The organism is Pseudooceanicola nanhaiensis DSM 18065 (assembly GCF_000688295.1).
In the GTDB taxonomy this organism is placed as follows: Bacteria; Pseudomonadota; Alphaproteobacteria; order Rhodobacterales; family Rhodobacteraceae; genus Pseudooceanicola; species Pseudooceanicola nanhaiensis.
The window spans coordinates 1-54760 of sequence record NZ_JHZF01000001.1; the positions used below are offsets into that span (position 1 = coordinate 1).

General features: G+C 69.0%; 52 protein-coding genes and 1 pseudogene (1 of these 53 cut by a window edge). 23 read left to right on the plus strand and 30 right to left on the minus strand.

Annotated elements, in window-relative coordinates; genetic code table 11:
• The 3 genes and pseudogenes from Q344_RS22660 to Q344_RS0100015 form a co-directional block, all read right to left on the minus strand.
• Window positions 1–228: pseudogene (locus Q344_RS22660) on the minus strand (hypothetical protein); the annotation flags it as partial.
• The gene (gene phnA, locus Q344_RS0100010) at window positions 228–1481 is read right to left on the minus strand and encodes a phosphonoacetate hydrolase (RefSeq protein WP_028284849.1); all 1254 of its coding nucleotides are present in this window, start codon (window positions 1479–1481) and stop codon (window positions 228–230) included. The gene phnA and the pseudogene Q344_RS22660, both read right to left, overlap by 1 nt.
• A gap of 37 nt (window positions 1482–1518) precedes the next feature.
• The gene (locus tag Q344_RS0100015) at window positions 1519–2700 is read right to left on the minus strand and encodes a 2-aminoethylphosphonate--pyruvate transaminase (RefSeq protein ID WP_028284850.1); all 1182 of its coding nucleotides are present in this window, start codon (window positions 2698–2700) and stop codon (window positions 1519–1521) included.
• 120 nt (window positions 2701–2820) lie between these two features.
• On the opposite strand from Q344_RS0100015, the gene Q344_RS0100020 reads away from it, so the two are divergent.
• The gene (locus Q344_RS0100020; RefSeq protein ID WP_028284851.1) at window positions 2821–3690 is read left to right on the plus strand and encodes a LysR substrate-binding domain-containing protein; all 870 of its coding nucleotides are present in this window, start codon (window positions 2821–2823) and stop codon (window positions 3688–3690) included.
• Window positions 3691–3727: 37 nt separating this feature from the next.
• On the opposite strand, the gene Q344_RS0100025 is transcribed toward Q344_RS0100020, so the two are convergent.
• Window positions 3728–4822 (minus strand): C4-dicarboxylate TRAP transporter substrate-binding protein, encoded by a 1095-nt coding sequence (locus tag Q344_RS0100025; protein ID WP_028284852.1) that lies wholly within the window; start codon window positions 4820–4822, stop codon window positions 3728–3730.
• A gap of 80 nt (window positions 4823–4902) precedes the next feature.
• Window positions 4903–6180: a cytochrome P450 gene (locus Q344_RS0100030; RefSeq protein ID WP_028284853.1), complete on the minus strand. Its 1278-nt coding sequence runs from the start codon at window positions 6178–6180 to the stop codon at window positions 4903–4905.
• A gap of 144 nt (window positions 6181–6324) precedes the next feature.
• Here Q344_RS0100030 and Q344_RS0100035 point away from each other — a divergent pair, with 144 nt between their 5' ends.
• Together Q344_RS0100035 and Q344_RS0100040 are read left to right on the plus strand one after the other, a co-directional pair.
• Window positions 6325–6645, plus strand: coding sequence for a 2Fe-2S iron-sulfur cluster-binding protein (locus tag Q344_RS0100035; protein ID WP_028284854.1), 321 nt, complete (start codon window positions 6325–6327; stop codon window positions 6643–6645).
• A 105-nt stretch (window positions 6646–6750) separates the two neighbouring features.
• Window positions 6751–7362 (plus strand): TetR/AcrR family transcriptional regulator, encoded by a 612-nt coding sequence (locus Q344_RS0100040; RefSeq protein WP_028284855.1) that lies wholly within the window; start codon window positions 6751–6753, stop codon window positions 7360–7362.
• A gap of 3 nt (window positions 7363–7365) precedes the next feature.
• Here Q344_RS0100040 and Q344_RS22665 read toward each other — a convergent pair whose 3' ends face one another.
• The 3 genes from Q344_RS22665 to Q344_RS0100055 all read right to left on the minus strand — a co-directional run bounded on the left by Q344_RS22665 (window position 7366) and on the right by Q344_RS0100055 (window position 11723).
• Window positions 7366–9168, minus strand: coding sequence for a SulP family inorganic anion transporter (locus Q344_RS22665; protein ID WP_084178231.1), 1803 nt, complete (start codon window positions 9166–9168; stop codon window positions 7366–7368).
• A 351-nt stretch (window positions 9169–9519) separates the two neighbouring features.
• Window positions 9520–10524, minus strand: coding sequence for a ParB/RepB/Spo0J family partition protein (locus tag Q344_RS0100050; protein WP_028284856.1), 1005 nt, complete (start codon window positions 10522–10524; stop codon window positions 9520–9522).
• The gene (locus Q344_RS0100055; RefSeq protein WP_028284857.1) at window positions 10521–11723 is read right to left on the minus strand and encodes an AAA family ATPase; all 1203 of its coding nucleotides are present in this window, start codon (window positions 11721–11723) and stop codon (window positions 10521–10523) included. Before Q344_RS0100055 ends, Q344_RS0100050 begins: the two co-directional genes overlap by 4 nt.
• Before the next feature lie 661 nt (window positions 11724–12384).
• Here Q344_RS0100055 and Q344_RS0100060 point away from each other — a divergent pair.
• Window positions 12385–13386: a replication initiation protein gene (locus Q344_RS0100060; protein WP_229669276.1), complete on the plus strand. Its 1002-nt coding sequence runs from the start codon at window positions 12385–12387 to the stop codon at window positions 13384–13386.
• Between the two features lie 48 nt (window positions 13387–13434).
• Here Q344_RS0100060 and Q344_RS0100065 read toward each other — a convergent pair whose 3' ends face one another.
• Window positions 13435–14091 carry an RES family NAD+ phosphorylase gene (locus tag Q344_RS0100065; RefSeq protein WP_028284859.1) on the minus strand — a complete coding sequence of 219 codons (657 nt, stop codon included), beginning with the start codon at window positions 14089–14091 and terminating at the stop codon, window positions 13435–13437.
• A 9-nt stretch (window positions 14092–14100) separates the two neighbouring features.
• Window positions 14101–14733 carry a MerR family transcriptional regulator gene (locus Q344_RS24955; protein WP_051630159.1) on the minus strand — a complete coding sequence of 211 codons (633 nt, stop codon included), beginning with the start codon at window positions 14731–14733 and terminating at the stop codon, window positions 14101–14103.
• Window positions 14734–14951: 218 nt separating this feature from the next.
• Between Q344_RS24955 and Q344_RS0100075 the strand changes: the two genes are divergently transcribed.
• From Q344_RS0100075 to Q344_RS0100085, 3 genes are read left to right on the plus strand one after another with little or no spacing between them, the layout of a single operon-like run.
• Window positions 14952–15530 (plus strand): peroxidase-related enzyme, encoded by a 579-nt coding sequence (locus tag Q344_RS0100075; RefSeq protein WP_028284860.1) that lies wholly within the window; start codon window positions 14952–14954, stop codon window positions 15528–15530.
• Entirely contained in the window at window positions 15527–16180 is a 654-nt protein-coding gene (acuR, locus tag Q344_RS0100080) for an acrylate utilization transcriptional regulator AcuR (RefSeq protein ID WP_028284861.1), read from the plus strand. The genes Q344_RS0100075 and acuR overlap by 4 nt, the downstream gene beginning before the upstream one ends.
• Before the next feature lie 3 nt (window positions 16181–16183).
• Window positions 16184–17086 (plus strand): AEC family transporter, encoded by a 903-nt coding sequence (locus Q344_RS0100085; protein WP_028284862.1) that lies wholly within the window; start codon window positions 16184–16186, stop codon window positions 17084–17086.
• Window positions 17087–17096: 10 nt separating this feature from the next.
• Here Q344_RS0100085 and Q344_RS26270 read toward each other — a convergent pair whose 3' ends face one another.
• The 8 genes from Q344_RS26270 to Q344_RS0100125 all read right to left on the minus strand — a co-directional run bounded on the left by Q344_RS26270 (window position 17097) and on the right by Q344_RS0100125 (window position 26049).
• The gene (locus Q344_RS26270; RefSeq protein WP_169739161.1) at window positions 17097–18113 is read right to left on the minus strand and encodes an ABC transporter ATP-binding protein; all 1017 of its coding nucleotides are present in this window, start codon (window positions 18111–18113) and stop codon (window positions 17097–17099) included.
• Entirely contained in the window at window positions 18110–19126 is a 1017-nt protein-coding gene (locus Q344_RS26275) for an ABC transporter ATP-binding protein (RefSeq protein WP_084178233.1), read from the minus strand. Before Q344_RS26275 ends, Q344_RS26270 begins: the two co-directional genes overlap by 4 nt.
• Entirely contained in the window at window positions 19123–19995 is an 873-nt protein-coding gene (locus tag Q344_RS22680) for an ABC transporter permease (RefSeq protein WP_169739162.1), read from the minus strand. The genes Q344_RS26275 and Q344_RS22680 overlap by 4 nt, the downstream gene beginning before the upstream one ends.
• Window position 19996: 1 nt before the next feature.
• Window positions 19997–21010 (minus strand): ABC transporter permease, encoded by a 1014-nt coding sequence (locus Q344_RS25930; RefSeq protein ID WP_028284864.1) that lies wholly within the window; start codon window positions 21008–21010, stop codon window positions 19997–19999.
• Between the two features lie 6 nt (window positions 21011–21016).
• On the minus strand, window positions 21017–22600 hold the full coding sequence (locus tag Q344_RS25935; protein WP_028284865.1) for an ABC transporter substrate-binding protein: 1584 nt from the start codon (window positions 22598–22600) through the stop codon (window positions 21017–21019).
• Between the two features lie 36 nt (window positions 22601–22636).
• Entirely contained in the window at window positions 22637–23905 is a 1269-nt protein-coding gene (locus Q344_RS0100115) for an aminotransferase class III-fold pyridoxal phosphate-dependent enzyme (RefSeq protein ID WP_028284866.1), read from the minus strand.
• A gap of 249 nt (window positions 23906–24154) precedes the next feature.
• Window positions 24155–25186, minus strand: coding sequence for a transketolase family protein (locus Q344_RS22685; RefSeq protein WP_036538023.1), 1032 nt, complete (start codon window positions 25184–25186; stop codon window positions 24155–24157).
• Complete coding sequence (locus tag Q344_RS0100125; RefSeq protein WP_028284867.1) at window positions 25183–26049, minus strand: transketolase; 867 nt, start codon at window positions 26047–26049, stop codon at window positions 25183–25185. The genes Q344_RS22685 and Q344_RS0100125 overlap by 4 nt, the downstream gene beginning before the upstream one ends.
• 234 nt (window positions 26050–26283) lie before the next feature.
• Here Q344_RS0100125 and Q344_RS22690 point away from each other — a divergent pair, with 234 nt between their 5' ends.
• Together Q344_RS22690 and Q344_RS0100135 are read left to right on the plus strand one after the other, a co-directional pair.
• Window positions 26284–27003: a GntR family transcriptional regulator gene (locus Q344_RS22690; protein WP_051630160.1), complete on the plus strand. Its 720-nt coding sequence runs from the start codon at window positions 26284–26286 to the stop codon at window positions 27001–27003.
• Window positions 27004–27030: 27 nt separating this feature from the next.
• Complete coding sequence (locus Q344_RS0100135) at window positions 27031–27771, plus strand: SDR family NAD(P)-dependent oxidoreductase (protein ID WP_028284868.1); 741 nt, start codon at window positions 27031–27033, stop codon at window positions 27769–27771.
• Between the two features lie 4 nt (window positions 27772–27775).
• On the opposite strand, the gene Q344_RS0100140 is transcribed toward Q344_RS0100135, so the two are convergent.
• Genes Q344_RS0100140 through Q344_RS0100155 form a run of 4 tightly spaced genes read right to left on the minus strand, consistent with a single transcriptional unit; the run spans window position 27776 to window position 32713 of the window.
• The gene (locus tag Q344_RS0100140) at window positions 27776–28438 is read right to left on the minus strand and encodes a class II aldolase/adducin family protein (RefSeq protein ID WP_028284869.1); all 663 of its coding nucleotides are present in this window, start codon (window positions 28436–28438) and stop codon (window positions 27776–27778) included.
• On the minus strand, window positions 28435–29694 hold the full coding sequence (locus Q344_RS0100145) for a four-carbon acid sugar kinase family protein (protein WP_036538026.1): 1260 nt from the start codon (window positions 29692–29694) through the stop codon (window positions 28435–28437). The genes Q344_RS0100140 and Q344_RS0100145 overlap by 4 nt, the downstream gene beginning before the upstream one ends.
• A gap of 37 nt (window positions 29695–29731) precedes the next feature.
• Window positions 29732–31399, minus strand: a complete 1668-nt coding sequence (locus tag Q344_RS0100150; RefSeq protein WP_028284871.1) for a N,N-dimethylformamidase beta subunit family domain-containing protein — start codon at window positions 31397–31399, stop codon at window positions 29732–29734.
• A gap of 60 nt (window positions 31400–31459) precedes the next feature.
• Window positions 31460–32713 carry an aminotransferase class III-fold pyridoxal phosphate-dependent enzyme gene (locus Q344_RS0100155; RefSeq protein WP_084178235.1) on the minus strand — a complete coding sequence of 418 codons (1254 nt, stop codon included), beginning with the start codon at window positions 32711–32713 and terminating at the stop codon, window positions 31460–31462.
• Window positions 32714–33093: 380 nt separating this feature from the next.
• On the opposite strand from Q344_RS0100155, the gene Q344_RS0100160 reads away from it, so the two are divergent.
• The 5 genes from Q344_RS0100160 (at window position 33094) to Q344_RS0100180 (ending at window position 37773) form a co-directional block, all read left to right on the plus strand.
• Window positions 33094–34185: an ABC transporter ATP-binding protein gene (locus Q344_RS0100160; RefSeq protein ID WP_028284873.1), complete on the plus strand. Its 1092-nt coding sequence runs from the start codon at window positions 33094–33096 to the stop codon at window positions 34183–34185.
• Window positions 34182–35051, plus strand: a complete 870-nt coding sequence (locus tag Q344_RS0100165) for an ABC transporter permease (RefSeq protein ID WP_028284874.1) — start codon at window positions 34182–34184, stop codon at window positions 35049–35051. The genes Q344_RS0100160 and Q344_RS0100165 overlap by 4 nt, the downstream gene beginning before the upstream one ends.
• Window positions 35048–35863 carry an ABC transporter permease gene (locus tag Q344_RS0100170; protein ID WP_036538030.1) on the plus strand — a complete coding sequence of 272 codons (816 nt, stop codon included), beginning with the start codon at window positions 35048–35050 and terminating at the stop codon, window positions 35861–35863. Before Q344_RS0100165 ends, Q344_RS0100170 begins: the two co-directional genes overlap by 4 nt.
• A gap of 34 nt (window positions 35864–35897) precedes the next feature.
• Window positions 35898–36941 carry an extracellular solute-binding protein gene (locus tag Q344_RS0100175; RefSeq protein ID WP_028284876.1) on the plus strand — a complete coding sequence of 348 codons (1044 nt, stop codon included), beginning with the start codon at window positions 35898–35900 and terminating at the stop codon, window positions 36939–36941.
• Between the two features lie 109 nt (window positions 36942–37050).
• Window positions 37051–37773, plus strand: coding sequence for a TetR/AcrR family transcriptional regulator (locus tag Q344_RS0100180; RefSeq protein WP_156954587.1), 723 nt, complete (start codon window positions 37051–37053; stop codon window positions 37771–37773).
• 6 nt (window positions 37774–37779) lie between these two features.
• Here Q344_RS0100180 and Q344_RS0100185 read toward each other — a convergent pair whose 3' ends face one another.
• On the minus strand, window positions 37780–38520 hold the full coding sequence (locus Q344_RS0100185) for a class I SAM-dependent methyltransferase (RefSeq protein WP_028284878.1): 741 nt from the start codon (window positions 38518–38520) through the stop codon (window positions 37780–37782).
• A gap of 122 nt (window positions 38521–38642) precedes the next feature.
• On the opposite strand from Q344_RS0100185, the gene Q344_RS0100190 reads away from it, so the two are divergent.
• Genes Q344_RS0100190 through Q344_RS0100200 form a run of 3 tightly spaced genes read left to right on the plus strand, consistent with a single transcriptional unit; the run spans window position 38643 to window position 41631 of the window.
• Window positions 38643–39779, plus strand: coding sequence for an ABC transporter substrate-binding protein (locus tag Q344_RS0100190; protein WP_028284879.1), 1137 nt, complete (start codon window positions 38643–38645; stop codon window positions 39777–39779).
• Window positions 39780–39823: 44 nt separating this feature from the next.
• Entirely contained in the window at window positions 39824–40885 is a 1062-nt protein-coding gene (locus tag Q344_RS0100195; protein ID WP_028284880.1) for a FecCD family ABC transporter permease, read from the plus strand.
• A complete protein-coding gene (locus Q344_RS0100200; RefSeq protein ID WP_028284881.1) occupies window positions 40879–41631 on the plus strand; it encodes an ABC transporter ATP-binding protein in 753 nt (250 codons plus the stop codon). Before Q344_RS0100195 ends, Q344_RS0100200 begins: the two co-directional genes overlap by 7 nt.
• A gap of 2 nt (window positions 41632–41633) precedes the next feature.
• Here the strand turns inward: Q344_RS0100200 and Q344_RS0100205 are convergent, their stop codons facing one another.
• Window positions 41634–42443 carry a phosphodiesterase gene (locus Q344_RS0100205; RefSeq protein ID WP_028284882.1) on the minus strand — a complete coding sequence of 270 codons (810 nt, stop codon included), beginning with the start codon at window positions 42441–42443 and terminating at the stop codon, window positions 41634–41636.
• A 238-nt stretch (window positions 42444–42681) separates the two neighbouring features.
• On the opposite strand from Q344_RS0100205, the gene Q344_RS0100210 reads away from it, so the two are divergent.
• The 4 genes from Q344_RS0100210 (at window position 42682) to Q344_RS0100225 (ending at window position 46986) form a co-directional block, all read left to right on the plus strand.
• A complete protein-coding gene (locus tag Q344_RS0100210; protein ID WP_028284883.1) occupies window positions 42682–43956 on the plus strand; it encodes an ABC transporter substrate-binding protein in 1275 nt (424 codons plus the stop codon).
• A gap of 74 nt (window positions 43957–44030) precedes the next feature.
• Window positions 44031–45221, plus strand: a complete 1191-nt coding sequence (locus Q344_RS0100215) for an ABC transporter ATP-binding protein (protein WP_028284884.1) — start codon at window positions 44031–44033, stop codon at window positions 45219–45221.
• Entirely contained in the window at window positions 45218–46111 is an 894-nt protein-coding gene (locus Q344_RS0100220; protein WP_028284885.1) for a carbohydrate ABC transporter permease, read from the plus strand. Before Q344_RS0100215 ends, Q344_RS0100220 begins: the two co-directional genes overlap by 4 nt.
• 8 nt (window positions 46112–46119) lie before the next feature.
• Window positions 46120–46986, plus strand: a complete 867-nt coding sequence (locus Q344_RS0100225; RefSeq protein WP_229669277.1) for a carbohydrate ABC transporter permease — start codon at window positions 46120–46122, stop codon at window positions 46984–46986.
• Between the two features lie 15 nt (window positions 46987–47001).
• Here Q344_RS0100225 and Q344_RS0100230 read toward each other — a convergent pair whose 3' ends face one another.
• From Q344_RS0100230 to Q344_RS0100250, 5 genes are all read right to left on the minus strand, one after another.
• The gene (locus Q344_RS0100230; RefSeq protein ID WP_028284887.1) at window positions 47002–48297 is read right to left on the minus strand and encodes a TRAP transporter large permease; all 1296 of its coding nucleotides are present in this window, start codon (window positions 48295–48297) and stop codon (window positions 47002–47004) included.
• A gap of 7 nt (window positions 48298–48304) precedes the next feature.
• On the minus strand, window positions 48305–48823 hold the full coding sequence (locus tag Q344_RS22695) for a TRAP transporter small permease (protein ID WP_036538032.1): 519 nt from the start codon (window positions 48821–48823) through the stop codon (window positions 48305–48307).
• A gap of 62 nt (window positions 48824–48885) precedes the next feature.
• Complete coding sequence (locus tag Q344_RS0100240) at window positions 48886–49905, minus strand: TRAP transporter substrate-binding protein (protein ID WP_036538035.1); 1020 nt, start codon at window positions 49903–49905, stop codon at window positions 48886–48888.
• A gap of 66 nt (window positions 49906–49971) precedes the next feature.
• On the minus strand, window positions 49972–50778 hold the full coding sequence (locus Q344_RS0100245; protein WP_028284889.1) for an enoyl-CoA hydratase/isomerase family protein: 807 nt from the start codon (window positions 50776–50778) through the stop codon (window positions 49972–49974).
• Window positions 50775–52421: an AMP-binding protein gene (locus Q344_RS0100250; RefSeq protein ID WP_051630161.1), complete on the minus strand. Its 1647-nt coding sequence runs from the start codon at window positions 52419–52421 to the stop codon at window positions 50775–50777. Before Q344_RS0100250 ends, Q344_RS0100245 begins: the two co-directional genes overlap by 4 nt.
• 143 nt (window positions 52422–52564) lie before the next feature.
• On the opposite strand from Q344_RS0100250, the gene Q344_RS24960 reads away from it, so the two are divergent.
• Both Q344_RS24960 and Q344_RS0100260 read left to right on the plus strand, forming a co-directional pair.
• Window positions 52565–53089, plus strand: a complete 525-nt coding sequence (locus Q344_RS24960; protein ID WP_051630162.1) for a MarR family winged helix-turn-helix transcriptional regulator — start codon at window positions 52565–52567, stop codon at window positions 53087–53089.
• Between the two features lie 111 nt (window positions 53090–53200).
• A complete protein-coding gene (locus Q344_RS0100260) occupies window positions 53201–54463 on the plus strand; it encodes an MFS transporter (RefSeq protein ID WP_028284891.1) in 1263 nt (420 codons plus the stop codon).
• A 6-nt stretch (window positions 54464–54469) separates the two neighbouring features.
• Here the strand turns inward: Q344_RS0100260 and Q344_RS0100265 are convergent, their stop codons facing one another.
• Window positions 54470–54760: the end of a formate/nitrite transporter family protein gene (locus tag Q344_RS0100265; RefSeq protein WP_084178237.1), read on the minus strand. The gene runs 636 nt beyond the window's last position; 291 of the gene's 927 nt are visible here — the last part of the coding sequence; the start codon falls outside the window, past its right edge; its stop codon occupies window positions 54470–54472.

Here is a 54760-nt window from a genome sequence, read left to right on the forward strand (position 1 = left end):
CAGCAGGATCTGCTGGCGCTCGTAACGGGTGAGGGTCGGGGTGTAGCCCTTCGCGATGGAGAAGGCCTCGCGCACATGTTCCGCGGTCCCGGCGGGGACCGTGCCGATGACCTCGCCGGTATAGGGATATTCCACCGGCACCCGGTCCACCGTGTCGACCTTGCGGCCGGCGATCCGCATCGCCTCGTGCCGCATGGCGATCGGGGGCCGCGTCACGCGCTTGTCCATCACTGCGCCGCCGCCATGCAGGCATAGCGGAAGGCGTCGAAATTGCGCAGCTCGGGCGCGGACGGCAGATCCGGCATCACCCGGTTGACGATGAAGGGCACCTCCTGCTCGGTCAGCCCGCCGTGGCTCCTGAGCGGCTCGTTCAGCGCGGCGAGGTCATGGCGGTCCTCCGACGTGCCGATGGTCATGGTCTCGGTCGAGATCATCACGACGTCCCCGATCCGGTCGCCGGGCAGCTCGAACCGTCGGATCGCCTCCTCCTTGTCGACCACGACCATGATCCCCTCGACCGCTTCCAGCCGCGCGATGATCTCCGCCCGGTCCGCGCCCTCGGGCAGGTAGGCGGTCGCGAAGGAGCCGAGCGCCCCGTGGTGCACCACGTAGGGGTCGGTGATCGGCAGGATCACCCGCGCGGCGGCCTCGCCCAGCCAAAGATCCAGCAGGTCCTGCACGTAGACCACCTTCGGCGAGCCGTCCGCGTTATGCTTGGGCTTCATCCCGTGGTCGGCCGTCACCACGATGGCCGCGCCGAGCGCGTCCAATTCGGTGAGATAGGTGTCGAACATGCGGTAGAAGTCCTGCGCCTCCGGCTGCTCGGGCGCGTATTTGTGCTGCACGTAATCGGTCGTCGTCAGGTACATCACGTCGGGCTGCCATTCCTTCAGGAGCTTCACGCCGGCGGCGAAGACGAATTCCGACAGATCCGCCGAATAGACCTCGGGCTGCGGCAGCCCGAGCCAGTCCGAGGCCTTCTCCTGCCCGTGCTCCGCCGCGGTGGAACTGGCCGATCTCTCCGCCGAGAAGCACCTCGCCCGGTCCTCGTCGAACCGCAGCCCGGCGCCCAGAAGCGCCCGCAGCTTGTCCTTCGCCGTCACGATGGCGACCCGGGCCCCCGCCTCGTAGAACGCCCCGAAGATTGTCGGCGCGCGCAGGAAGCGGACGTCGTTCATCATCACCTCCTCGCCGGTCTCGGGCTCGTAGAGGTAGTTGCCGCAGATCCCGTGCACCGCCGGCGGCCGGCCCGTGGCAATCGAAAGGTTGTTCGGGTTGGTGAAGGACGGGATCACCGAATGGGCCAGCCGGTCGGTCCCGGTCTCGCGGATCCGCTTCAGCGTCGGCATCAGCCCCGCGGCAATCGCCGCATCCAGGTAGGCCGGTTCGCAGCCGTCGAGGCAGATCGCGATCGCCGGCACCTTGGGCCAGGGGTAATCGCGGCCGTTCACGGTGACGTCGCTGTGCTCGGTGTCTTTCATCTCGGGTCCTTTCGGCGGCATTGGATCGGGCGGCGGATCAAGCGGCGAGCCTGGCGCGCTCGGCGATGGCGGCATCCGGGGGCGCGGCACTGTCGACGCCCATCTCGGCCAGCGCCTCTCCGGCGGCGGAGACGACGCGGCGCATGACGTGTTCGTCGAGCTGGCCGATGCAGCCGATGCGGAACGAGTCCACGACCGTCAGCTTGCCCGGATAGATGATGAAGCCACGCGCCTTCATCGCGGCGTAGAAGCGCGGGAAGTCGAAATTCGGATCGGCCGGGCAGAAGAAGGTCACTATGATCGGCGACAGCCAGCGGTCCTTCAGCAGCGTCTCGAAGCCGAGCGCCCGCATCCCCGCGACCATTACGTCGCGGTTCCGGGTGTAGCGCGCGCCCCGCCCGGCGACGCCGCCCTCCGCCGCATGCAGGCGCAACGCCTCGAGAAACGCGGCGACCACGTGGGTCGGCGGGGTGTAACGCCATTGCCCGGTCTTCTGCATCGCCGCCCACTGGGCATGGACGTCAAGCGCCAGCGAATGGCTGTTGCCCTGCGCCGCCTCCAGCGCCTCCGTCCGGGCGATGACGAAGCCGAAGCCCGGCACGCCCTCGATGCATTTGTTGGCCGAGGAGACCATCGCCTCGTAGCGGATCCTGCTGACGTCGAGCTCCAGCGCCCCGAAGGCGCTCATGCTGTCGACCAGCAGCTTCCGGCCCCGGGCATAAACCGCCTCCGAGATCTCGGCGACCGGGTTCAGGATCCCCGACGAGGTCTCGCATTGCACGACGAACACATGCGTGATCTCCGGATCGGCATCGAGCGCCGCGCCCACCTCGTCCCCGCGCGGCGGCATGTAATCGCCCTTGTCGATCACCGTGTGCGCCCGGCCGAGATAGCGCATCGTCTCGGCGGCGCGCAGCCCGTAGGCCCCGTTCGCCAGCACCAGCACCTTGCCGTCGCGCGGCACGAAACTGCCCAGCATCGCCTCGACCGCGAAGCTGCCCGAGCCCTGCATCGGCACGCAGGCGAAGGCCCCCTCCCGGTCCCCCGCCATCGCGACCAGCTGGTCGCAGAGCATCCGGGTCATCGCCCGGAAATCCCCGTCCCAGGACCCCCAGTCCCGCAGCATGGCCTGCCTGGTGCTGAAGGCGGTGGTGAGCGGGCCGGGTGTCAGAAGATAGGGTTCGCCCATCTCGGGAGCGGGCAGCGCTTGGTCGGACATCGGGAACTCCATCGGGGCCTGTCCCCATGTCCCACGTCACGCGGCAATCCGTAAAATCGTTAATCTAGATGCTTCCAACGATTTCACTTATACGTGGCGCGACCCGCCGAAAGGACCACCATGCGCTACGTCCAGCTGCGCGCCTTCCACCACGTCGCGATCTGCGGCGGCTTCTCCCGCGCTGCAGAAGAGCTGCTGCTGACCCAGCCCGCCATCTCGGACCAGGTCCGCAAGCTCGAGGAAGACTACGACGTCCTTCTCTTCAACCGCCACAAGCGGCAGGTGCGCCTGACCCCCGAGGGCGAAGCGCTTCTCGCGATCACCCGGCGCCTGTTCGACAGCGAGGATCAGGCCCGCCAGCTCCTGTCCGAGACCCGAACGCTGCGGGCGGGGCGGTTGCGCATCATGGCCGACAGCCCGCTTCACCTGATCGCCATCCTCGCGCGGTTCCGCGACCGCTATCCCGGCGTCGCGATCGAGATCGGCGCGGGCAACAGCGCCGAGGTGATCGAGAGCCTCTACAGCTACCGCGCCGACATCGGCGTCATCGGCGAGGTGCCCGCCTCGCGCGACTTCACGACGCTCCTGCTGAACGCCACCCCGATCTCGGCCTTCGTCGCGAAGACGCACCCGCTCGCCACCCGCGCGGTGATCCGCTTCGCCGAGCTGGAGACGGTCCCGCTGGTGCTGCGCGAACGCGGCTCGAAGACCCGCATGAAGCTCGAACAGGCGGCCGAGGCGGCGGGCGTCGCGCTCTCACCGGCCATCGTCGCCGAGGGGCGCGAGGCGGTGCGCGAGATCGTGGCCTCGGGCGCCGGGGTCGGCTTCGTCTCGGCGGCCGAGTTCGGCGAGGACACGCGGCTGGTGCGCATCCCGCTCGAGGACGAGGCGGGCATGGTGATGGAAGAGGCGCTGATCTGCCTGCGCGAACGCCGCAGGGGGGCGCTTGTCAGCGCCTTCCTCGCCGTGGCCGGGGAGGCCACCGGCTGACGGCCCGGCGCCCCCGGCGGGCACCGGACGCGCCCGGTCAGATCTTGTCGAAAACCTCGGTCTGAAGCGCCTTGATATAGGCCTCCTTGGACCCCTCGGCATCCGCCACGATCCCGGTCCACTTGTCGACCAGCCCGAGGAAGGTGGTCACGATGGCCTCGGCATCCTCGATCCCGTCGGCCTGCCCCTTCTCGATGGTCAGGGCGACCGTCGCCTCCTGCTGCTCGGCCCAGGCGTCGACGAACGCCTGCCCCGGGTCGACGACCTTGCCGCCGTTCTCCTCGAAGGCCTTGATCGCCGCCTCGTCGTCGGCCTCGTAGGCCCAGACGATGTCGCCGATGTTCTGCGCCATGTTGCCCTTGAAGGCCTGCTGCTGCCCGGGGCTCAACGCGTCCCAGACATCGCGGTTGATGGTCCAGTTCATCACCCCGAAATAGGATCCGAGCGGCACGGTCATCACCTCTGCCGCCACGTCCTTGAGGTTGTAGGTGTCGAGCCAGGCGCGCGAGCCGACGGCACAATCGAGCTGCCCGCGGTTCAGCGCCTCGTACATCTCGGCGGTGGTGATCGACACCGGCGTCATCCCGATCGCCTGCACCAGCGGCCCCAGCCCCGAGGGCGCCATGATCTTGCGCGCCTGAAGCCCGGCCAGATCGCCCGCCTCCTGGCGGCAGATGATGTGGACCGGAGAGATCGCGGACCACGAAAGACCCACCACGTTGTTCGCCGCGCGCTCTTCCTCGCAGGCGGGACAGTTCAGCAGCTGCATCTCGTTCATCGCGCCCGCCATCACCCGGTGATCGCCGCCGATCGCCATCATCGACGAGATCATCGCCGAGACGGGCAGCGAGGACTTCACGTAGATGTCGACCACCGAGGCGCTGTCCAGCACGCTGTTCGAGACGTTGCCGAGCAGCTCCTTCGGCCCGCCCATGGCACCGCCGGTGAAGGGCTCGAAGGTGATCTCGCCGTTCGAATCCGCCTCGATCCGCTCCATCGTGGGGAAGATGCCCAGCCGGTTGGTCGTATGCGTGGGCGAGGTGTAGGAGCCGTAGGTCAGCTCGATCGCCCGCGCCGGCAGGGCGGACAGGCACAGGGTGGCGGCAACCGCCGCCGTGGCAATGGTCTTCATGGTCTCCTCCGCGTTGACAGGGCCCTTCCGGACCCCGGAAAGGCGGCGGGCCGCGGCTCCTCCTCCGCGGCCCGCGCCGGTCACAGCCTTCCGGGAATCACCACCGGAAGGGTCTCGTAGCCCTTCACGAAGCACGAGAAGGTGCGCTCGGGCTCTCCGACCACCTCGATCCGGGGGAAGCGCTGCAGCATCTCCTCCCAGAGGATGCGCAGCTGCAGCTCGGCCAGCCGGTTGCCCACGCAGCGGTGGATGCCGAAGCCGAAGCTGACATGGTTGCGCACGTTGGGGCGGTCGATGACATAGGCGTCCGGATCCTCGAAATGGTCGGTATCGCGGTTGCCCGAGACATACCACATCACCACCCAGTCGCCTTTCCGGATGGTCCTGCCGTGCATCTCGACATCGCGCGTCGCGACCCGGGCCATGTGCGCCAGGGGCGTCTGCCAGCGGATCGTCTCGGACACCATCGAGGGGATGAGCGCCGGGTTCGCGCGCAGCTTCTCGAACTGGTCGGGGTTCTTGTGCAGCGCGTAGACCGACCCCGAAAGCGTGTTCCGCGTCGTGTCGTTCCCGCCGATCACCAGCAGCGTCACGTTGCCGTGGAATTCCGCCTGGTCCATGTGCCGGGTCGCCGGATTGTTGGCCAGCATCGACACCAGGTCGAAGCCCGGCTCGGCCGAGTTCACCCGCTGGTTCCAGAGCCCGGTGAAGGCGTCGAAGCACCTGTTGGTCTCTTCCAGCTTCTGGTCCCAGCTCGTCACCGGCCCGTGGCCCGGCACGTTGGTGAAGATGTCGGACCAATAGGTCAGCATCCGCCGGTCCTCGAACGGGAAATCGAACAGCGTCGCCAGCGTCATCGACACGAATTCCTTCGACACCCGGTCGACCCAGTCGAATTCCTCGCCGATCGGCAGGCTCTCGAGCAGCTCGACCGCGCGCTCCCGCAGGATCGGCTCCAGCCGCTTCAGGTTCGGCGGCGCGACCGCCGGGCTCACCGCCTTGCGCTGCACGTCGTGCTCGGGCGGGTCCATCGCGATGAAGCTGTTCTTCGACTTCCGCCGGTTCTGCGCGAAGTCCAGGCTCTCGGGCGTCTGCAGCGTGATGCCCTCGGCGCTCGAGAACGTCCGGAAATCGCTGTCCACCGCCATGATGTCCTTGTAGCGGCTGATCGACCAGTGCGGGATGAAATCGCCCGTGTCGCACCAGTGGACCGGGTCCTCGGCCCTGAGCCGTTCGAACCACGGCCACATCGTGTCGGTGGCGAATCGCTCCCGCACCGCCACGTTCAGGTTGTCGAGCGGCGCCGCCGCCGCCTCGGCGCGTGCGCGCTCCATGTCCGGATCGAGAAGATCTTTCACGTCGCTCCCTCCCTGAGCTTCGGTCAGGATCCCAGCAGAGGCGGCCGAACAGCGTTCGGCAAGCTTTCTCGCCCGGCGCAAAGAAAAGGTTCCCGAACAGCGTTCGACCCCCTTCCCTGCTTGCCGGAAAGAGGAGGAGAGCCCATGCCCAGCATCATCTACATCACCGCCCAGGGCGACCGGCACGAGGTCGACGTGGCCGAGGGCACGAGCGTCATGCAGGGCGCGGTGCAGAACGCCATCCCCGGGATCGACGGCGATTGCGGCGGCTCCTGCGCCTGCGCCACCTGCCATGTCCAGGTGCCCGACGCCTGGCTGGCCCGGCTCGACCCGCAGTCCGACATGGAGCGCGCGATGCTCGAATTCGCCGACAGCGTGACCGACAATTCCCGCCTCGGCTGCCAGATCTCGGTGGGCCCGGGCCTGAGCGGGATCACCGTCCATCTACCTGAAAGCCAGCACTGAGCGTTTGCGCAGCACCCGATCCGCTCTAGTCTCTCCGGCAGGAGGAGGCCGGACCGCCGGTGGAGGAGCCGCGTGCGGTCGGGCCCGTTTCAGGGACGGCACCGCATGAAAGACGGCCCGCGCGCGCGACCGGAGGCAGGACTGGCCAGCGACATCGGAATCGGCAGCGTCCGGTCCCGCATCCTCGCCGCGGCGGGCGACCTGCTCGAGGAAACCGGGACCGACGATTTCTCGCTCCGCTGCCTCGCCGCGCGGGCGGACATCGGGCTGGCCACGATCTATTCGCATTTCGAGAACAAGGAGGCGCTGCTGCTCCGGCTCGCCTTGCGCGGCTTTGCCGAGCTGCGCGGCGACCTGCTGCAGGCCCGGGCGCGCGAAGACATCGCCACCGGCCCGATGCGGCGCACCGCGCGCGCCTATCTCAGCTTCGCGGCCGACCGCGGCGCGCTATTCGCGCTGATGTTCGACACGCGCCTGATGTCGCGTCACGCGGATCTCCGGGCGGCCGAGCAGGAGGCCTTCGCGGTCTATCTCGAATCTGTCACCGCCGACGCGCGCCTACCCGAGGGCACCCGCGCCGATTGCGCCGTCGCGGTCTGGGCGCTTGGCCGCGGCATGACGGCGATGCGCGCCTCGCAGCCCGACGGCAAGCTCCCGCAGGACACCGACGAAAGCCTCGCCCGCGGCATCGCCTGGATGCTGGATCGCCCGGGTTAGAGCCTAGAACGGCGCCGGCGCCCTGCGTCCCGAGGGCACCTCGACCACCACCTCCTCGGGCGGGGCCGGCATCCGGTCGCATTCGGCGAAGACCCGGGTCCGGCAGGTGGCGCAGATCTCGGGCACCATCCCGGCCATCGCCGCCTCGACCGCGTCGCCCTTCGACACGTGCAGCTTGTCCTCGCCCAGCTCGTCGATGACGTGATAGCGATAGAGCGCCCGGATCAGCGGCGGATAGAGCGCGACGATCAGGTACTGCCGCCCCCGCGCATGGGCCTGCCGGATCTCGCGGATCAGCATGTCAGCCCCGGCCAGGTCGATGCTGCCGCCGCCCTTCAGCACCATGATGACATGCGGGTGATGCCGCCGCGCCGCCTCGATCCGCCGGATCGCCGCCTCGACATGCTCGACCGAGCCGAAATAGAGCGGCCCGTCCAGCCGCAGCGTCACCAGCTGCGGACATTCCGGCAGCCCGTGCGCGCGGGCGTTGCGGAACTTGCGCCGCCCGTTCTCCATCGTGGTCGGCACCGTCACCACCACCTCGGGCCGCGCCGATTGCCACAGGAAGCCCGCGAAGCTGGCGATCACCCCCGCATAGACCGAGCTTTCGAGCGAGATCATCAGCCCCGCGCCCACGGTCATGCCCAGCACCACGGATTCCGAGGGGCTGCTCTCGAGGATGTGCTTGATCTCGGAGAACTGGATCAGCCGCCACGAGACGTAGAGGATCAGCCCCGCAATCGCCGGATAGGGGATGTAGGTGATCGCCGGCGAGAAGAAGACCAGCAGAAGCCCCATCACCGCGCTTGCGATCACCGCGGCGAGCGGCGTCCGCGCGCCCGCCTCGAAGTTCACGCCGCTGCGGGTGAAGGACCCCGAGCTCGCATAGCACTGGAAGAGCCCGCCGATCAGGTTCGAGGTGCCCTGCCCCATGATCTCGCGGTTCGGGTCGAACCCCTCGCCCCGCCGGAAGGCGAAGGAGCGGCCGATCGTGATCGCCTCGAGCAGGCCGAGCAGCGCGATGGCCGCCGCCCCCGGCGCCAGGAGCGAGATGTTGGCGAAGGAGAAATCGGGCAGCGTGAATTCCGGCAGCGGGGCCGAGAGCGGCGGGATCATCGCCACGCCCTGCGCGGGCCCGCCGATCGCCCAGGCAAAGCCGGTGCCCGCGCAGAGCGCGATGATGAAGCCCGGCGCCCGGGGCGCGAATCTCGCGAAGAGGATCAGCACCGCCAGCGTCACCGCGGCGATCGACAGCGCCGCCGGGTTGTAGGCGCCGATGTTCTCGCCCACCCGGAACAGCCGTTCGACCACCGTGCCGCCGGGCGTCACCTCGATCCCGGCGGCGCCCGAGATCTGGCTGATCCCGATCAGGATCGCCGCCACCGCGGTGAAGCCCACGAGCACCGAATGCGACACGAAGCTCACCAGCCGCCCCAGCCGGGTGACACCCGCGGCCAGCTGGAAGACCCCCACGAGGATCGTCGTGACGAGCACGAAGTTGATATAGGTCGCCGAGCCGAGCGGCGCGAGGTTCGAGATCGTCGAGAAGAGCAGCGCCGAGAGCGCCGTCGTCGCGCCCGAGACCATCACCATGGACGAACCCAGAAGCGCCGCGACCGCCGCCGAGATCATCGAGGTGTAAAGCCCGTATTCCGGCGGCAGCCCCGCGATGATGGCAAAGGCGATGCCCTGCGGCAGCACCACCGCGGCATTGGTCAGCCCCGCCATCAGATCGGCGCGCAGATCGCCCGGACCCATCTCGCGCAGCCAGTCGGGAAGCCGGGGGCGGAGGTGCATGCGTTTCATCTTCACGTCTTCCGTCTCGGCGCGACCGCTGGGATCCGCCCGTCTAGGTCCCGCCTCGGGCTCGCCCAGGTCACCGGACACCCGCCCTCGCCCCGGGGCGAGGACGGCGCGTCCCTCACGCGGTCCGGGCCGCATTCCTCCGCGACGGATTCGTCGGCCCGGGGTCAATGAGGCGGGCAATGGACGAGTTCCGGGCCGGGCGCAAGCCGCGCCCCTTCCGTGACGGCATGCATCGGCGCAAAGGCGTCGGTGCCGTTCCGTGCCGCTGCCCCGCCGCCGCTTGCCATGCCGGGCCTCGCATTCGCAAGCACCTGTAATATATATGTTTTTCCATCTCTTGCCAATTGGCAACTAGCTCTTGCCGGCGCTCCTGTCCTTCAGGAAGTCCTCGAGCGCCCGGCGCAGTGCCGCGTCCGGGACGTCCTTCTCGAACTCCAGCTGAACCCGCGAGCCCTTGCGGCGCATCTGCACCCCGCGTTCTTCCGGATGACGCCGGTACACCTTGTCGACGGCGGCGCGCGTCTTCGGCGGCTGCGCAACCGTCTTGAGCCGGGCGACGACCTTCGCCGCGGGCACCGGCGCCCCCTGCCCGTCCCGCGCCTTCGCCTGCTCGGCCGCGATCACATCGGCCTCGGCCAGGATCGCCGCGCGCCCCGCGTCGGTCTTCATCAGCGGTTTGAGCGTCCGCGAATGCAGCTCCTTCACCGCATGCAGCGACGGAAACGCGGCGACGACCCGCGGCTCGAGCTTCGCCATGTCGAGGAAGCGGGACAGCCATTGTTCCTGCACCTTCAGCCGCTCGGCCATCACGGATTGCCGCCCGTCGTAATAATGCCCGAGCGCCTTGGCGTAGTCGCAGGCCCGCTCGTAATCCGAAATATCCTCGCGGTCGCGGTTCTCGATATCGGCAAGGCGGAAGGCCTCCTCGTCGGTCAGTTCGCGCTCTTCCACGAGGTACTGGAATTTCGGATAATTGTTCGCCCTGAGCCACGAGATCGCGAAATGCCGGCGCGCCCCGCAGATCACCTCGAACTCCGGGCCGTCGCCGGAATGGGCGGGCCGGAGCCGGCGGACGATGGCCGGAAACTCCTGCTGGCCCTGGCTGAGGATGCCGTCGATCAGGTCGCGGCAATTCTCCTCGGTCAGCAATTCGTAGGCGCGGTTGTGCCGCTCCCACATCACGCAGGTGGCGGGATCGACCAGGCGGAGCACCTTTTCCTGCCGCTGGCCCCCGGCCTGCTCGGCCATCGTGTTCGACCGCTTCAGGAACCGCGCGCCGCCCCGGTCGCGGGGTTGCGCCTCTTCCCCCAAATCCTTCAGGACGTCGTCGAATACTGCATCGTGACGTTTGCTCACAGGATGCCCTCCTTCCTCAGCGCCGCGTGATGGCTGGGCCATGTCTTGCGGATCAGGGTTTCGACCTCGCGCCCGATCGCGTCGAGATAGACGCGGCAGCGCTTGTGCGTGTCGGTCCGGGTGGCCGGGCCGGTGATCTCGTAGACGCTCATCAGGTTGGCGGTCGCATTGTCGATCTCGGCCGAATCCTTGAGGACGCTCTGCATCATGTCCATCGGGAACACCGCCTCCATCACCCGCTTGATCGCCTGGTGCGCGCTCTTCTGGTCGTTCATCTTGGTCGCGAGGATCTTGACGAAGTGATAACCCCGCGCGCCGCCATGCTCGGCCAGCTCGTTCAGGGTGGCGCCCATCATCTTCAGGAAATGCGCGGTCGACCCGAAGTCGATGTTGTTCGGCGGCGCCGGGATCAGGAGCGCATTCGCCGCCCGCAGCACCGAGAGCGAGATCATCCCGAGCGCCGGCGGCGGGTCCAGCAGGATCACGTCGAACTGGTCGGAAATCGTCTCTATGCCTTGGCGAAGGCGGTCCAGCACGAAGCTCTGCTCGCGCAGCATCCGCGCCGCGAACTCGTATTCCGCGTCATAGAGCCCTAGGTTCGCGGGGATCAGCGCGACGCCCGGCCAGTAGGTCGCCCGGAGCGCATAATGCAGCGAGGCCGGCCCGCCATGGCGGAAGAACGGGTAGAGCGTGTCCTCGTCCTCGTCGACATCCACGTCCGGGTTCAGCCCGAAGATCGAGGTCGTGGAGCCCTGGCTGTCGCAATCGATCACGCAGACACGGTAGCCCTGCAGCGCGAGATATTGCGCGAGATGGACCAGCACCGTCGACTTTCCGACACCGCCCTTGAAGTTCTGCACGGCCAGCACCGTCGCGGGATCCTCAGGCCCCCGCCGCGGCAGGGTTCCGAAGACCTCGCGCATGCGGTTCACGTCCTCGAGCCGATAGCCCGTCCGCCGCCCCGTCGCCGGGTCCTTCTCGGGCTCCGGCAGGCGGCCGTCCGCTTCGGCATCGCGGATCGCCTTCTCGGTCCGTCCTACCATGTCGGAGGCGTTCTTGACGCTGAACCGCAGGCCGAGCGTCTTCTGCGTGCCGGGCGAGAACACCCGGTCCCGCAGCCGCTGGATCACCGTGTCCGCCCGCCGCGCGAGCGCGTCGATCTCCTCCAGTGTCACCGGATAATCCTGCACCACTGCCATCCTCATATCATTCTGGTTATTGTGTCTCAGCATGCCGCGTGGGCCGTCCTGCCTCAAGTGCGAAGTTTCAGGGGTGGTGGCCGAAAATCCGATAGTGAGGTGCCGAAGCCTCGGAATGCGGAAGTTGAGCGGAAGCGGTCCGGGGTGCGGAAGGCAGGTCGTCTTCGCAGGGCGCTGCTCCCGAAATGTTGCCGATCGGACGACCAGGGGCGAAACCGGCGGTCCTGGTGCCGAAAAACGCCGAATCCAAATATACAAAACCACTCTGCTTCTGGATTCTAGGATTCATCTGTTCAGGGTCTCCGCGTCCCTTGCTGGCAGGCGTTTCGGCCCGGTTCAGACTACATTCCGGGATGGGTTCGCTTACCTTCCGGGTGGGCTGGCCTTACGGATGGGGAGGTCTGGGCTTACATTCCGGAGGGCGCAGAACTTACATTTCGGGACGGCTCCCGAAGGTCGAATCGGGCGAGTCGGAAAGCCCTTGAAAAGCAGGGCCCTGCGATTCGCTCATGGGTCGCGCGCCGTCTCATGAGCTTACATTTCGGGTGCGGGCCATTTCACCTCCGGGCTTGTCAGCTTACATGCCTCGCGATACAAATGTAAGAAAAGCAGGTAATGGGCCCGAGCAGTCATGGCCAAGCCGACCACAAGATATCGTACCATGGACGCGCGGCCGAGTCGCGACTCCCTGGTGAAGCCCGGCGAGCTGGTGGACCTGATCGAGGTCACGCCGCTGACGCTGACCGACCGGCGCATCTACAACCAGCTGCTCGAGAACGCCTGGGAGGCGATCGACAAGCCGGTCCTGCATGTCATCGCCAAGGCCGACCTCCGGGGCTCGCACAATTCCAACGACCGCATCGGCGAGTCGATCGAGCGGCTGATGTCGGCCATCGTGAAGGTGGAGGCGGTCTGGGACGGCAAGCCCGCCGTGGAGCGTGTGCAGCTTCTGGGTGGCAACCTCGAGATGTCGCGGGCGGACGGGCTGTTCGAATACGAGATCCCGCCGCGGCTGCGGAAGATCATCTCGAACTCGACCGTTTTCGCCCGGCTTCAGCGCGAGGTGATGTTCGCGCTCAGCTCGAAATACGCGCTGACCCTCTACGAGATGGTGCAGAAGCGGGGAAACCTGCGCTGGCGGTCCTCCGAGAAGTTCACCCTCGATGCCCTGCGCGGGGTGCTGGGCGTGCCCAAGGGCAAGCTCACCTCGTGGTCGAACCTGCGGCTGCGGGCGATCGATCCGGCGGTCGCGGAGGTCTCGGCCCTGTCGGATTACGTGGTCGAGATCCAGCCGATCAAGACCGGGCGCAGCGTGACCCATGTGGAGCTGCGCTGGTGGCGCAAGGACGGCGAGGCGACGGACAAGGCCGAGAGGGCGCTGCAATTCGCCTCGCCGGGCCGCAAGGCGCGGGCCGAGGGCCGGGCCGAGGAACTGGCGCCCGAGGCGCGGCCGCTCAAGGCGCGGCCGGCATGGCTCGACCGGAGCGGGGCGGCGCTGAAGACGCAGACCTACGAGACGGCGCGGCTGCGCTACCCGGGCTATGACATCTATTTCGTCGAAGGCGAATGGCGGAGCTGGGCGGCCGGGAAAGAGCCGCCCGCCGATCCGGACCGCGCCTTCCTTGCCTTCTTCCGGCGCTACGCCGAAAGCAATCCGATCTGACAAACCATTGATGGCGCGTGGTTTTCCACGGTCTTGCCAAGTGGCAAGTCAGGGGACGAGGGCGTATCCGAGCCGCTCTGCCGCCTCGGCGAGGCTGCGCCGCATCTCGGGATGGGCAAGCGGCTGCGTGGTCAGCGCGGTGTCGGGCATCGCATCCTCCGCGCGCTCGTAGAGCGCCAGCGCGATGCCGCTGCCGCCCGACATCGAGGAGCGGTAGCGCAGCCCGTCGATGGCGGGGTAGGCGGCGTGGAAATCCCGGCTCCAGCCGCGGGCGATGTCGCGCGGGCCCGAGGCGAGCGCGGCCGAGGCGCCGGCGCGGGTCGTCCAGTGGCCGGTCAGGTCGAGCAGCGTCAGGGCGCGGGTGGTGCGGAAGACGCTGACCGCGGGGCTCTCGTGGCGCAGGTCGATCAGGCGCTGGTGCTGGAAGACCTCGGCGAGGGCCGTGGTGAAGGCGAGGGGATGTTCCTCGACCGCGTAGAGGATCCCGCGGTCGCTCTCGGCGGGCAGGGCGCCCGGTCCGGGCAGGTGATGATCGAAACGCGAGGCGGTCGGGCCGAAGGTGCGGAACCGCGCGAACCCCGCCGGGTGCGGAGAGGTGGTGAACCAGATGCGGAGGAGAGGCGCGCCCGCCGGCAACACATGCAGCTGCGGCGGGATCGCGACCAGCGCCGCGGCACCGGGCGAGGGGGGCAGGGTCTCGGCCATCGGTCGGGGTCAGAGAGCTGCGACGATCCGCTCCACGGGCGCGGGATCGCCCCCGGAGATCAGCCAGTCCCGCGGAGAGACGCCCCCGAGGTCGTCATCCGGCAGCGTGAAGGCCCGCGCGGCGGCGAGAACGGAAAGGTGGCGCTGCGCGGCGCCGAGCAGGGCGGCGAGATGCGGCAGTTCGCCCTCGGGGGTCAGCTGGAAGGCGGGGATCAGCCAGCCGCGGCCATGCGGGCGGCGGAGGGCGAGGAGCGTGCCTTCCCGGATGCGCTGGCGGAGGCGGCTCGGGTCGACACCCAGCCGGGCCGCCGCTTCGGCGATCGGCACGGCGGAGGCGATGAGTTCGGCATGCAGCCCCATGCCCTGGATCGCGGGACGGCTGCGCAACAGCGCCTCGGCCGGCATCGGGTCGGACGTGTCGATGCCGAACCGCGCCAAGGTGTCGGTTTCATCCGGGGACAGGGGGGCAGGCGCCTCGGCCCCGCCCGCCCGCTCGAGGATTTCCGCAGCGAGATGCAGGGCCGTTTCCGCCAGGGACGACAGCTCCGCATCGCCAAGCGCGCGGTCGATCACCTGCACGTCACGACGCAGCCGCGCGGCGCGCTGACGGCCGAGGGCCTGGGTGAAACCGAGTTGGGCCATGATCCTGCCTCCTGTATCGGAATAAACATAAGTCGTGAGGCATCGTTAGTCAAGATCGTGAGCCATCGTTAGCCGGTTCTGCGCCATCGGCGCGTCAGCGTCCCCGGCACCTCCGCCGGACAAGGGCCGGACGTGGCGGGTTGCACTTGCCGCCGCGTCGGGTCATTCATTCCGAGACAGCCGGTCTATTAATCCCGGCCCCCAAGGAGGAAGATCCCATGAGTGCAGCCGAGCAGCCGATCAGCCGCTTTCCCGTCCCCGACCTGGCCGACATGCCCGAGGACATCCGCACCCGGATCGAGGCGGTGCAGGAAAAGTCGGGCTTCATCCCGAACGTCTTCCTCGTGCTGGCGCATCGTCCGGACGAGTTCCGCGCCTTCTTCGCCTATCATGACGCGCTGATGGACAAGCCCGGCAACCTGACCAAGGCCGAGCGCGAGATGATCGTGGTGGCGACCTCGAACCTGAACCAGTGCCAGTATTGCGTGATCGCCCATGGCGCGATCCTGCGGATCCGGGCCAAGGATCCGCTGATCGCGGACCAGGTGGCGATCAACTACCGCAAGGCGGACATCACGCCGCGTCAGAAGGCGATGCTGGATTTCGCCGTGAAGGTCTCGCAGGCGGCGCAGGAGGTGGGCGAGGCGGATTTCGATGCGCTGAAGGCCGAAGGCTTCGACCAGGAGGACATCTGGGACATTGCCGGGATCGCCGCCTTCTTCGGCCTGTCGAACCGGATGGCCAACGTGACCTCGATGCGCCCGAACGCCGAGTTCTACAGCATGGCGCGGGAGTGAGCGGACCCGCGCCGGACACGGCTCCGCGGCGCCGCGGCCGTCCGCCGCGCGCGGCGGGGCAGATGGCGGCCTCGCGCGAGCGGTTGTTGCGCGCGGGGGTGGCGCGGCTGACGGAACGCGGGTTCGGTGCCGTCGGTCTGGAGGAGGTGCTGGGCGCCGTCGGCGTGCCGAAGGGGTCGTTCTACCACTACTTCGGGTCGAAAACCGAGTTCGGGCTGGCGCTGATCGACAGCTACGACGGCTATTTCACCGCCAAGCTCGACCGCTGGTTCGGGGACGCGGCCCTTGCGCCGCTGGACCGGCTGCGGGGCTTCGTCGCGGACGCGCGGGCGGGCATGGCGCGGCACGCCTTCACCCGGGGCTGTCTGGCCGGCAACCTGGGCCAGGAGGTCGGCGCGCTGCCCGAGCCGTTCCGCGCCCGGCTGGTCGAGGTCTTCGAGGGCTGGGAGGCGCGCACCGCCGCCTGCCTGACAGCCGCGCGGGAGGCGGGCGAGATCGCCCCGGACGCCGATTGCGCCCGGCTGGCGCAGGTGTTCTGGCTGGGCTGGGAGGGCGCGGTGCTGCGCGCCAAGCTCGAGCGCGACGCGGCCCCGCTGGATCATTTCGCGGCGGCCTTCTTCGACATGCTCGCCGGGCGGGCGCCGGGGTAACGCGTGCTGTTCTTCACCATCTGGCCGCTCTTCGCGCTGATCTGCCTGGGCTTCCTGCTCGCGCGCAGGGGCTTTCCGGACGCGGGCTTCTGGCCGGCGGCGGAGCGGATCAACTACTTCATCCTCTTCCCGGCGCTCCTGGTGTCGAGCCTGGCCGACGCGCCGCTGCGCGATCCCGAGATCCTGCGGCTTGGCGGGGCGGCGATCGTGACGATCCTCGTGGCCTCGGCGCTGCTGGCGCTGGCCCGGCGGGCGCGCGGCACCCCGGCGGCGCGGTTCGGCCCGGCGCTGCAGGGGCTGATCCGGTTCAACACCTACCTGGGGCTTGCCATCACCACGAGCCTTGCGGGCAGCACCGGGGTCGAGCGGGCGGCGGTCTACCTTGCCGTTGCGGTGCCGCTGGTGAACGTGCTCTCGATCATGGCGCTGACCGGCGGGAACGCGGGGATCGGCGGGCTGGTGCGGACGGTGCTGCGCAATCCGCTGATCCTCGCCTGCCTCGCCGGGATGGCGCTGGCGCTGAGCGGCATCGGGCTGCCATGGGGCACGGGACGGTTCCTGTCGCTCGTGGGGCAGGGGAGCCTGCCGCTCGGCCTGCTCTGCGTCGGCGCGGCGCTGCAGCCCAGGGCCCTGCGGCAGGACATCGTGACGCTGGCCGGGAACGGCGCGCTCCGGCTGCTGGCGATGCCGGTCCTCGCGGCCGGGGTGGCGCTGCTCTTCGGGCTCGAGGGGCCGGCGGCGCTGGTGCTGGTGGTGTTCTCGGCCATGCCGACGGCGCCGACCGCCTATGTGCTGACCCGTCAGCTGGGCGGGGACGGCACGCTGATGGCGGGTCTGGTGACGTTCCAGACGCTCGCCGCGGTGCTGACGATCCCGGTGGTGCTGACCCTGCTGGGCCACGGCTGAGGCCGGGGGCTCAGATCTGCGCGCCGGGGTGGTGGCAGGCCACGGTGCCGCTGCCCCCGTCCTTGGGTTCGAGCGGCGGTTCGACGCGGCGGCAGATGTCGGTCGCGGCGGGGCAGCGGGTGTGGAACCGGCAGCCCGGCGGCGGGTCGAGCGGCGACGGCAGGTCGCCCTTCAGCACGATGCGCCGGCGGCTGCGCTCGGCCCGCGGATCGGGGCGCGGGATCGCCGAGAGGAGCGACCGCGTATAGGGGTGCAGCGGGCGCGAGAAGAGCCTGTCCACCGGCGCCTGTTCGACGATCTTGCCGAGGTACATCACCGCCACGCGGTGCGAGATGTGGCGCACCACGCCGAGGTCGTGGGCGATGAAGAGATAGGCGCAGCCGAGCTCGGCCTGCAGCTCTTCCAGGAGGTTCAGCACGCCCGCCTGGATCGACACGTCGAGCGCCGAGACCGGTTCGTCGAGCACCACGAGCTTCGGGCGGAGCGACAGGGCGCGGGCGATCCCGATGCGCTGGCGCTGCCCGCCGGAGAGTTCGAACGGATAGCGGTCTGCGGTGTCGGCAGGCAGGCGGACCATCTCGATCAATTCGCGGATCCGGGCGTCGAGTGCCGGGCGGTCGAGCGCGGCCAGGCGCAGACCCTCGGCGAGGATCTGGCGGATCGTCATCCGCGGATGGAGCGAGGCCATCGGGTCCTGGAACACGATCTGCATGTCGCGCCGCAGCTGACGCAGCCCGGCCGCATCGGCCCCGGTCACGTCCCGGCCCGCGAGCGTGACCTGGCCCGAGGTCGGCTCGATCAGCCGCAGGATGGAACGGCCGAGGGTGGACTTGCCGCAGCCCGATTCGCCGACGAGGCCGAAGGTCTCTCCGGGTCGGATGTCGAAGCTCACGCCCGAAACCGCCTGCACCGCGCCGGTCGCCCGCCCGAGGATGCCGCTGCGCAGCGGGAATTCCTTGGTCAGGTCGCGCACCGACAGGACGCTGGGGGCCGTCACGGGCTGGGTCTGGGTCTGGGCCATGGTCATGCGGGATCCCCGTCGAGGACGCGGGCGGGGCGCACCGCCTCCGCCGTTTCGGTCAGCGGGAAGTGGCAGGCGCAGGCGGTGCCGCCCCGGTCGAGAAGGCGCGGCGTGTCGACCGGGCAGGGCGCGCCCGCGCGGCCGCAGCGGGGGTGGAAGGCGCAGCCCGGCGGGCGCGAGAAGATCGAGGGCGGCGTGCCCTCGATCTGGCGCAGCGCCCCGGTGCCGTCGAGCGTCGGGACGGCGCCGATCAGCCCGGCGGTGTAGGGATGGGCGGTCTCGTAGAAGACGGGTTCGGTCGCGCCGCGTTCGACCACGCTGCCGCCGTACATCACCGCGATCTCGTCGGCGATCCCGGCCACCACGCCGAGGTCGTGGGTGATCAGCACCATGCCGATCCCGAGCTCCTCGCGCAGCTCGCCCAGCAGGTCGAGGATCTGGGCCTGCACGGTGACGTCGAGCGCGGTGGTCGGCTCGTCCGCGATCAGCAGGTCGGGCTTGTTGGCGAGCGCCATGGCGATCATCGCCCGCTGCCGCATCCCGCCCGAGAACTCGTGCGGATATTGCCGGACGCGGCGGGCGGGCTGCGGGATGGCGACCAGCTCGAACAGGCGCTCGGCCTCTTTCAGCGCGTCGCGTTTCGAGATCGTGCGATCGTGCAGGCGGATCGCCTCGACCACCTGCTGGCCCAGGGTCTTCACCGGGTTGAAGGCCGACAGCGGGTCCTGGAAGATGCAGCCGATCGCCTTGCCGCGGATCTTGCGGATGCGGGCGGGGGCCATGCCGATCAGCTCTTCGCCGCGGAATTTCGCGCTGCCCTCGACGCGGGTGCCGCGGGGCAGGAGCTGGAGGAAGGCCATCATCGCGATGGATTTGCCCGAGCCGCTTTCCCCGACGATGCCCAGCACCTTGCCGGGCTCGAGCGAGAGGTCGATGCCGCAGAGCGCCTCGGCCCATTGTCCGTCGCGGGCCTGGAACGAGATGCGCAGGTCGCGGATGTCGAGAAGCGGGGCGGTCATGCGCTCCTCCGGTCGAAGAGGTCGCGGAGGCCGTCGCCCAGGAACGAGGTCGCCAGCACCACCGACAGGATCGCCATGCCGGGGCCGAAGGCGATCCACCACGAGTAGAACTTCGTCGCCCCTTCCGAGATCATCGAGCCCCATTCGGGCGACGGGGGCGTGGCGCCGAGGCCGATGAAGCTGAGCGAGGCGGCGAGCAGCACGACCTGGCCGAAATCCATCGTGGCGTTGATGAGCGTGGGCGCCCAGCAGAGCGGCAGGATATGCACGCCGAGGACCCGGAGACGCCCGGCGCCGCCCGCGACGGCGGCCTCGACATGTTCGTTCTCGCGCTTTTCCAGCACCTGGGCGCGCATCAGGCGGGCGTAGATCGGCCACCAGACGATGACCATCGCGATCGAGGCGTTGGCCAGCCCCGGCCCGAGCACCGCGGCCACCGCCATCGCGAGCAGGATCGGCGGGAAGGAGACGGTGACGTCGACGAGCCGCATGATGATGCTGTCGTTCCAGCCGCCGAAGAAGCCCGCGAGCGCCCCGAGGGTGGAGCCGATGACGACCGCGCAGGCCACCACGACGAAGGCGATCGGGATCGACCAGATCGCGCCGTACATCGTCCGGGCAAAGACGTCGCGGCCGAGCGCGTCGGTGCCGAGCCAGTGCTCCCCCGACGGGGGCTGAAGGCGGCGGCCCACCATGGCGAGCGGGTCGGCGAGGGGCCAGAGGCTGACGGTCAGCACGGTGAGGACCCAGAAGAGCAGCATCAGCGCGCCGATCTTGGCGGTCACGGGCAGGCGGCGCCAGAGGTCGCGGCTGCCGGCGAAGCGGCGGCGGGGCGGGAGGCCGGCGGTGTCGGGAGAGGTCATCGCCATGTCAGTGCACCTTGATCCGGGGGTTCGCCCAGGCATAGGCGATGTCGGTCAGCAGGTTCGCCAGCAGGAAGGCGACGGAGCCGACGATGGTCACCCCCCCGATCGCCGGGTAATCGAGCGAGGCGGCCGCGCGGACGGCGTAGGAGCCGATGCCGGGCCAGGCGAATATCGCCTCGGTCAGGACGGCGCCGGTGATGAGATAGGCGAAGGTGAAGCCGAGGATCGTCAGCAGCGGGATCATCGCGTTCGGCAGCGCGTGGCCGATCAGGACCCTGCGCTCGGGCGCGCCCTTGGCGCGGGCGGTGCGGGCGTAGTCCTGGCTGAGCCCCTCGATCAGGGACGAGCGGACGATCCGGGTGATGATCCCCGTGACGGCCCAGCCGAGCACGAAGGCCGGCAGCGCGAGATGCGCCAGCGCCTGCGTGAAGAGCGGCAGGTCCCCGGCGATGAGCGCGTCGATCGTGTAGAAGCCGGTGACGTCGGGTGGCGGCGTGACCCGCGGCGGCAGGCGCCCGGTGCCGGGCACGATGCTGAAGCGGACCGAGAAGATGTAGAGCAGGATCAGGCCCGACCAGAAGATCGGCAGCGAGGATCCGATAAGCGCGAAGACGCGCGCGAGCCCGTCGGTCGCCGTGCCCCGGAAGCGGGCGGAGAGCAGCCCCAGCGACAGGCCGAGCGCCGTGCCGATGATCATAGCGGCGATGACGAGCTCAAGCGTCGCGGGCAGGCGTTCGGCGATGTCGGTGGACACCGGGCGGCGGGTGGTGAAGGAGGTCCCCAGATCGCCCTGCAGCAGGTTGCCGATATAGGTCACGTAGCGCAGGGGCAGCGGCTGATCGAGGCCCCATTCGGCCTTCACCGCGTTGACGATCTCGGGGTTCGACATCATCCGTTCGGGAACAAGGGCGGCCAGCGGGTCGCCCTTGGTCATTTGCGCGAGGACGAAGGAGACGCTCGCCACGCCAAGCAGCAGGAACGGGATCGCGATCAGCCGTCTGACGATATAGGCGAGCATCCGTCCTCAGTTCCGCGAGATTTCGGCCAGCGGCAGGTTGCAGCAGGCGGAGTAGCGTACGCCCTCGATGTCGTTCCGGTAGGCGAGCACGAGGTTCGGCGAGACGAGCGGGATGATGATCGCATCCTTCATCATCTCTTCGCCGAGCTTCTGGTAGGCCGCGTCGGCCTCGTCGCCGGCGGAGGCGAGTGCCTGGGCGTAGAGGTCGGATTCGGCCGGGTTCACCACCAGTTCGTCATTGCCGACGCCCGCGCGGCCGACCCAGGGGAAGCCCTCGATCATGCCGAAATAGGCGACATACTGGCCCGAGCCGTAGTAGTCGGGCGCGTAGTAGATCGCCGTCACCGGCCATTCGCCGGTGCCGAGCTCATCGCGCCAGACGGCCCAGGTCAGCGGCTTCAGCTCAAGCTCGACCCCGATGGCGGCGAAGTCCTGCTGGACCTTCTGCATCATGATGTTGAAGTCGACGCCGTAGATGTTGTCGTTCGGATAGCCCGCGACCAGCTTCAGATCCGAGAGCCCGGCATCCGCCAGCACCTGCTTGGCCTTCTCGACATCCTGGCTGCGCGGGGTCAGGCCCGCGGTGCCCGGGAAGCCGTTCGGGATCGGGGCGGCCTGCTTCTCGCCGTTGCCGCCGACGGTGAAGTCGAGCATCCCGTCGTAGTCGATGGCCGAGGCGAGGGCGTCGCGGACCTCGGCGGTCAGCTTGCCGTCCATGCCCTTCGCGCCGGGGATGAAGCCGATGTAGACGAAGTTGTAGGAGGGGATCACCTCGGTCGTCACCTCGGGCGAGCGGATCGATTGCGCCGTGTCAGGGTCGATCTGCATGGCGATGTCGACCTGTCCGGTCTCCAGCGCCTGCGCCTGGCTAACGGCATCCTGGATCTGGGTCACGACGACCTCGGCGAAGGCCGGGGCCTCTCCGTGGTAGGACTCGTTGCGGCTCAGACGCAGCTCGGCCTCGGGCGAATAGCTCGCCAGCTGGAAGGGGCCGGAGCCCGCGGAATTGGCGAGGAACCAGGATTCCGCCTTGTCGGCCTCGGCCGCCGTGTCGTCCGAGACGGCGCCGTTCGCCTCGGCCACCTCGGCGTTGATGATGCCGGTGTAGGGGGCGGAGACCTTGTTCAGGAATTCCGAGTTGGGCGCGTCCACGGTGAATTTGACCGTCTTCGCGTCCACCGCTTCGGCCGAGGTCAGCCCGTCCATCAGGAACGAGGGCGAGCCCTTCACGTTCTTCAGCCGGTTGAAGGTCCAGATCACGTCCGAGGCCTCGACCGGAGAGCCGTCGGCGAAGGTCGCGTCCTTCAGCTTGAAGGTGAATTCGGTGAAGTCCTCGTTGACCTCCCAGCTTTCGGCGAGGTTCGGCACCAGCGACTGGTTGTCCGGCGCAAGCGTCACGAGCGTCTCGTAGACCGCCGTCAGGTAGAACTGGCAGGTGTCGCAGAAGGCGCGGCTCGGATCGAGCGAGTTCACGTCCATCGAGCGCGCGATCACCAGCGTGTCGCTGTCCTGCGCGAGGGCCGGCGGCGCGATCAGCGCGCTTCCGGCGAGCATGAGGGCCGCGAGGCCCTTTCGGGGGTGGTAGGTCATTGCGGGGTTCCCTGTCGGCGCATGGTTGTAGACCGCTTATGCCTCCATGAGGGCCATCAGGACCTGCGATGGCTGGAGCGTGTCACGGTTCTGCTTGATCTCCTCGAAGGCGGCGCCTGTCGCCTCGAGGGTCTCGGCGATGTCCGCTTCGGTCATCGCCGCATTGATGAACATGTTGTGGTAGGGGGAGAGGTAGACGCCGCGCTTCATCGCCGCCGCGCAGAAGGCGTAGCCGAGGCGGAAGTCGGGGTCCTCTTCGAACAGCACCATCGGCAGGGTCTCGGGCCCGGTGTGGCGGAGCGTGAAGCCGTAGCCCGTCGCCTGTCCGGTCAGGGCGGAACGGAAGAGCTCTCCGATGATCTGCATGTGTTCGAGGTAATCGGTCTCGCGCACGATCCGCAGCGTCTCGAGCGCGGCGGCCATGGGCACGGCGGAGAACCAGTAGGAGCCGGTGACGAAGATGTTCGCCGCCGCCTCGCGCGCCCGGTCGTTGCCGAGCAGCGCCGAGATCGGCTGGCCGTTGCCCAGCACCTTGCCCCAGGCCGAGAGGTCGGGGCGGACGCCGATCGTCTCCCACGAGCAGTCGCGGGACATCCGGAACCCGGCGCGGACGTCATCCACGACGAGCAGCGCGTCGTGTTCGTCGGCCAGCCGCCGCGCGGCGCGGGCGTATTCGGCATCGGGCAGGGTCTGGTCGTGGAACGTGTCGTGCCGGAAGGGCGTGGCGAAGATCCCGGCGAGGTCGTCGCCCGCCTGCTTCACCGCGTCGGCCAGCGCCTGCGGGTCGTTGTAGGTGTAATAGATCAGGTGCGCGCGATCCTCGGCCACCACGCCGCCGGGGCGCGGCGTGCTCCAAGGCAGCGAGCCGTGATAGGCGCCGGTCGCCACCAGCACCTTGCGCTTGCCGCGATAGGCCCGCGCCGTCATCAGCGCCATGGTCGTGGCGTCCGATCCGTTCTTGCAGAACATCGCCCAATCGGCGTGGGAGATCATCCCGACCAGCGCCTCGGCGAGGTCCACGATCAGCGGCGAGGGGCCGGTGGAGGTGTCGCTCAGCGCCTGCTGGCGTTCGATGGCGGCCATGACCCGGGGGTGCTGGTAGCCCAGCAGGTTCGGGCCGTAGGCGCACATGAAGTCGATGTAGGTGTTGCCATCGGCGTCGGTGATCCTGGTGCCGTCCGAGCGGGTGAAGAACTGCGGGAAGCCCTCGGGCATGAGGACGGTGGACTGGTGGCCGTACATCCCGCCCGGGATGACCTGGGCTGCGCGGTCGCGCAGGGCGCGGTCCTTGGCATTGCTCCACATGGCGATCGCCGTTTCCCTGAATTATCTCTAGTTAAAGGAAGCGTAGAGACGGAAATTTCATGCTGCAACTGAAAACTTCCAGACTTTCGCCCGGTATCCGAAACCTGCCCGAAAATTGAGTTAAGTGACGCGAATGCGCGCCAGAAGCGGCGGGCTTCACGCCGCGGCACCACGGACATCCGGGCGGCTGCCGCCGCCCGAAGTTTAACATAGATTATTCAGCTATCTCGGGCGAGAGCCCGAGACGCTTCAGCCCCGGGCCTTCAGGAACTCCCGCGCGACGGCGGTCACGCCGGGCGCGTCGAGCCGGTAGGCGTCGTAGAGCGCGGCGGGGGGGCCGACCTCGACGTAGCGGTCGGGCACGCCGTGCTTGAGGAAGGGCAGGCGGGGCAGGTCGACCAGCACCTCGGCCACCGCGCTGCCGAGGCCGCCGGTGATGTTGTGCTCTTCCACCGTCATGATCGCGCCGGTTTCGCGGGCGGCCGATTCGATCTCGGCCCGGTCGAGCGGGCTGATCGTGTGCATGTCGACCACGCGGACCGAGACGCCGTCCGCCGCCAGCGCCTCGGCCGCGTCGAGCGACGCCCGCACCTGGCTGCCGGTGGCGACGAGGGTCAGGTCGGAGCCCTCGCGCAGGCGGATCGCCTTGCCGATCTCGAGCTCGGGCACCTCGGCATAGACCTCCGGGTCGCGGCCCCGGCCGAGCCGGATGTACATCGCCCCCGGATGATCGACCGACTTGCGCAGCACCGCGCGCAGGTGGTTCGCGTCGGTCGCGCAGATCACCGTCAGGTCGGCCATCACCCGCAGCATCCCGAGGTCCTCGAGCGCGTGGTGAGACGAGCCGTAGAAGCCCATGGACATGCCCGAATGCGTCCCGATCACCCGCACCGGCATCTTCGGATAGGCGCAGTCGGTGCGGATCTGCTCGGCGCCCAGGATGGCGGCGAAGCTCGCGAAGGTGGCGACGTAGGGGACGAGGCCGCAGGCCGCCATGCCGGCGGCGGCGGTGATCATGTTCTTCTCGGCGATGCCGAAGTCGAAGAACCGCTCGGGGTGGACGTCCTTGAAGTCGTTCGTCCGGTTGGCCGAGGCGAGGTCGGCGGTGGCGACGACGATCCGGTCGTCGGTCTTCGCCAGCTCCGCCAGCTCCTCGCCCAGCACGAAGGCCGGCATGCCCGCCCTGGGCGTGCCCCGGACCGAGCGGTGGTCCTTGAACCGGGTCGCGCCCTCGGTCGTGCCGCGGAAGATCTCCGCCTCGTTCTGCATTTCGGTGCTCATTCCGCGGGCTCCGGTTCATAGGGCTGAAGCCCGGCTTCCAGTTCGGCCATGACCTCGTCGTAATCCTCGCCGACGAGGTTCCCGACATGCCAGTCGAGCGACATCTCCATCCGCTTCACGCCGCGGCCCTTCACCGTGTCGAAGACGATCGCCTGCGGCTTGCCGGTGGTGCCCTCGGGCAGGGTCTCGAAGGCGCCCATGACGGAGGGAAGGTCGTGGCCGTCGACGCGCTGCACGTCCCAGCCGAAGGCGGCGAAACGGTCGTGCACCGGCTCGATCCCCATGATGTCCTCGGTATGGCCGTCGATGCTGAGGCCGTTCCGGTCGAGCAGGATCACCAGGTGGCCGAGCTGGAAATGCCCGGCCGAGATCACCGCCTCCCAGATCTGGCCTTCCGAGATCTCGCCGTCGCCCAGCATCACGTAGGTGCGGTAGTCGCGGCCCTGCATCCGCCCCGCCAGCGCCATGCCGACGCCGACCGACAGGCCGTGGCCGAGCGAGCCGGAGGAGAAGTCGAGCCCGCGGACCTTCTTCATGTCCGGATGGTCGCCGTAGTTCGACCCGAGCCGGGTGTAGGTGTCAAGCTCGGACGGGTCGAAATAGCCGAGATCGGCGAGCACCGGGTAGAGCCCGATGGCGGCGTGTCCCTTCGACATGATGAAGCGGTCGCGGTCGGGCCATTTCGGGTCCGACGGCTCGATCCGCATCTGGGCGTAATAGAGCGCCGCGAGGATCTCGGCGCAGGAGAAGGTCGAGGAATAATGCCCCGCCCCGGCGATCCGCGTCAGCCGGACGGTTTCGGTGCGGATGAACTTCGCCCGGTCCTCGAGGACGGCATAGTTCACGTTGGAGCGGTGAGTCATCGGCGCCCTGTCTCCTCGTTTCTTGACGCCTTTCTGATATATCAGCCGTGCAGTCCGATCAAGCATTCTCGCAGTGCTTCGGCCATTTTCACGCGATGCGGTCATATTTTTCTGTCATTCCCGCCATTTGTGATATATCACCACACCGCCCTCCCATGGTGGGGGCTTGCAAGGTCGGTCCGGGTGCGCGATGCGGCGAAGAGGCCCGGTGCAGACAGAGATGGCGGAGTGCTCATGAACGAGGTGACGGTCGAATCGGAGACCGGGGACAAGTCCCTGCCGCTGTCCGAGATCGTCTATGCGAAGCTGCGGCGCGCGCTGATGCGGGCCGAGCTGAAACCGCATGAACGGCTCAAGGTCCGCGACCTCGCCCAGAAGATGGGAACCTCCGAGACACCCGTGCGCGAGGCGCTGTTCCAGCTGGCGCACGAGGGCGCGATCGAGATCCGGCCGCGCTATTACATCCGGGTGCGGCGTCTGACGCTGGCCGAATATACCGAGGTGCGCGACATCCGCCTGCAGCTCGAACCGCTGGCCGCGGAACGCGCCCTGCCACATATCGACGATGCCGCCATCGACGCGCTGGCCGCGACCCACGACGCGCTCGTCGCGGCCGAGGCGCGCGGCGACTGGCAGACGGCGCTGCAGAGCAATTTCGACTTTCATTTCGGCCTCTACACGCGGTCCGGCATGCCGACCCTGACCGAGGTGCTGGAGGGGCTCTGGATCCGGATCGGCCCGCTCCTGAGCGAGCTCTACCCGGACGCGCATCCGACCTATTCCGAGCGGCACCAGCACCTGAACGTGCTCGACGCGCTGCGCGCCCGCGACGCCTATGCCCTGCGCGAGGCGATCCGGATGGACCTGATGGAGGGCGGGCGCAACCTGCGCCAGCACCTGATGGAGTACGAAGCCGCCGCGGCGGCGCAGGCCGGGACGCGCCGCCGACGCTAGGCGCGGCCATTCTCCGGGAGGCAGGGCATGATCATCGTGACGGGCGGGACCCACGGCATCGGGCGCGCGGCGGCCGGGATCCTTCTGGCGGAGGGGCGCGAGGTGCTGATCGCGGGCCGCGACGCCGCAACCGGAGAGGCGCTGGCCGCGGCGCATGAGCGGCTGCATTTCCACAGGACCGACGTGTCGGTCGAGGCCGAGTGCCGGGCGCTGGTGGACCGCGCGATGGACCTGGGCGGCGGGAAGATCGCCGGGCTGGTGAACAATGCCGGGATCGGACGCCGCCACGTCTTTGCCGAGACGACCCTTGCCGACTGGGACGAGGTCATGGCCGTGAATGCCCGCAGCGTCTATCTGATGACGCGGCTCGCGCTCGACGGGCTGGTGGCGGGGCAGGGGGCGGTGGTCAATGTCGCCTCCATCGCCGGGAAGGCGGGCGAGGAGGAACTGGCGATCTACACCGCCTCGAAGGCCGCGGTCATCGGGCTGACGCAGGCGCTGGCGCTGGAGCTGGGGCACCTCGTGCGGTTCAACGCGGTCTGCCCGGGCCAGATCGGGACGCGGATGATGGGGCGGGTGCTGTCGGACGACCGGCGGCGGCAGGAGCTGGAGCTGCGGATCCCCGCGGGCCGCATCGCCCGGCCGGAGGAGGTGGGCGATGTGATCGCCTGGCTTCTGTCGGAGCGGTCGTCCTATGTGAACGGCGCGGTCCTTCCGGTCGACGGGGGCGAGACGGCAGGGCTGCGGACACCGCGCCACCCGGAGTGAGGTCTCAGCCCTTCGCCGTGCCGGGCTTTCCGTAGCCGTAGGATTTGTAGGCCGCGTGGACCTCGTCCATCTCCGCGCCGCTCAGCAATGTCACCGCGCCCATGGTCCGGGCGAGCTGGTACTGGCGCGCCAGCACCTCGAGCTTTTCGGTCAGGTCGAAGGCCGCGCCGAGGCTGCCGGCGAGCGCGATCATCCCGTGGTTCGCCATCAGGCAGGCGCGGTAGGTCGTGCCCATGGTCTCGGCCACCGCCTCGGCCAGCTCCGGGCCGCCGAAGGTGCGGTAGGGGGCGCAGGGCACCTCGTTCCCGCCGAAGGAGGCGACCATGTAGTGGAACGCGGGCATCGGCTCGCGCAGGACCGAGAGCGCGACGCAATAGGTCGGGTGGGCGTGCACGATCCCCTGCGCCTCGGGCCGGTTGCGGTAGAGCGCGGCGTGTAGCGCCCATTCGCTGGAGGGCTTCCAGTCGCCCCTGAAGCTGCCGTCGAAGGCGACCTCGGCGATCTGGTCCTCGGTCATGCGGTCCGGCGCGATGCCGGAGGGGGTGATCAGCATCCCCTCGCCGAAGCGGACCGAGAGGTTCCCGGCGGTGGCGTTCGAGAGGCCGCGTGTCACGGACTCGCGGCTGTAATGCACGAGCGCCGCGCGGATCTCTGCTTCGGTTTTCATCGGCTTCCCTCTTCGATTTCCTCGAGCGCGCGGAGCAGGACATCCGTCGCGCCGAGCTTGCCGGATTTCAGGAAGAACGACACCGGGTCCGGCCCTTCCGAGACGCAGAACCCGCCGCCGTTCGGCCCGCGCGGAAAGGGGCGGACGGAGCGGATGCCGAGCGCGGTGACGATGGAGCCCGAGGTCTCGCCTCCGGCCACGACGAAGCGCCGGACGCCGCTCGCGTGCAGCCCCTGCGCGACCCGTGCGAGGATGCGCTCCGCCAGCCGGGCCGCGCCGAGCCGGCCAAGCGCGGCCTGCGCGGCCTTGACGCCGGACTCGTCGGCGCAGGTGGTGATCCCGAACGGCGTCCCGATCCGGTCCGTGGCCCAGTCGAGCGCCTGTCCGGTCAGCGCCGCTTCGTCGCCGGCCAGAAGGTCCAGCCGCAGCACCGGGTGTTTCGCCTCGAAGGCGGCCAGCTGCGCCTCGGCCACCGGGCCGACGCTGCCGCCCAGCACCACGGCGGGCCCCTGCGCATGGCGCGGCGCGGCGGCGGTCCCCGCGTGACCTCGGCCGAGCGCGAGGCCCAGCGAGATCACCAGCGGATCGCTCGCCACGATGCAGCGGCGGTCGAGGGCGAGCGTGGTGCTCATCTCGACATCGCCCGCGTCGGAACAGTCGAGCAGGACATGCCGGTGCCCGGCCTTCACATGCGCGGCGAGCGTGTCGCGCGCCGTGGTCTCGTCCAGCAGGTCGAGATGCGTGACAAGGCCGAGCGGCGTGGCGGTCTGCCGCGACAGGAACCGCACGAGGTTCGGGTCGGGCATCGGCGTGACCGGGTCGAAGCGCTTCACCGACTCGTTCACCAGCATGCCCTGATAGAACAGGTGGCCCTGGTGGACGGTGCAGCGGAACTCCGGGAAGCCCGCGCTGAAGAGCACCGGCAGGTCGCCGTAGCGCTCGGCCAGCATGTCGGCGGCGGGGCCGATGTTGCCCTCTTCGGTCGAATCGAAACTGGCGCAGGCCTTGTAGGCGACGGTGCCGCAGCCGAGCGCGTCGAGCGCATCGAGGGCGCGGGCGATCTCGGCCTTCGCCTCTTCGACCGGGGTCAGCCGCGTGCGCGCGGCGATGACGACGATCGGCGCCTCCGTGTCGGCCTCGCCTGCCGCGTCCGTGTCGAAGAAGACCGGACATTCGATCCCGGCCTCCTCGAAATAGGAGGCGACCAGCAGCCCGCCGGTGAAATCGTCCGAGAGGATGCCGTAGGCCGGGCTCATGGCCTGCCGTCCCCGTCGCTGTGCATCGCGCCCATCGTCATGCCTCGCCGCCGAACCGGTCGAGCGCGTTGCGGGTGATCGCCTCGGTGAAGGGGTCGCGGCGGGTCAGGCCCATGATCCATTCGCAGGACCCGGCGGTCAGCACCTCGCCCTTGCCGCGCTTCATGCTCGTTACCATGCCCGAACCGTACTGGTAGTTCCGCCGGGCGACGGGCGTCTCCTCGGCGGCCAGCTCCGCCAGCCCGACGAGATCGGAATCCCGCACGTAGTAGCGGTAGCCCGGGCCTTCGTGTTCGTATTCGAACAGCACGGCCGGGCTCATGGCGAGGATGTCGATCCCTTCGGGCACGCCCGGATCGGCGACGGGGTAGGGCAACCCGCGCTCGAAGGTGTAGTTCAGCCCGTCGACCTCGTAGCCGAAGATCCCGGCCTCGGCGCCGAAGACATCGGCATAGCGCAGGTCGGTGCCCTCGAAGACCCAGTGTTCGGGACGATAGACGGTGAACCCGCGCGAGCCGCGCGGCGCGAAGCCGCCCCAGCTTCCGTACATGCCGTGGCAGCCGTTCACCCCCACGGTCGAGGCGCCGGGCCAGTTCACCCCGCCGCTTTCCCACGAGGCGGTGAGCAGGTGCTTTTGTTCGGGGTCGTCGCGCACCGGGTCCATCTTGGGCGCCTTGGTCTTCCAGCAGACCTGCCGGGCGCCGTCCTCCTCCAGCCGGATCTGCCACAGGAAGTTGCCGCCGAAGCGCGAGAAGTTGCCGCCCCGCTCGACGAAATCCTCGACCGTCTTCCGCATGTCCCAGGACCAGTATTCGTCATGCCCCACGGTCACGAGGCAGGTGTAATCGTCGAGGATCCCGGGCCGCAGGTGCAGGTCGGTCTGGGTGATGATGTCGAAGCCGTAGCCCTGCCGTTCGGCCCAGACGGCGAAATGCCGGTCGAACTGGGCCCAGCCGGCGGCGGCGTAATACTGGCCGAAGCCGTGCGAATAGCCCCATTCCTTCGACGGGTAGCCGGGCAGGTCGTTCATCTCGGGGATGCGGTTCTGCGCGATCCGCGCGGCGCCCTTGGGCAGCCAGAGCATCCCGCGCGTCCAGGGCCGGTGCAGGCTGAGATGCGGCGAGCCCTCGTTCCCGTTCGGCCCCCATGTCCCGAAGTAATGGTTCGCGCCGCCCCAGTCGTTGTAGGCGGTCCATGTGCCCGTCGCGAGCATGAAGAGGATCCTGCCCTGCCGCGTCTCGGGCGTCGGGCGGACGACGAAGAAATGGTGCTGGACGAAGCGCTCCCCGTCCTTGCGCATGCAGGTCGACACCACGCGGTAGAAACCCGGGCGCTGCCCCTCGGGGATCGTCCAGGAATGCAGGACCGGCCAGTCGCAGCCGTCCATGTAGGCGGTCTCGGAGGTTCGGGTGAAGGTCCCGGGCAGGTCGAAGGCTTCGTGCGCCATCTCGGGCGCATGGCCGTCCCGGTAGATCTGGAGCGTCCATCTGTCCGCCGTGGTCGAGCCGTGGAACTCGACCGTCTCGCCCGGGTCGTAGGACATCCGGGGCGTGTAGACGAAGACCTCGGCCAGCTCGGGATCCTCGCGCGGCGCCTGGAAGCGGTAGTCCGACAGGAAGTGCTCGTCGCCGTAGCCCTTCCGCACGCCCCAGGGCGCGACGGCATGGGGGCCGGTTTCGGGGAAACGGAATTTCGAACGGGTCATGGCGGCGGCTCCCTATGCCGGGGGGTGGTCAGGTCGGGCGCGGAGCGCGGACGACAGGGATCATGCGTCCGCGCTCCGGTCCCGTGCAAGCGCTGCGAAGGCGTCGTCGATGGCCGAGAGCGCCTCATCGACGACCGCGTCGGTATGCGCGAGCGACAGGAACATGTTGTGCTTGTTGTGCAGGTAGACGCCGCGGGCGAGGGCCTGCTGGCAGAAGGCCTCGCCCAGCTTCGCGTCCGGGTCGTCGGCGAAGTGCATCAGCGGGATCGCCGGCGGGCCGGACATCGTCACCTCGAACCCGTGCCGCGCGGCCGCCTCGGTGAGGCCGGTGCAGAACCGCTCTCCGGCGGCGGCCAGCCGGGCCGGGCCGTCCTCGCGTTCGAGGATCTCGAGCGTCTTGACCGCGGCGGCCATCGGCGCGCCGGAATACCAGAAGGAGCCGGTGACGAAGACCTGCTCGGCGGCGGGGCGGAAACGGTCGTTCCCGGTCACGGCCGAGAGCGGGTAGCCATTGGCGATCGCCTTGGAATAGCCGGCAAGGTCGGGCCGGATGCCGACGTTCTCCCAGCTTCCGCCGAGGTTCAGGCGGAACCCGGCGCGCACGTCGTCGAGCACCAGCGCCGCGCCGGTCCGGTCGCAATGCGCGCGGGCCGCCCGGGCGAAGGCCGCGTCGGGCAGCTGCTGGCGGATGGCGAGGTCATGCTTGAAGGCGGAGGCCACGATGGCGGCAAGGTCGTCGCCCGCCTCGGCCACGGCGGCATCGAGGCTCTCGACGTCGTTGTAGGTGTAGTAGATCAGGTGCGCCCGGTCCTCGGCGGTGACGCCCAGCACCGAGGGCGAGCACCAGGGCACCGCGCCGTGATAGGCGCCCTTCGCGACCAGCACCTTGCGCCTGGCCGTGCCCGCGCGGGCGAGCGTCACGCAGGTGGTCATCGCGTCCGAACCGTTCTTCTGGAAGAGCGCCCAGTCCGCATGGGGGATCAGCGCGACCATCTTCTCGGCCAGCCGCACCGCGTGCTCGGTCGGCCCGTCGAGGCAGTCGCCCCGGTCGAGCTGCTCGCGCGCCGCGGCTTCGACCTCGGGGTGCCGGTGGCCGAGGATGATCGGCCCCCAGGAGCACATGAAGTCGATGTAGTCGCGCCCGTCCACGTCCCGCACCCGCGCGCCCTCGCCGCCCGCGAAGAACTGCGGATAGCCCTCGGGCACCGCGGCGGCGCGCATGTGGCCCCACATGCCGCCGGGGATCACGGAGGCCGCCCGCCGGCGCAGCTGTGCGTCCAGGCTGTTCGGCAGGTCTGGGCTTGCGTCGGTCATCCGTGGCTCCGTCTCTGGTCATGTGCGCGTGCCGGGCTCGGGCGGGCGCCGTTATTCGATATACCAAAAATCCGAGTCTGAGGGGCTTCGTCAAGACGTACTTCTCATTTAGATGGAGATTATTCAGGAATACGCAGGCCCTCGCCGACGGCGCTCGATCTTTGGAAATTCGGCGTATTTTCCCGGAATATAGGGCTTTTGTCCCGCACCAGAGTCTCCGATGGTGCGAAGAAGCCGGCCGAAAAAGCCTCAAAACTCCGCCCGGAAACCCTATGACTGCACCTCATCCGAGCACCCCAAGCTGAAATCAATTGTCACATCTGCTATATCATGCCTATGATTCTCACCACGACGTGAGCAAGAATCGAAGTGGGGACCACATGGCGAATGGCGCGCAGACCACCGCGGGGGCCGAGATCACGGTGCGCGGGCTGGAGAAGAAATTCGGTCAGCTCAAGGCCGTGGACGATCTGTCGCTCGACATCCCCAGCGGAGAATTCCTGGCGCTGCTCGGCCCCTCGGGGTCCGGCAAGTCGACGGTGCTGATGATGCTCGCCGGGTTCGAGGTGCCGACCGCCGGGGCGATCACCATCGACGGGCGCGACTGCACCCGGCTGACGCCGCAGAAGCGCAACATCGGCATGGTGTTCCAGCATTATTCGCTGTTCCCGCATCTCTCGGTCATCGACAACGTCGCCTTCCCGCTGAAGATGCGCGGCGCGTCCCGGGCCGACCGGCGCCGCCGCGCCGCCGAGGCGCTCGAGGTCGTGCGGCTCGAGGGCTACGGCGACCGGATGCCCTCGCAGCTCTCCGGCGGGCAGCGGCAGCGCGTGGCGCTGGCGCGGGCGATCGTGTATCAGCCCCGGCTTCTGCTGATGGACGAACCGCTCTCGGCGCTCGACAAGAACCTGCGCGAGGAGATGCAGCTCGAGATCAAGCGCCTGCACTCCGAACTGGGCGTGACCGTCGTCTTCGTCACCCACGACCAGGGCGAGGCGCTGACCATGGCCGACCGCGTCGCGATCCTGCGCGGCGGGCGGATCCAGCAGATCTCGGCCGCGCGCGAGCTTTACGAACGCCCGGCGAACCTGTTCTCGGCAGGGTTCATCGGCGAGATGAACATGATCCCCGCGCAATGGGACGGCAGCGGGCTGATGCTGGCGCAGGGCGACCGGCTGGCGCCGCCCGAGGCCGCGCTGATCGGTGCGGTGCCGTCGGGCGTGGCCACGCTCGCGATCCGGCCGGAACGGCTGCGGGTCTCGGCGCCCGACGCGCCCGGGGCCCTCGCCGCCACGCTGGAGGAGGTCGTCTATGCCGGGGCCGGCACGCTGCTGATCGCCCGCCTCGCGGACGGGACCGAGATCCGCGCCCGCGTCCCCTCTGCCGGGCTGCCGCGGCTGGCCGAGGGCGAGCGGATCGGGCTGACCTTCGATCCCGACGCGCTGCTGGTCTACGGCGAGGCGGCGGCATGAGCATGGCCGGCTTCCTCCAGCCCGACGGGCGGAACCTCTCGAAGGCGGGGATCCTGCTGCTGATGGCGCCCTTCTTCCTGCTGATCGGCTTCGCCTTCCTCTACCCGCTGCTCAGCCTGCTCTCGATCTCGGTCACCGAGCCGCAGACCGGGCTGCAGAACTACGAGCGGATCCTCGACACGCCGGTCTACGGCAAGGTCCTTCTGCGGACGCTGTGGATCGCGCTGCTGGTGTCGATCCTGTCGCTCTTCCTCGCCTTCCCGGTGGCGATGGCGATGGTCTCGTCCTCCGGCGCGATGGCGGTCTTCATCACCGCCTGCATCCTCTTGCCCTTCTGGTCCTCGGTGCTGGTGCGCACCGCCGCCTGGGCGGTCCTGTTGCAGCGCAACGGGATCGTCAACGACCTGCTGCAGGCGATCGGGATCATCGACGCGCCGGTCAGGCTGCTCTACACGCAGGGCGCCGTCGTGGTCGCGATGACCCACGTGCTGATGCCCTTCATGGTGCTGCCGATCTACGGCGCGCTCAGGAACATCCCGCCGGATTACGGCCGCGCCGCCGCGATCTGCGGGGCGGGGCCCCTCCGCAGCTTCTTCGAGGTGACCCTGCCGCTCGCCATGCCCGGCGTCCTGGGCGGCTTCATCCTCGTCTTCCTGACCGCGCTCGGCTATTTCATCACCCCCGCGCTGCTCGGTTCCCCGCAGGAGATGATGATCGCCACGCTGATCTCGCAGCAGCTGCGCGAGTTCCTCGACTGGCCCTTCGCCGCCGCGCTCGTCGGTGTGCTGACCCTCTTCGTCACCGCGATCACGCTGCTCTTCAGCCGGGTGTTCCGCTTCGACCGGATGCTGGGGGGCCAGGTATGAGCGGCAAACTCACCCCCGGCCGCCTGATGCTGATGGCCTATGTCTATCTCGTGCTGATCTTCGTGCTGGCGCCGATCGTGGTCATCCTGCCGATGGCCTTCAGCGAGCCCGATTACCTGACCTTCCCGCCCGAGGGCTTCACCTTCAAGTGGTTCGGCGCCTTCTTCGGCAATGCGCGCTGGATGGACGCCTCGGTCTTCTCGCTGAAGATCGCCGTCCTGACCTCGATCGTGACGGTGGTGGTCGGCACCATGGCGACCTATGCGCTGATGCGCGGGGCGGGGCGGCTCGGCACCCTGTTCCAGGGGTTGCTGATCGCGCCCATCGTGGTGCCGCATATCGCGCTGGCGGTCGCGCTCTACCTGTTCTTCCGGCAGACCGGGCTTTCGGGCACCGTCACCGGATATGTCATGGCGCATGCGATCATCGCCATGCCCTTCGTGGTCTTCACCGTGGCCGCCGCGCTCAGTTCGGTGGACGCGACGCTCGAGGACGCGGCGATGAGCTGCGGCGCCTCGCGGTTCGATGCCTTCCGGCTGGTGACGCTGCCGCTGATCCTGCCCAACGTGCTGTCGGGGGCGCTCTTCGCCTTCATCCTGTCCTTCGACGAACCGGTGATCTCGTTCTTCCTCGCCGGCATCCGGGACAAGACCCTGCCGCGCATGATGTTCGACAACATCGAACAGAACCTCACCCCGGTGATCCCGGCGATTGCCGTCCTGCTCACCGGCGTCTCGATCCTCGTTCTGGTCTGTGCCGCGGTCCTGCGGCGCATGGCCCAATCCCGGAGCATCCCCGCGGAAGAGGGGTGATCCGGTCCACCAAGGCAACGACAAGGAGGTTGACATGAAGACGATGAAACGGGCCGGGCTGCTGGCCCTGGCGATGCTGGCGGCCGGAACGGCGGCGCGCGCCGACGAGCTGGTGATCGCCACCACCGGCGGGCTGATGCGCAACGAGATGGAGAAGTGGTTCTACCTGCCCTTCACCGAAGAGACCGGGACCGAGGTGATCCCCTTCGACATCGAGGTTCCCGACCAGTGGGCCCGGGCCGAAGGGATGATCCGCACCGGCAATGTCGAGTTTGACATCGTCACCGCGACCGGTCCGGACCTTGTCGACAAGGCCGAGATGCTGATGGACATCCCCTGCGACACGCTGGAGAACGTCAAGGAATACGCCCTGCCGGGCGCCTGCCAGCCGAAGGGGATCGCCCGGACCACGGGCGGCATGGTCCTGACCTACAACACCGAGACCTACGCCGATAACCCGCCGGAGTCCTGGGCCGATTTCTGGGATGTCGAGACCTACCCCGGCCCGCGCGGCCTGCCCGACACCGGCGACCGCGACTGGTGGCTGCCGACCGTCGCGCTGCTGGCCGACGGGGTGGCGAAGGAGGATCTCTATCCGCTCGACCTCGACCGCGCCTACGCGAAGCTCGAGGAAATCCGCCCGCATATCGCGGTGTGGTGGAAGACCGGCAACCAGGTCCAGCAGATCATGCGCGACAACGAGGTCGCGATGACCATGGCCTATTCCGGCCGCGCGCTGAAGGTGATCCAGGACGGCTCTCCCTTCGCGATGGCCTGGGACGGGGCGATCCGCGACACGGGCTATCTTGCCGTGCTGAAGGGGGCGCCGAATCCCGAGGGGGCGATGAACTTCATCAACTTCTTCTACGGGGCGGCCGACGGGCATCCGGGCTTCATCCAGGCGGTCGGCTACGCGACCTCGTCGACGATCGGCCTGAGCCAGCTGCCCGAGGACGAACAGAAGCTCTACGCCACCTACCCGGCGAACTACGAGGTCCTCGTCGATCCAGACTTCGAATGGATCGGCGCGAACCGCGACGAGCTGCGCGAGCGCTGGACGAACTGGCTTCTCCAGTGACAGACCGGCCCGGGGGCGGCCCCGTCCGCCCCCGGCGCCACGGGATTGCAAACTTGTGGCATGCGGCCATGCCCTCTAGATTGGCGCCGCGTCCGCAGGGAGCCGAACCTTGACCACATCACGAGACTTGCTGGCCGAACTGACCCAGAACCGGCCGATGCGGCGCCGGGGGATCGAACGCTACCACCGCATCCTCGACGCGACCGAAGAGCTGCTGTCGGGCAGCGGCGACGAGGACATCAGCCTCGCCCAGATCGCCGAGCAGGCCGAGATCTCGCTCGCCTCGGTCTATTACTTCTTCCCGAACCGCAATTCCGTCTACGTGGCCCTCGCCCTGCGGTTCAACGAGGAGATCTATGACCGCTCCATCCGCCCGCTGACCGACCCCGAGCCGCAAACCTGGCAGGAGTTGCTGGAGCGCAAGCACAAGGCGGCCGCCGAGTTCCAGAACAGCCGCCCCGCCGCGCTCCGCCTCTTTCTCGGCGCCGGCGTCTCGGCCGCGGTCCGCAGCGCGGATTTCACCGGGAACGCCCGGCTGGCCCGCAGCCGCGCGCGGATGTTCGAGGCCTATTTCGACATCCAGAACATGCCCGACCTGCCGCACTGGCTCGAGATGTCGGCGGCGGCGATGGACGGGATCTGGTCGCTCTCCTACGGCTATCACGGCGTCATCACCGAGGAATATCGCGCCGAGGCGACCGCCTGCGCCGTCACCTACCTGCGCCGATACCTGCCCGAATACCTCGCCCGGATCCCGCTGACGCAGGAGGCGCTGGAGCGGGTGCGCATCGACCTCGACGCGCCGGCGCCCGCGCTCGTCGCCAACGACTGAAGGCCGTCAGGCGCGGCGCGCGCTGATCGCGTAGCGATGTTCGGACCGCCGCAGCAGGGATTTCCGCCATCCGAATTGCGCCGCCTGCGCGCGGTGGATCGCGCCCAGCCTCGTGTCGATGCGCAGATCGCGGAAGCCCGCGGCGCGCATCAGCGCCGCCACCGCGTCGGCCCGCGCCCCGTGCGAGAAATGCACGCGCGAGAGGATGTCGGCGTGCCGCGTGCCGTCGCCATGCGGTTTCGCGGGCGCACGCCGCGCCAGCATCCGCGACAGCCATCCGCGCGAGACGAAGTCGCCATCCACCACCAGCACCTGCCCGCCCGGTGCGAGAACGCGGTGCCATTCCGCGAAAGCGGCGGCGGGATCGACCAGCGTCCAGACGAGGTGGCGGGTCACGATGATCTCCATGCAGCCGTCGGGCAGCATCGTGCGCTCGGCATCCGCTTGCAGGAAGGTCACGCCGGGCAGCTTGGCGCGGGCGCGGTCCAGCATCGGCTCCGCCCAGTCGAGCCCGGTGACCTCGAACCCCATGTCATGGCAGAGGCGCGCGATCTCTCCGGTGCCGGAGGCGAGGTCGAGCAGCCGCCGCCCCCCGGCCGGGCCGAGGTGACGTGCGAAGAGCGCCCGCCACGCCGCCATCTCGGCGCCCTCGGCGATACGGTGGCCGGGGTCGTCGTCGAAGGTGGCGGCCCGGTCGGACCAGTAGTCGCGGATATCGTCGCGCAGATCGCGGTTTGTCAGGGTCATCGTGCTGTCCGTCTTTTGCCGGCTGGCTTCGGCCTATCGCGCGGAGGTGTCAACCGGCATTCTTGACGAAATCAGTCGGAAACCGTAGGGGGGCCATGTCTGATCCAAATGAGGACCCCTTCATGACCCTTCGTTCCGTCCTCGGCGCCTCGGCGCTGAGCCTGATCGCCGCCAGCCTCGCGCAAGCCGACCCCATCACCCTGACCGACATCGCCGGTCGCGAGGTCACGGTCGACGCGCCGGTGGACCGCGTGATCCTCGGCGAGGGGCGGCAGGTCTTCTTCACCGCCGTGCTGGATGGCGACAACCCCTTCGCCCGCGTCGTCGGATGGCGCGACGACCTGCGCCAGGCCTCGCCCGAGAGCTACGAGGCCTATGCGGAGAAGTTCCCCGAGCTGGCCGATATCCCGACCTTCGGCGGCTTCAAGGACGGCACCTTCGACATCGAGCAGGCGGTCTCGCTCCAGCCCGATGTCATGCTGATGAACCTCGAATCGAAGCAGGCGACCGAGGAGGCCGGCTACGAGGAGAAGCTCGCCAAGGTCGGCATCCCGATCGTCTATGTCGATTTCCGCGAGAAGCCCTTCGAGCACACGCCCGCCTCGATGGAGATCATCGGCAAGCTCTTCGGCGAGGAGGACCGCGCGGCCGAGTTCAACACCTTCTATGCCGAGCAGATGGCGCGGGTGACGGACGTGATCGAGGCGCAGGAGAACCTCGAGCGGCCGCTGACCTTCGTGGAACGCGCGGCGGGCTATTCCGAGGATTGCTGCATGTCCTTCGGCGACGCCAACTTCGGCCGCTTCGTGGAGCTGGCAGGCGGCGAGAACATGGCGAGCCCGTTCATCCCCGGCACCTTCGGCACGGTGAACGCCGAGCAGATCATCGCCTCGGATCCCGACCAGATCATCGCGACGGGCGGCAACTGGGAGGCCTATGTCCCCGGTGGCGACTGGATCGGCGTCGGCCCCGGCGCGGACGAGGACGAGGCGCGCCGCAAGCTGGCCGCGCTGATGGAGCGGCCGGGCTTCACCGGGGTGAAGGCCGTCGAGACCGGGCAGGTCCACGCGATCTGGCACCAGTTCTACAACGCGCCCTACAGCTTCGTCGCGGTCCAGCAGCTGGCCAGGTGGATCCATCCGGAGCTCTTCCCCGACCTCGATCCCGAGGCGACGCTGAAGGAATTGCACGCGCGCTTCCTGCCGGTCGACTACCGCCCCGGCTACTGGGTCTCGCTGAGCGGCGACGAAACCAACTGAACGCGACGGGCGGCCTTCGGGCCGCCCTCTGCACGAGGGGCATCATGTCGAGCGTCACCACCGAACCCGCCGCGCAGGCGCTGAATTACCGGGGACTGGTCGCGCGCCGGATCCTCATCCTCGCCGGTCTGGTCGCGCTGCTGGTCCTGTCGGTGGCGACGGACGTCTCGCTGGGCCCCGCGCGCTATGCCCTGCCGGACGTGCTGAAGACGCTCTTTGCGCCGGGTTCGGCCGATCTGCAGATGCGGGTGGTGGTCTGGGACATCCGGATGCCGATGGCCCTGCTCGCCGTGACGGTGGGCGCGAGCCTGTCGCTGGCGGGCGCGCAGATGCAGACGATCCTCGCCAACCCGCTCGCGAGCCCCTTCACGCTGGGCCTGTCGGCCGCCGCAAGCTTCGGCGCGGCGCTGGCCATGGTGCTGGGCGTGGCGGTCTTTCCGGCGGCGGTCGGACTGATGGTGCCGATCAACGCCTTCGCCATGGCGATGGCGGCCTCGCTCCTGATCTTCGGCCTGTCGACGATGCGCGGCGTGACGGTCGAGACCATCGTCCTTCTGGGCATCGCGCTGGTCTTCACCTTCAACGCGGCGCTCGCACTGCTGCAATACTTCGCCTCGGAACAGGCGCTGTCGGCGGTGGTGTTCTGGACCATGGGCAGCCTGACGAAGGCGACATGGGGCAAGGTCGCGATCACCGCCGCCATCCTCGCCATCTGCACGCCGCTCTTCGCCCGCCGGGCCTGGGAGCTGACCGCGATCCGGCTGGGCGAGACGCGGGCCGCGGCCATGGGCGTGCCGGTCAAGCGGCTGCGGCTCGAGGCGCTGTTCCTCGTGGCGCTCTTGGCCGCGGTGCCGGTCTCCTTCGTCGGCACGATCGGCTTCATCGGCATCGTCGGACCGCATGTGGCGCGGCTGTTGCTGGGCGAGGATCAGCGCTTCTTCCTGCCGGGCGCGATGCTGTCGGGCGCGGTGATCCTGTCGGCGACCTCGGTCATCTCGAAGGCGCTGCTGCCGGGCGCGGTGCTGCCCATCGGGATCATCACGGCGCTCGTGGGCGTGCCGTTCTTCGTGGCGCTGATCCTGACGAAAGGACGCAAGGGATGGTGAAGCTGGCACTCGAGGGGCTGGGCGCGCGCTACGGCCGGCGCGAGATCATCGCCGAGGCGACGACGCCCTGGATCGCGGGCGGGACGCTGACCGCGCTGGTCGGGGCGAACGCGGCCGGCAAGTCGACGCTGTTCCGCCGGATGGCCGGCCAGCTGCGCGGGGCAGGGGCCGTGCGTCTGGACGAGGCCGGGGCAGGTGACATCCGCTACATGCCGCAGGACACGGCGATGACGGCGGCGCTGACGGTCTATGAATCGGTGATCCTCGCGCTGAAGCAGGGCGGCGGCGGCTGGCGGCTGACCGCAAGCGAGCTGGCGGCGGTGGACGAGGTGCTGCACCGCTTCGGCATCGCGCATCTGGCCGAGCGGCAATTGCCCGAGCTTTCGGGCGGGCAGCGCCAGTCGGTGTCGATCGCGCAGACGCTGGTCTCGCGCCCGAAGGTGGTGCTGATGGACGAACCGACCTCGGCGCTGGATCTCTACCGGCAGTTCGAGATCCTCGAGGCGCTGCGCCGCTACGCGGCCGAGACCGGGGCCGTGGTGGTGCTGGCCCTGCACGACCTCAACCAGGTGATGCGGGCCTGCACGACGACCATCGCGCTGGCCGGGGGCCGCATCCTCGCGACCGGTCCCACGCTCGAGGTGCTGACGCCCGACCTCATCCGCCAGCTTTACGGCATCGACAGCCGGGTCGAGCGGTGTTCGCGCGGCTGTCCGATGATGATCGTGGACGGTCCCGCGGCCTGATCCTACGGGCCCGCGCAGGGTGTCGTGGTCGCGGCCAGCTCGGCCTCGATCGTGTCGACGCCGTAGCAGGAGACCGACTCCGGCTCCAGGAGGATCACCGCGTAGTTCGGCCGGCCGACGATCCAGTCCGGCGCCGGGTTGCCGAAGTCCTGCCGGAACTGGTGCGCCGGTCCGCGCCCGGCGGTGTAGCCGATCCCGCCGGCGAGGGTGCCGGTCAGCGGGATGTGGATATGGCCGAAGAAGATGTGCCGGATCCCGCCCGGATGCGCGCGCAGGATCTCCATCAGGGCCTGGCGGTCGGTCAGGCCGATATTGTCGAAATGCGCCATCACGTGATCGACCGGCGGGTGGTGCAGGAAGACCGTCACCGGGCTGTCCGCCGCGGCCGCGAGGGTCCGGCGCAGCCAGTCGCGCCGCGTTTCGCAAAACCGTCCGCCGTTCAGGCCCGTCTGGTTGGTGTCGAGGAAGAGCAGCCGGTCATCCGTTCCCGGGATCTCCATCAGCGACTGGACGAAGCCTCCATCGTCGCGGGGCTCGTCGGGGAAGGCCGCGCAGAAGGACTCGCGGTTGTCGTGGTTGCCGAGCAGCAGCCGCACCGGGAAGGGCAGGTCGCCCAGCATCCGCTTCAGCCGCGCGTAGGAGGCCGCATCGCCCCGGTCGGTCAGGTCGCCGGTGAGGACCATGAGGTCCGCATCCGCGTGGTGCCCGCGGGCGTGGGAGAGCACCGCCTCCAGCCGTTCGGCGGGGTCGAGCGCGTGGAGCGTCTCGCCCTCGGGGACGATGTGGGTGTCGGTGACGTGCAGGATCTTCATGCCGGGCCTTCCTTCTAGCTGCGCGCGGTCCTGCCCTCTCGACATGACGGCTGCATGACGGCCGGGGCCGGGGTGGGCAAAAAACGGCACCGTGGGCAAATCTTCACGCAGGTATCACGCAGCTGTCGTCGGAGTGTCGGCAAATCGTCATGTCCCGGGGGCTACCCCTCGCGCCAACCGCCGCGGCGCCATCCGGCGTCCCGGACGCGGCGGCACCGACACCACGAGGGGAACTCTCATGTCCATCCGTATTGCGGCCATCGCGGCCGCCCTTGTTTCCGCAGGCGCCGCGCAGGCGCAGGTCGAGATCACCTGCCTGACCAACGCAGGCCACCTGTCGCGCCAGCACGAGCCGCTGGCCCAGATGTTCAACGAGATGCAGGACGAGGTCCGCGTCACCTATGCCGCGCCGGCCCAGAACTACGCCGACACGCACCTCAAGCTGTTCCGTGCCTCGGCCACGAACACGCTGCCCGATTGCGCCTTCGAGGCCTACAACCAGCTGCCCTCGCTCGCCCGGGCGCTGGCCGAGCGCGGCCAGATCATCGACCTCGGCCAGTTCATGGAGACCGAGGGCGGCGACTGGGTCGCCGACAATTACTCCGAGCAGATGCTGAAACTCGGACAGGTGGACGGCACCCAATACGGGATGCCGTTCAACGCTTCGGTGATCCAGTGGTATGTCAACGCGGACCTGCTGGAACAGGCCGGCACCTCGGTCGAGGACTTCCCGACCGACTGGGACGGCGTTCTGGCGCTGGCCGCGAAGATCGACGCGCTCGGCGACGACATCGAGGGGATCTCCTACGCGGTCGACCAATGGGGCGACGACTGGCCCTTCCAGGTGCTGATCGAGCAGCAGGGCGGCGCGATGCTGAACGATGCGGGCGACGCGGTGGCCTTCGACGAGGATGATCGCGGCCTGAAGGCGATGGAGATCGCCCGCCGCATCGTCGAAGAGGGCGGCTACGACCCGGCCACCGACCTCGAGACGCAGACCACCGCCTTCACCGAGGGCAAGCTCGGGATCTACGCCAACTCGCCCGCCTCGGCCAAGCTGCTGCAGGAACGCGTCGGCGGGGCATTCGACCTCCGCTCGGTGAAGTTCACCGTCTGGGACGATGCCAACGGCACCCTGCCGACCGGCGGCAACGCCGCGATCATGCTGACGCAGGACGAGGCCAAGCAGAAGGCCGTCTGGGAATACTTCAAGTTCCTGACCGGTCCGAAGGGCCAGGAGATCACCGCGAAGAACACCGGCTACCTGCCCACCAACAAGGCCGCGCTCAAGGATGAATACCTCGGCGCCTATTATGCCGAGAACCCGTATTTCGCGACGCCCTCCAGCCAGTACGACCGGGCGGGCGCCTGGTACGGCTACCCCGGCACCCAGTCCGAGAAGATCTGGCGCGAGCAGCGCAGCATCATCCGCGCGGTCATGCTGGGCGAGACCACGCCCGAGGATGGCGCGGCGCAGCTGAAGACGGCCGCCGAAGACCTGATGACGCGCTGAGCCCCCGGCGCAGAGACCATCGCCGGGGGCCCGCGCGGCCCCCGGCATTTCCCCAAGAGACGAACGGAACACCCATGGCCCGGCTCACGCTGACCGACATCCGGAAATCCTATGGCGGCACCGAGGTGCTGCGCGGCATCGACCTGACCGTCGCGGATGGCGAATTCCTGTCGCTGGTCGGCGCCTCGGGCTGCGGCAAGTCCACCCTGCTGCGCATCATCTCGGGGCTCGAGAGCCCGGATGCGGGGAAGATCGCGCTCGACGGGCGCGACGTGGGCAGCGCGACGCCCAAGGAACGCGGCGTGGCGATGGTGTTCCAGGATTACGCCCTCTATCCCCACATGAGCGTGGCGCAGAACATGGCGATGCCGCTCATCATGGCGCGCCTGCCGATGTATGCCCGGCTGCCCGGCGCGCGCTGGCTGACGCCGAACCACCGCGGCACCCGCAGCGGGGTCGCGGCGCAGGTGGAGCGGGTGGCCAGGCAGCTCCGCATCGACCATCTTCTCGACCGCCGGCCCGCGCAGCTCTCCGGCGGGCAGCGCCAGCGGGTGGCGCTTGGCCGGGCGCTGGTGCGCGATCCCTCGCTCTTCCTGATGGACGAGCCGCTGTCGAACCTCGACGCGAAGCTGCGGGTCGAGGTCCGGCGCGAGATCGTCGAGCTGCACCGCGCCTCCGGCCTGACCTTCGTCTACGTGACCCACGACCAGACCGAGGCGATGACGATGTCGGACCGGGTCGCGTTGCTGCGCGACGGCCGTCTTCTTCAGGTGGCAGCGCCCGGCACGCTCTATGCCGATCCGGCCAGCGTCGAGGTCGCGCGCTTCGTCGGCACGCCCGAGATCAGCCTGCTGCCCGCCGTCGCGGAGCCCGGCGGGTTGCGCATCGGCACCGTGCTGGCGCCCTGCGCCCATGGCCTGACCTCCGGCCGCGACGTGATCGTCGGCTTGCGGCCCGAGGCGCTGGCCCCCGTCGGCATGCCTGCGCTGCAATCGCCCGGGGGCCGCGGGCCCCGCCTTCGGCTGGAGCTCGCCGTCGAGGCGGTGGAGGATCTGGGCGCGGAGGTGGTGATCCACGCCCGCCTGCGCGACTTCCCCGATCTCGCCGTCCGGATGCGCAGCCAGAAGACGCTGGAGCGCACCGGCCCCGTGCCTCTGCCGGACCATCTCACCGCCGAGGCCCCGCTCTCCGCGCTGCTGATGTTCGACGCGGAGGGACAGCGCCTGCGCGATCCCGCCCCGGTGCAGATGGCGGGTGCGCAATGATCGGCGGCGCGGAGCGGCTGGCGCGGCGCCAGAGACGGCTGGCCTTCGCGCTGGTCGCGCCGGCCGTGCTGCTGATACTCGTGATCTACGTGATCCCGATGGTGCTCGTGGTGCTGACCTCGTTCACCGACTATTCGCTCGTCAGCAACGGCTTCGACTGGATCGGGCTCGAGAACTACCGGCACATGGCGGAGGACGAGCAGTTCGGCAACGCGCTCCGCAACACGCTGGTCTACGCGCTCGTGTTCCTGCCGGGCGCCTTCTTCGTCCCGCTGTTCCTCGCCATCGCGATCCAGTCGCAGAAGCGCTTCCGCTCGGTCTTCGAGATCGTCTACTTCCTGCCCGTCACCTCGACCCTGACCGCCATGGCGCTGGTCTGGTCGGCGCTGATGGACAGCCGCCAGGGGATCCTCAACAACGTGCTGACCTCGGCCGGGCTGCCCGCGATCAACTTCCTCGGCAGTCCCGACGTGGTGCTCTATTCGCTGGCGGGCATCACGCTGTGGTCCATCATCGGGTTCAACATGGTGCTGTTCCTCGCCGGGCTGACCGCGATCCCGTCGAGCCTCTACGACGCCGCCGAGATCGACGGCGCGAGCCATCCCGTCGACCGCTTCTTCAAGGTGACATGGCCGATGCTCGCGCCGACCTCGGTCTTCGTGGCGGTCACCTCCTCGATCACCGCGTTCAAGCTCTTCGACGTCGTGGCGATCCTCACCCAGGGCAAGCCCGCCCACGCCTCGGAGGTCTTCCTCTACCTCACCTTCCTCGAGGGGTTCGAGTACTTCAACATGGGCTATTCCGCCGCGCTGTCGGTGGTCTTCCTCGGGGTGATCTTCCTCTTCGCGCTGGTCCAGACCCTGCTGGCCGACCGCACCACGCATCACTGAGGCCGCCGATGACCGACATGACCGCAATCGCCCCCGCCCGGATCCGGCTGGCCAGGATCAGCCCCGGCCGCGTCCTGGGCTTCGTCATCCTCGCGCTCGGCGCCTGGGTGGTGGTGTTCCCCTACATCTGGATGATCTCGTCGAGCCTCAAGCCCACGGACGAGGTCTATGACGCCGATTTCACCATCTGGCCCAGGACCTTCGCGGGCGTGCAGAACTATTGGGACGTGCTGGTCGGCCAGCCCTATCCGACGTTCCTGCTGAACAGCCTGATCGTCTGCGGCGGCATCCTCGCCGCCCAGCTCGTCACCGCGATCCCCGCCGCCTACGCGCTGGCCAAGCTGCGTTTCCGGGGTCAGACGATCCTGCTTGGCACGGTGGTGGCCTGCCTGACGATCCCGATCAACGTGACCTCGATCCCGCTCTACCTGGGCGTGGTGAAGGCGGGGCTGCTCGACACCTACCTGTCGATGATGCTGCCCTTCCTCGTCTCGGTCTTCGCCATCTTCCTGTTCCGGCAGTTCTTCCGCGCCTACCCGGATTCGATCATCCAGGCGGCCCGGGTCGACGGCTTCTCCGAGATCGAGATCGTCCTGCGCCTGATCGTTCCGGCGGCGGTCCCGGCGGTGGCGGCCTTCTCGGTCTTCTCCTTCGTCGCGCATTGGAACGACCTCTACTGGCCGCTGATCGTGGTCCAGAGCCAGGAGAAGATGACCGCCTCGCTCTCGATGATGCAGTACCGCTCCGAGTTCGACATCAACTACGGCCGCACCTTCGCCGCCGCGACCGTGGTCACGATCCCGATGCTCATCGTCTTCCTCTTCGCGCGCCGGGCCTTCATCCGCGGCATCACCATGAGCGGGGTGAAGGGGTAGGGGACGCTTGTCCGGTCACCGCATCGTCGTGGGCAGCCAGAGCACGATCCACGGGACCGCCACCAGCAGGACCAGCCGCAGCACGTCGGCGATCACGAAGGGCAACACGCCCCGGAAGATCGTCGTGATCGGGATCGTCCGGGCGATGGAGTTGATGACGAAGACGTTCATGCCCACCGGGGGCGTGATGAGCCCCAGCTCCACCGTCATGACGATGATCACGCCGAACCAGATCGGATCGAAGCCGAGCTGGGTGATGACCGGGAAGACGATCGGGACGAGCAGGATGATCATCGCCATCGCGTCGAGGATGCAGCCCATCAGGACGAAGAAGACGAGGATCAGCGCCAGCGTGCCGTAGGCGCCGAGGTCGAGCGCCACCAGCCAGGCGGTGATCTTCTGCGGCGACTGGGTGACGGCGAGGAAATAGCCGAAGAGGATCGCCCCGATCAGGATCGTGTAGATCGCGACCGAGGTCCGGAGCGCCTCGACCAGCGCGTCGAGCAGGCCGCGGGGCGTCAGCCGTCCGCGGGCGAAGCCGATGGCGGCGGTGAGGAAGGATCCGACGGCGGCGGCCTCCGTCGCGGTGGCGAAGCCGAAGTAGATCGAGCCGATGATGGCGAGGAAGAGCAGCATCACCGCCCAGATCCCCCGCAGCGAGATCAGCGCCTCGCGCAGGACGAAGCGGTCGCCCGCGGGCAGGCGGCGGCCATGGGCGATCCGGACCGTGCCCATGTACATCAGCACCGCCAGCAGGCCGGGGACCATGCCCGCGATGAAGAGCTTGCCGATGTCCTGTTCGGTGATGAAGCCGTAGACGGCGAGCACGACGGAGGGCGGGATCAGGATGCCCAGCGTCCCGCCCGCCGCCACCACGCCGGTCGAGACCTCGTCGGGATAGCCCGCGCGCTTCATCTCGGGCAGGGCGATCTTCGTCATCGTGGCCGCCGTCGCGACCGAGGAGCCGCAGATCGCGGCGAAGCCCGCGCAGGCGCCGATGGTGGAAATCGCCATGCCCCCGCGCAGGTGGCCGAACCACTTGCGCCCGGCCTGGAACAGCTCGCGCGACATGCCCGAGTTGGTGGCGAGCACCCCCATCAGGATGAAGAAGGGGATCAGCGAGAGGTTGAAGTCGGTGATCGTGCGGATCGGCGATTGCGCCAGCAGGTTCAGCGCCGGCTTCAGCCCGGCGACGCCCGCAAAGCCGAAGACGCCGACAAGGCCCATGGCGATGCCGACGGGCACCCGCAGGATCATCATCGCGAAGAGCGCCGCGAAGCCGAGGGGCGCGAGCAGGTCGATCGGGATCATGCCTGCCTCACTCCGGCGTCTCGGCGGGGTCGAACTGGTCGAGCGTGCCGCGCCCGGTGACGACGAGGATCAGCCGGGCGAGGATCGCGGGGATCGAGACGAGGAACCCCGCCCAGATCAGCGCCATGAAGGGCCATGCGGGCAGGCGGAGGTCCATCGTCGCCTCGCCGCTCAGCCCCGCGCTGCGGACCCGGGCGAGCATCATCCAGACGAGCAGGACGGTGAAGAAGAGGAGCACGCTCCAGGCGAAGGCGTCGATCCGGCGGCGGGCGCGCTCGGGCAGCACCTCGGCCACGATGTCGACCTTGATGTGCGAGCCGCGGTAGCCGACCGAGGCGAAGCCCCAGGCGATGGCCGCGGCCAGCAGAAGGCGCGAGAGGTCGAAGGCGTCGGGCAGCGGGAAGGCGAAGAGGTATCGCCCCGCCGCCGAGGCCACCACCAGCACCGTCACCACGCCCATGAGCACGCCCGCCACCTTCTCGATGGCGCGCGCGAGGCGGTCGAGCGCCCGTTGCAGTTTCAGCATGAACTCCCCTCCGGCGATGCGGGGCGCGCGCGCGCGCGGTGCGGCGCGCCCCGCCTCCTGTCTCAGAACTTCGCGTCGTTGGCTTCGAGCGCGTCGACATAGCCCTGGTAATAGCCGTCGGCCCCCTCGCCGACGTCGGACGTCCACTGCTCGAGAAGCGGCGCGGCGGCGTCCCGCCAGGCCTGCACCTCCTCCTCGGTCGGCGCGTAGAGGGTATGCTCGCCGCTCTCGATCATCTTGTCACGGCCCGAGGCCTCTTCGGCGGCCCAGCCCTCCGAGAACTTCTGCGACCATTCCGGGGTGCAATGGTCGTCGATCACCTTCTTCAGGTCGTCGGGCAGCCCGTCGTACTTGGCCTTGTTCAGCAGCATCAGCTGGGCCGAGATGTAGAACGGCATGTCGAGGTGATGCTTCGTCTCGGAATCGATCCCGAAGATGTAGATCGACCCCCAGGGGAAGGTGATCGCATCGGCCGTGCCGTTGGCGATCGCCTCGCGCGCCTCGGGGGCGGGCACCTGCACCGGCGCGCCGCCCAGCATCGACACGAAACGCGCCATGGTGGCGTGGGCGGGGCGGACCGACTTGCCCTGGATGTCGGCGGGCAGCTTCACCTCGGTCTTCGAGTGGATCGTGCCCGGATCATGCGGGTTGGCGAGGCAGAACTTGACGTCCGACATCTCCTCCTCCGCGATCGGGGCGTACCATTCGTGCATCGCCTTCGCGCCGCGGGGCGCGTTGTCCATGTGGAAGGGGATCTCGACCAGCGAGTAGATCGGGAAGCGTCCCGCCTGGTAGCCGGGGTTCACGTAGCCGATGTCGGCGATCCCGTCGCGCGTCATGTCGTAATGGTCGGGCGCCGCGCCGAGCTGCTGTGCCGGGAAGACCTGGAAGTCGATCCGGCCGTCCGAGGCCGCCTTGATCGCATCCATCCATTCGGTCATTCCCATGGTCTGCACCGGGTGGGTCGGCGGCAGCCAGTGCGCCAGCCGGAAGGTCACGTCCTGCGCGGCCGCCTGGCCCGCGGACAGCGCGGCGAGCGCGGTGGCGGCGAGTACTCTCTTCAGTCCCTTGGTCTTGGTCATTGTCGGTCCTCCCTGTGGTCCGTTGCGGCGGCGCGGGTCTCTCCTCTGCCCGCGACCGCCGGTTTCTCAGCGCCCCTCGTAGACGGGGCTGCGCTTCTCCATGAAGGCGCGCGGTCCTTCCCGCGCGTCCTCCGAGCCGAGGACCTCCGCCCTGGCGGCGTCCTCCAGATCGTATCCCTCGTCGAGCGTCAGCCCCGAGCTGCCCAGAACCGTCCGCTTGATCGCGCGCACGGCCAGCGGCCCGTTGGCGGCGATCCGGGAGGCAAGGCGCATCGCCTCGGGCATCAGCTCCTCGGGCGGCAGGATGCGGTTCACCAGCCCCATGCCGGCGGCGCGGTCGGCGGTGATCGTCCCGCCCGCGAGCAGAAGCTCCATAGCCAGCGGCCGCGGCAGCTCGCGCGGCAGACGCACGAGCGCGCCGGCGAAAGGGATCAGCGCATGGCGCGCTTCCGGCAGGCCGAAGCGCGCGCCGGGCACCGAGAGACGGATGTCGGTCGCCAGCATCGTCTCGAACCCGCCGGCGAGGCAATGTCCGTTGATCGCCGAGATCACCGGCTTCTCCAGCCGGAACCGGCGGAGCGCGCTGCGGTCCATCACCTCGGGCTCTTCCAGGACGCGACGGTCCCACTCCGTCTCGGCCGTGCGCGCCCCGGTGAGAAGCGGCAGCATCGTCGCGAGATCCCCGCCCGAGCAGAAGGCCCGGTCGCCCGCGCCGGTCAGCACGCAGACGCGGAGCGCATCGTCCCGGTCGAAGGCGGTGAAGGCGTCGGCGAGGCGGCAGGCCATCTCGGGCGAGATCGCGTTCATCGCCTGCGGACGGTTCATCGTCAGGATCAGGACCGGCCCCTCGGCGCGGCTCAGGAGCGCGCTCATGTCGTCACCTCCGCGACGCGGCGCGCGGCCATCTCGCGCAGCTCCACCTTGCGCACCTTGCCGTTCGGGGTCATCGGAAAGGCCTCCACCATCTCGACGAAGCGCGGCAGCTTGTGCCGGGCGAGCCCCGCGCGGCAGAAGGCGCGCAGCGCCTCCGCCTCCGGCGTCGTGCCGGGGCGGGGGATGACGAAGGCGAAAACCTCCTCGCCCATCTCGGGGTCCGGCACGCCCACCACCTGCGCGTCCGAGATCTCCGGATGGGTCAGCAGGAAGGCCTCGATCTCGGCCGGGTAGATGTTCTCTCCGCCACGGATCAGCATGTCCTTGATGCGCCCCACGATGCGGACATGACGGTTCCCGTCGACCACGGCGAGGTCGCCGGAGCGCAGCCAGCCGTCGGGCAGCAGCGTCTCGGCCGTCTTCTCGGGCATGTCGAAATAGCCCGCGGTCGTGAGGTAGCCGCGGATCTGCAGCTCTCCGGTCTCGCCGAGGCCGACGACCTCTCCGGTCTCGGGCGAGACGACGCGGATCTCGGTGTGGGGCAGGGGGGTGCCCGCCGTGGCGATCCGGGTCTCGAAATCGTCCGACGGGTCGGTCTGGGTGATGATCGGCGAACATTCCGTCATCCCCATGATGATCATCGGTTCGGCCCCCACCTCGTCGCGGATGCGCCGCATCAGGCTGGCCGGGATGTCGGTGCCGCCGGTGAAGGCGATCCGCCACGAGGACAGGTCCCGCACGGCGAAGCCCGGGTCCTCCAGCATGCGGATCATCATCGTCGGCACGGCATTGGTCACGGTCCCCCGGTGCCGCTCGATCTGGTCGAGCATCGCGGCCGCCTCGAAGTTTTCCAGCGCGACGAGGCAGCCGCCCGCGGCGAGCATGCCCATGACGTTGCAGACGCAGCCCGCCGTGTGGAAGAAGGGCATCGCGCTGACCAGCCGGTCCCCGGCGTGGAAGCCCGCCCGGTCGGCCATCAGCCGCGCGTTGTTGACGGTGGAATGATGCGTCAGCATCGCCCCCTTGGGCGCCCCGGTCGTGCCCGAGGTGTACTGGATCTGCGCCACGTCCCCGCTGCCGACCGACGCCTGCCGCGCGGCAAGCTCTTCCTCCGTCACGCGGTCGGCGAGGTCCGTGACCTCGGCCAGCGTGGCCGCGCCCGGAATCGCCCCTGCACCGAGGGTCGCGAGTCTTCGGAGATCCGGCAGGCCCCCTGCCAGCCCGGCGATGGCGGCCCCGGTGTCGTAGCCGCGGTAGCTGCAGGTGGTGACCAGCGTCGAGGCCCGGCTCTGGCGCAGCAGGTACCCGAGTTCGTTCGCCCGCAGCGCCGGGTTCACGGTGACGAGCACAGCGCCGACCTTGGCCAGCGCAAGCTCGAGCAGGATCCACTCGGGCGCATTGGGCGAAAGGACCGCCACCCGGTCCTGCGCCGCGACGCCCCACCCGATCAGCCCGCGGGCCAGCCGGTCGGCCCTGTCGCGCAGGTCGTCATAGCTCCACTCCACGCCGAAGCTCTCGAAGATCAGCGCCGGGCGCGCGCCGTGACGCGCCGCCTGCCGGTCGAGCAGCCCGCCCAGGGTGAGCGCCTCCAGCCGCGGTCCGCGATCGGAGGGCGCGAGATGCGCCTTGGTCGTCTGGCCCATGTCTCCTCCCTGAAACCGATGGACCGCGCCACATGCCACGATTAGAATTGTGGTCGGAAGCGAATTGTTCGACCCCGAACTAACATGAGATCCGTGCCACCTGTCAATCGGCCTGTGCACGGACAGACAGAACGGAGCACGCGATGCAGGACGCAAGCGACAGGGACGGGGCCGAGACCCTGACGGCCGGGGACGGCGAAAGCCAGATCGCCTACAAGCTGCGGCTGGCGCAGATCGCGGCCTACCGCGCCTTCGAGGAGCGGGTGACGGGCTACGGCAAGGCGCCGCGCTACCTCGGGTTGCTCATGATCATCGGGGCGAATCCGGGCTCCAACCAGTCCTCGCTGGCCGAGGCGGTCGGCCTGCGCCGGTCGAGCCTCGTCGCGATCCTCGACCAGCTGGAACGGGACAGGATCGTCCGACGCGACCCGGCGCCCGACGACCGGCGATCGAAGGCCGTGCGCCTGACCGGGCACGGCAGCCGCGTGCTGAAGGAGCTGACGGAGGAGGCCGAGGCCCACGAGGCCGCGCTGACCCGCGGGATCCCCGAGGCGGATCTTGCCATTCTGCGGGCAGCGCTTGACCGGATCATCCTCAACATGCGGGCGCTCGACATGCCCGCGGCCAACGCCGCCGCCGACCGCACCGACAGCCTCTCGCGCAGCTGACGGCGCCGGCAGACCCCTCACGATCTTCCGGCCGGAGTGGTCCGCGGGGCCGGTCCCGAACGTAGACAGGGACAGGCGCCGCAGATGCGCCCGGGGTCGAGGGAGTGGCAGGTGAGATCAGCCCAGGGGAACAAGGACCGGTTGTCGGCCTATGCATTGTTCGCGGGTGTGCTCGCGGCGGCGGGGCTGCCGATCTACCTGCATGCGCCGAAGTTCTTCTTCGACCAGTACGGCGTCGGGCTGGGCACGCTCGGCTCGGTCCTCTTTGCGCTGCGGCTCTTCGACGTGATCCAGGACCCGGTGCTCGGCTGGGCCTCGGGCGTGCTGGAGCGGCGCCGCCGGGCCGTCGTCGCGCTGGTCGGCGTGGCGATGGCGGCCGCGATGGTCGGCGTCTTCGCCGTCACGCCGCCCGTCGCGCCGCTGGCGTGGTTTGCGCTGACCCTCGGCGCGCTCTTCACGGCGTTCAGCTTCCTGTCGATCACCTTCTACGCGCAGGGCGTCGAAAAGGCCGGTCGCGCGCCGGGGCTGGGCCATGTCCGCGTCGCGACCTGGCGCGAGACCGGGGCGCTGATCGGCGTCTGCCTCGCGGCGGTGGCACCGACCCTGCTGGGCCTCGTCTCGGCCGCACCCTTCACGCTCTTCGCATGGCTCTTCGCGGCGGCGACGCTCGTGGCCGTCGTCGCGATGCGCCGCGAATGGCGCCCGACGGGGGCGGACACCCGGCCCGCCTTCGAGGCGATCCTCCGCGACCCCGGGGCGCGCCGCCTGCTGTGGATCGCCTTCGCCAATGCCGCGCCGGTGGCGGTGACCTCGACGCTGTTCCTGTTCTTCGTGGACTACCGGCTCCAGGCGCCGGGGATGGAGGGCCCGCTCCTCTTGCTCTTCTTCGTCTCGGCCGCGATCAGCGCGCCGTTCTGGGGCCGCGCGGCCGCGCGCAACGGGCTGCGCAGCTCGCTGCTGGCGGGCATGGTGCTGGCGATCGTGACCTTCACCTTCGCGGCCTTCCTGGGCGCGGGCGACGTGATCCCCTTCGCGCTGGTCTGCGTCGCCTCGGGCGCGGCGCTCGGGGCGGACATGACGCTGCTGCCGGCCGCCTTCTCGTCGCACGTGGCCTCGGGGCAGGGCAATCCGGGGCAGGCCTTCGGGCTGTGGAACTTCGTCTCGAAGCTCACGCTGGCCTTCGCCGCGGTGACCGTCCTTCCGGCGCTGGAGCTCGCCGGGCTCTCGGCGGATCAGCCGGCGGGCGACGGCGCGCTGCTGATGCTGACCCTGCTCTATGCCGTGCTGCCCTGCGCGCTGAAGCTGGTCGCGGTCTGGCTGCTCGTCACCTCGACCGCGCTCACCGCGCTCGACCGGCCCGCGGCGCAGGGGTGATCCGCCTCACATCTCCTGACTGATCTGACCGTAGGCGAGCATCGCGAAGAGCCCGGTGCCGCCGATGATGTTGCCGACGAGCACCGGGAAGATGTGGTGCGTGAAGGCGGTGACGATCCCGAGTTCGCCGTTCATCACGAGGCAGAAGATCTCGTTCGATCCGGCGACGACGTGGGTGAACCCGCCCGCGGCGATGAGCCAGGTGAAGAGGACGATGACGATGACCTCGGACCCCTTGGACGAGGGCAGCATCCAGACCAGCGCCGCGATGAAGAACCCCGCCGGGATGCCGTGCAG

Excerpts from the sequence above, each read along its gene's own strand:
- Q344_RS26270 (WP_169739161.1), bottom strand. The coding sequence starts at position 18,113 with ATGACCATGGCCCAGACCCAGACCCAGCCCGTGACGGCCCCCAGCGTC.
- Q344_RS0100065 (WP_028284859.1), bottom strand. The coding sequence starts at position 14,091 with ATGGCCGAGACCCTGCCCCCCTCGCCCGGTGCCGCGGCGCTGGTCGCG.
- Q344_RS24955 (WP_051630159.1), bottom strand. The coding sequence starts at position 14,733 with ATGGCCCAACTCGGTTTCACCCAGGCCCTCGGCCGTCAGCGCGCCGCG.
- Q344_RS22680 (WP_169739162.1), bottom strand. The coding sequence starts at position 19,995 with ATGGCGATGACCTCTCCCGACACCGCCGGCCTCCCGCCCCGCCGCCGC.
- Q344_RS0100015 (WP_028284850.1), bottom strand. The coding sequence starts at position 2,700 with ATGTCCGACCAAGCGCTGCCCGCTCCCGAGATGGGCGAACCCTATCTT.
- phnA (WP_028284849.1), bottom strand. The coding sequence starts at position 1,481 with ATGAAAGACACCGAGCACAGCGACGTCACCGTGAACGGCCGCGATTAC.
- Q344_RS0100205 (WP_028284882.1), bottom strand. The coding sequence starts at position 42,443 with ATGAAGATCCTGCACGTCACCGACACCCACATCGTCCCCGAGGGCGAG.
- Q344_RS22685 (WP_036538023.1), bottom strand. The coding sequence starts at position 25,186 with ATGAGCACCGAAATGCAGAACGAGGCGGAGATCTTCCGCGGCACGACC.
- Q344_RS0100025 (WP_028284852.1), bottom strand. The coding sequence starts at position 4,822 with ATGAAGACCATTGCCACGGCGGCGGTTGCCGCCACCCTGTGCCTGTCC.
- Q344_RS0100020 (WP_028284851.1), top strand. The coding sequence starts at position 2,821 with ATGCGCTACGTCCAGCTGCGCGCCTTCCACCACGTCGCGATCTGCGGC.
- Q344_RS26275 (WP_084178233.1), bottom strand. The coding sequence starts at position 19,126 with ATGACCGCCCCGCTTCTCGACATCCGCGACCTGCGCATCTCGTTCCAG.
- Q344_RS0100145 (WP_036538026.1), bottom strand. The coding sequence starts at position 29,694 with ATGAGCCCGGCCTACGGCATCCTCTCGGACGATTTCACCGGCGGGCTG.
- Q344_RS25930 (WP_028284864.1), bottom strand. The coding sequence starts at position 21,010 with ATGCTCGCCTATATCGTCAGACGGCTGATCGCGATCCCGTTCCTGCTG.
- Q344_RS0100155 (WP_084178235.1), bottom strand. The coding sequence starts at position 32,713 with ATGACCGACGCAAGCCCAGACCTGCCGAACAGCCTGGACGCACAGCTG.
- Q344_RS0100210 (WP_028284883.1), top strand. The coding sequence starts at position 42,682 with ATGTCCATCCGTATTGCGGCCATCGCGGCCGCCCTTGTTTCCGCAGGC.
- Q344_RS0100165 (WP_028284874.1), top strand. The coding sequence starts at position 34,182 with ATGAGCATGGCCGGCTTCCTCCAGCCCGACGGGCGGAACCTCTCGAAG.
- Q344_RS0100250 (WP_051630161.1), bottom strand. The coding sequence starts at position 52,421 with ATGGGCCAGACGACCAAGGCGCATCTCGCGCCCTCCGATCGCGGACCG.
- Q344_RS0100150 (WP_028284871.1), bottom strand. The coding sequence starts at position 31,399 with ATGACCCGTTCGAAATTCCGTTTCCCCGAAACCGGCCCCCATGCCGTC.
- Q344_RS22695 (WP_036538032.1), bottom strand. The coding sequence starts at position 48,823 with ATGCTGAAACTGCAACGGGCGCTCGACCGCCTCGCGCGCGCCATCGAG.
- Q344_RS0100220 (WP_028284885.1), top strand. The coding sequence starts at position 45,218 with ATGATCGGCGGCGCGGAGCGGCTGGCGCGGCGCCAGAGACGGCTGGCC.
- Q344_RS0100170 (WP_036538030.1), top strand. The coding sequence starts at position 35,048 with ATGAGCGGCAAACTCACCCCCGGCCGCCTGATGCTGATGGCCTATGTC.
- Q344_RS0100115 (WP_028284866.1), bottom strand. The coding sequence starts at position 23,905 with ATGTGGAGCAATGCCAAGGACCGCGCCCTGCGCGACCGCGCAGCCCAG.
- Q344_RS0100195 (WP_028284880.1), top strand. The coding sequence starts at position 39,824 with ATGTCGAGCGTCACCACCGAACCCGCCGCGCAGGCGCTGAATTACCGG.
- Q344_RS0100190 (WP_028284879.1), top strand. The coding sequence starts at position 38,643 with ATGACCCTTCGTTCCGTCCTCGGCGCCTCGGCGCTGAGCCTGATCGCC.
- Q344_RS0100245 (WP_028284889.1), bottom strand. The coding sequence starts at position 50,778 with ATGAGCGCGCTCCTGAGCCGCGCCGAGGGGCCGGTCCTGATCCTGACG.
- Q344_RS0100040 (WP_028284855.1), top strand. The coding sequence starts at position 6,751 with ATGAAAGACGGCCCGCGCGCGCGACCGGAGGCAGGACTGGCCAGCGAC.
- Q344_RS0100055 (WP_028284857.1), bottom strand. The coding sequence starts at position 11,723 with ATGGCAGTGGTGCAGGATTATCCGGTGACACTGGAGGAGATCGACGCG.
- Q344_RS25935 (WP_028284865.1), bottom strand. The coding sequence starts at position 22,600 with ATGACCTACCACCCCCGAAAGGGCCTCGCGGCCCTCATGCTCGCCGGA.
- Q344_RS0100200 (WP_028284881.1), top strand. The coding sequence starts at position 40,879 with ATGGTGAAGCTGGCACTCGAGGGGCTGGGCGCGCGCTACGGCCGGCGC.
- Q344_RS0100135 (WP_028284868.1), top strand. The coding sequence starts at position 27,031 with ATGATCATCGTGACGGGCGGGACCCACGGCATCGGGCGCGCGGCGGCC.
- Q344_RS0100060 (WP_229669276.1), top strand. The coding sequence starts at position 12,385 with ATGGACGCGCGGCCGAGTCGCGACTCCCTGGTGAAGCCCGGCGAGCTG.
- Q344_RS0100215 (WP_028284884.1), top strand. The coding sequence starts at position 44,031 with ATGGCCCGGCTCACGCTGACCGACATCCGGAAATCCTATGGCGGCACC.
- Q344_RS0100240 (WP_036538035.1), bottom strand. The coding sequence starts at position 49,905 with ATGACCAAGACCAAGGGACTGAAGAGAGTACTCGCCGCCACCGCGCTC.
- Q344_RS0100175 (WP_028284876.1), top strand. The coding sequence starts at position 35,898 with ATGAAGACGATGAAACGGGCCGGGCTGCTGGCCCTGGCGATGCTGGCG.
- Q344_RS0100140 (WP_028284869.1), bottom strand. The coding sequence starts at position 28,438 with ATGAAAACCGAAGCAGAGATCCGCGCGGCGCTCGTGCATTACAGCCGC.
- Q344_RS24960 (WP_051630162.1), top strand. The coding sequence starts at position 52,565 with ATGCAGGACGCAAGCGACAGGGACGGGGCCGAGACCCTGACGGCCGGG.
- Q344_RS0100225 (WP_229669277.1), top strand. The coding sequence starts at position 46,120 with ATGACCGACATGACCGCAATCGCCCCCGCCCGGATCCGGCTGGCCAGG.
- Q344_RS22665 (WP_084178231.1), bottom strand. The coding sequence starts at position 9,168 with ATGAAACGCATGCACCTCCGCCCCCGGCTTCCCGACTGGCTGCGCGAG.
- Q344_RS0100125 (WP_028284867.1), bottom strand. The coding sequence starts at position 26,049 with ATGACTCACCGCTCCAACGTGAACTATGCCGTCCTCGAGGACCGGGCG.
- Q344_RS0100035 (WP_028284854.1), top strand. The coding sequence starts at position 6,325 with ATGCCCAGCATCATCTACATCACCGCCCAGGGCGACCGGCACGAGGTC.
- Q344_RS22690 (WP_051630160.1), top strand. The coding sequence starts at position 26,284 with ATGAACGAGGTGACGGTCGAATCGGAGACCGGGGACAAGTCCCTGCCG.
- Q344_RS0100160 (WP_028284873.1), top strand. The coding sequence starts at position 33,094 with ATGGCGAATGGCGCGCAGACCACCGCGGGGGCCGAGATCACGGTGCGC.
- Q344_RS0100230 (WP_028284887.1), bottom strand. The coding sequence starts at position 48,297 with ATGATCCCGATCGACCTGCTCGCGCCCCTCGGCTTCGCGGCGCTCTTC.
- Q344_RS0100185 (WP_028284878.1), bottom strand. The coding sequence starts at position 38,520 with ATGACCCTGACAAACCGCGATCTGCGCGACGATATCCGCGACTACTGG.
- Q344_RS0100075 (WP_028284860.1), top strand. The coding sequence starts at position 14,952 with ATGAGTGCAGCCGAGCAGCCGATCAGCCGCTTTCCCGTCCCCGACCTG.